At 46.0% G+C, this 57,671-nt stretch carries 49 protein-coding genes and 5 pseudogenes (2 of these 54 only partly in view); 17 read left to right on the forward strand and 37 right to left on the reverse strand.

The window, feature by feature from the left end; all coding sequences use genetic code 11:
* The 3 genes and pseudogenes from AC0DBE_RS11165 to AC0DBE_RS11175 all read right to left on the reverse strand — a co-directional run.
* Window positions 1-273 carry the 5' portion of a YckD family protein gene (locus AC0DBE_RS11165; protein ID WP_472962148.1) on the reverse strand. Its footprint begins 60 nt before the window's first position, so 273 of the gene's 333 nt are visible here — the first part of the coding sequence; its start codon is at window positions 271-273; the stop codon falls past the left edge of the window.
* A gap of 82 nt (window positions 274-355) precedes the next feature.
* Entirely contained in the window at window positions 356-811 is a 456-nt protein-coding gene (locus AC0DBE_RS11170; RefSeq protein ID WP_014112607.1) for an RDD family protein, read from the reverse strand.
* Window positions 808-987: pseudogene (locus AC0DBE_RS11175) on the reverse strand (hypothetical protein); the annotation flags it as partial. The pseudogene AC0DBE_RS11175 and the gene AC0DBE_RS11170, both read right to left, overlap by 4 nt.
* 237 nt (window positions 988-1,224) lie before the next feature.
* Here AC0DBE_RS11175 and AC0DBE_RS11180 point away from each other — a divergent pair.
* Both AC0DBE_RS11180 and AC0DBE_RS11185 read left to right on the forward strand, forming a co-directional pair.
* The gene (locus AC0DBE_RS11180) at window positions 1,225-2,088 is read left to right on the forward strand and encodes a transporter substrate-binding domain-containing protein (RefSeq protein ID WP_072565723.1); all 864 of its coding nucleotides are present in this window, start codon (window positions 1,225-1,227) and stop codon (window positions 2,086-2,088) included.
* Window positions 2,089-2,097: 9 nt separating this feature from the next.
* Window positions 2,098-2,778, forward strand: coding sequence for an amino acid ABC transporter permease (locus AC0DBE_RS11185; RefSeq protein ID WP_114151425.1), 681 nt, complete (start codon window positions 2,098-2,100; stop codon window positions 2,776-2,778).
* A gap of 46 nt (window positions 2,779-2,824) precedes the next feature.
* On the opposite strand, the gene zinU is transcribed toward AC0DBE_RS11185, so the two are convergent.
* From zinU to AC0DBE_RS11210, 5 genes are all read right to left on the reverse strand, one after another.
* Complete coding sequence (gene zinU / locus AC0DBE_RS11190; RefSeq protein WP_014112603.1) at window positions 2,825-4,018, reverse strand: zinc metallochaperone ZinU; 1,194 nt, start codon at window positions 4,016-4,018, stop codon at window positions 2,825-2,827.
* A 37-nt stretch (window positions 4,019-4,055) separates the two neighbouring features.
* Complete coding sequence (locus tag AC0DBE_RS11195) at window positions 4,056-5,228, reverse strand: NAD(P)-binding domain-containing protein (protein ID WP_014112602.1); 1,173 nt, start codon at window positions 5,226-5,228, stop codon at window positions 4,056-4,058.
* A gap of 82 nt (window positions 5,229-5,310) precedes the next feature.
* On the reverse strand, window positions 5,311-5,928 hold the full coding sequence (locus tag AC0DBE_RS11200) for a L,D-transpeptidase (RefSeq protein ID WP_472962152.1): 618 nt from the start codon (window positions 5,926-5,928) through the stop codon (window positions 5,311-5,313).
* Window positions 5,925-6,839: a GTP cyclohydrolase FolE2 gene (gene folE2 / locus AC0DBE_RS11205; RefSeq protein ID WP_461719617.1), complete on the reverse strand. Its 915-nt coding sequence runs from the start codon at window positions 6,837-6,839 to the stop codon at window positions 5,925-5,927. The genes AC0DBE_RS11200 and folE2 overlap by 4 nt, the downstream gene beginning before the upstream one ends.
* A gap of 115 nt (window positions 6,840-6,954) precedes the next feature.
* Complete coding sequence (locus tag AC0DBE_RS11210) at window positions 6,955-8,160, reverse strand: MFS transporter (RefSeq protein WP_461719616.1); 1,206 nt, start codon at window positions 8,158-8,160, stop codon at window positions 6,955-6,957.
* A gap of 165 nt (window positions 8,161-8,325) precedes the next feature.
* Here AC0DBE_RS11210 and nirB point away from each other — a divergent pair, with 165 nt between their 5' ends.
* The 5 genes from nirB to cobA all read left to right on the forward strand — a co-directional run bounded on the left by nirB (window position 8,326) and on the right by cobA (window position 17,181).
* Window positions 8,326-10,641, forward strand: a complete 2,316-nt coding sequence (gene nirB, locus AC0DBE_RS11215) for a nitrite reductase large subunit NirB (RefSeq protein ID WP_472962155.1) — start codon at window positions 8,326-8,328, stop codon at window positions 10,639-10,641.
* Window positions 10,642-10,647: 6 nt separating this feature from the next.
* Window positions 10,648-12,780 carry an assimilatory nitrate reductase catalytic subunit NasC gene (gene nasC, locus AC0DBE_RS11220; RefSeq protein ID WP_472962156.1) on the forward strand — a complete coding sequence of 711 codons (2,133 nt, stop codon included), beginning with the start codon at window positions 10,648-10,650 and terminating at the stop codon, window positions 12,778-12,780.
* Window positions 12,781-12,900: 120 nt separating this feature from the next.
* Entirely contained in the window at window positions 12,901-15,318 is a 2,418-nt protein-coding gene (nasD, locus tag AC0DBE_RS11225) for an NADPH-nitrite reductase (RefSeq protein WP_472962158.1), read from the forward strand.
* Window positions 15,319-15,349: 31 nt separating this feature from the next.
* Window positions 15,350-15,670, forward strand: coding sequence for a nitrite reductase small subunit NirD (gene nirD, locus AC0DBE_RS11230; RefSeq protein WP_010332967.1), 321 nt, complete (start codon window positions 15,350-15,352; stop codon window positions 15,668-15,670).
* A gap of 59 nt (window positions 15,671-15,729) precedes the next feature.
* Entirely contained in the window at window positions 15,730-17,181 is a 1,452-nt protein-coding gene (cobA, locus tag AC0DBE_RS11235; RefSeq protein WP_472962162.1) for a uroporphyrinogen-III C-methyltransferase, read from the forward strand.
* 27 nt (window positions 17,182-17,208) lie between these two features.
* Here the strand turns inward: cobA and ffoR are convergent, their stop codons facing one another.
* The gene (ffoR, locus tag AC0DBE_RS11240; RefSeq protein ID WP_061187029.1) at window positions 17,209-18,219 is read right to left on the reverse strand and encodes a ferredoxin--NADP(+) reductase; all 1,011 of its coding nucleotides are present in this window, start codon (window positions 18,217-18,219) and stop codon (window positions 17,209-17,211) included.
* Between the two features lie 162 nt (window positions 18,220-18,381).
* On the opposite strand from ffoR, the gene AC0DBE_RS11245 reads away from it, so the two are divergent.
* The 3 genes from AC0DBE_RS11245 (at window position 18,382) to AC0DBE_RS11255 (ending at window position 21,082) form a co-directional block, all read left to right on the forward strand.
* On the forward strand, window positions 18,382-19,236 hold the full coding sequence (locus AC0DBE_RS11245; protein WP_472962164.1) for an alpha/beta fold hydrolase: 855 nt from the start codon (window positions 18,382-18,384) through the stop codon (window positions 19,234-19,236).
* Window positions 19,237-19,335: 99 nt separating this feature from the next.
* Window positions 19,336-20,220: a permease gene (locus tag AC0DBE_RS11250; protein ID WP_072566806.1), complete on the forward strand. Its 885-nt coding sequence runs from the start codon at window positions 19,336-19,338 to the stop codon at window positions 20,218-20,220.
* A 4-nt stretch (window positions 20,221-20,224) separates the two neighbouring features.
* Window positions 20,225-21,082, forward strand: coding sequence for a TIGR03943 family putative permease subunit (locus AC0DBE_RS11255; RefSeq protein WP_014112592.1), 858 nt, complete (start codon window positions 20,225-20,227; stop codon window positions 21,080-21,082).
* Between the two features lie 36 nt (window positions 21,083-21,118).
* Here AC0DBE_RS11255 and putR read toward each other — a convergent pair whose 3' ends face one another.
* The 7 genes from putR to AC0DBE_RS11290 all read right to left on the reverse strand — a co-directional run bounded on the left by putR (window position 21,119) and on the right by AC0DBE_RS11290 (window position 29,584).
* Entirely contained in the window at window positions 21,119-22,354 is a 1,236-nt protein-coding gene (putR, locus tag AC0DBE_RS11260) for a proline utilization transcriptional regulator PutR (RefSeq protein ID WP_003224834.1), read from the reverse strand.
* 152 nt (window positions 22,355-22,506) lie between these two features.
* Window positions 22,507-23,961, reverse strand: coding sequence for a sodium/proline symporter PutP (gene putP, locus AC0DBE_RS11265; RefSeq protein ID WP_072565710.1), 1,455 nt, complete (start codon window positions 23,959-23,961; stop codon window positions 22,507-22,509).
* A gap of 91 nt (window positions 23,962-24,052) precedes the next feature.
* The gene (gene pruA, locus AC0DBE_RS11270; protein WP_003224827.1) at window positions 24,053-25,600 is read right to left on the reverse strand and encodes an L-glutamate gamma-semialdehyde dehydrogenase; all 1,548 of its coding nucleotides are present in this window, start codon (window positions 25,598-25,600) and stop codon (window positions 24,053-24,055) included.
* A 16-nt stretch (window positions 25,601-25,616) separates the two neighbouring features.
* Window positions 25,617-26,528: a proline dehydrogenase PutB gene (gene putB / locus AC0DBE_RS11275; RefSeq protein WP_072566805.1), complete on the reverse strand. Its 912-nt coding sequence runs from the start codon at window positions 26,526-26,528 to the stop codon at window positions 25,617-25,619.
* A 187-nt stretch (window positions 26,529-26,715) separates the two neighbouring features.
* On the reverse strand, window positions 26,716-27,498 hold the full coding sequence (locus AC0DBE_RS11280) for a nucleotidyltransferase domain-containing protein (RefSeq protein ID WP_072182408.1): 783 nt from the start codon (window positions 27,496-27,498) through the stop codon (window positions 26,716-26,718).
* An 83-nt stretch (window positions 27,499-27,581) separates the two neighbouring features.
* Window positions 27,582-28,538, reverse strand: a complete 957-nt coding sequence (gene cah / locus AC0DBE_RS11285) for a cephalosporin C deacetylase (RefSeq protein WP_079288208.1) — start codon at window positions 28,536-28,538, stop codon at window positions 27,582-27,584.
* A gap of 71 nt (window positions 28,539-28,609) precedes the next feature.
* Window positions 28,610-29,584: a LysR family transcriptional regulator gene (locus tag AC0DBE_RS11290; RefSeq protein ID WP_472962168.1), complete on the reverse strand. Its 975-nt coding sequence runs from the start codon at window positions 29,582-29,584 to the stop codon at window positions 28,610-28,612.
* A gap of 116 nt (window positions 29,585-29,700) precedes the next feature.
* Here AC0DBE_RS11290 and AC0DBE_RS11295 point away from each other — a divergent pair, with 116 nt between their 5' ends.
* Window positions 29,701-30,462, forward strand: a complete 762-nt coding sequence (locus AC0DBE_RS11295) for a class I SAM-dependent methyltransferase (protein ID WP_090557376.1) — start codon at window positions 29,701-29,703, stop codon at window positions 30,460-30,462.
* Window positions 30,463-30,488: 26 nt separating this feature from the next.
* Here the strand turns inward: AC0DBE_RS11295 and AC0DBE_RS11300 are convergent, their stop codons facing one another.
* Entirely contained in the window at window positions 30,489-31,049 is a 561-nt protein-coding gene (locus AC0DBE_RS11300) for a shikimate kinase (RefSeq protein WP_003224806.1), read from the reverse strand.
* 308 nt (window positions 31,050-31,357) lie between these two features.
* Here AC0DBE_RS11300 and tmrB point away from each other — a divergent pair.
* A pseudogene (gene tmrB / locus AC0DBE_RS11305) lies at window positions 31,358-31,893 on the forward strand (tunicamycin resistance ATP-binding TmrB).
* Window positions 31,894-32,165: 272 nt separating this feature from the next.
* On the opposite strand, the gene nadE reads toward tmrB, so the two are convergent.
* Complete coding sequence (gene nadE, locus AC0DBE_RS11310) at window positions 32,166-32,984, reverse strand: ammonia-dependent NAD(+) synthetase (RefSeq protein WP_014112583.1); 819 nt, start codon at window positions 32,982-32,984, stop codon at window positions 32,166-32,168.
* Between the two features lie 131 nt (window positions 32,985-33,115).
* Window positions 33,116-33,712 (reverse strand): DUF1989 domain-containing protein, encoded by a 597-nt coding sequence (locus tag AC0DBE_RS11315; protein ID WP_014112582.1) that lies wholly within the window; start codon window positions 33,710-33,712, stop codon window positions 33,116-33,118.
* A gap of 129 nt (window positions 33,713-33,841) precedes the next feature.
* On the opposite strand from AC0DBE_RS11315, the gene AC0DBE_RS11320 reads away from it, so the two are divergent.
* Complete coding sequence (locus AC0DBE_RS11320) at window positions 33,842-35,182, forward strand: amino acid permease (protein WP_472962172.1); 1,341 nt, start codon at window positions 33,842-33,844, stop codon at window positions 35,180-35,182.
* 1 nt (window position 35,183) lies between these two features.
* Here AC0DBE_RS11320 and AC0DBE_RS11325 read toward each other — a convergent pair whose 3' ends face one another.
* From AC0DBE_RS11325 to AC0DBE_RS11335, 3 genes are all read right to left on the reverse strand, one after another.
* Window positions 35,184-35,945, reverse strand: a complete 762-nt coding sequence (locus tag AC0DBE_RS11325) for a YqcI/YcgG family protein (protein WP_014112580.1) — start codon at window positions 35,943-35,945, stop codon at window positions 35,184-35,186.
* A 69-nt stretch (window positions 35,946-36,014) separates the two neighbouring features.
* On the reverse strand, window positions 36,015-36,644 hold the full coding sequence (locus AC0DBE_RS11330; RefSeq protein ID WP_014112579.1) for a LysE family translocator: 630 nt from the start codon (window positions 36,642-36,644) through the stop codon (window positions 36,015-36,017).
* A 74-nt stretch (window positions 36,645-36,718) separates the two neighbouring features.
* Complete coding sequence (locus AC0DBE_RS11335; RefSeq protein ID WP_061187021.1) at window positions 36,719-37,183, reverse strand: MarR family transcriptional regulator; 465 nt, start codon at window positions 37,181-37,183, stop codon at window positions 36,719-36,721.
* 112 nt (window positions 37,184-37,295) lie between these two features.
* On the opposite strand from AC0DBE_RS11335, the gene bmr3 reads away from it, so the two are divergent.
* On the forward strand, window positions 37,296-38,834 hold the full coding sequence (gene bmr3, locus AC0DBE_RS11340) for a multidrug efflux MFS transporter Bmr3 (protein WP_114151437.1): 1,539 nt from the start codon (window positions 37,296-37,298) through the stop codon (window positions 38,832-38,834).
* Window positions 38,835-38,875: 41 nt separating this feature from the next.
* Here the strand turns inward: bmr3 and AC0DBE_RS11345 are convergent, their stop codons facing one another.
* The 5 genes and pseudogenes from AC0DBE_RS11345 to AC0DBE_RS11365 form a co-directional block, all read right to left on the reverse strand.
* Complete coding sequence (locus AC0DBE_RS11345) at window positions 38,876-40,501, reverse strand: L-lactate permease (RefSeq protein WP_472962176.1); 1,626 nt, start codon at window positions 40,499-40,501, stop codon at window positions 38,876-38,878.
* A 31-nt stretch (window positions 40,502-40,532) separates the two neighbouring features.
* Window positions 40,533-41,498: an L-lactate dehydrogenase gene (locus tag AC0DBE_RS11350; protein ID WP_472962178.1), complete on the reverse strand. Its 966-nt coding sequence runs from the start codon at window positions 41,496-41,498 to the stop codon at window positions 40,533-40,535.
* Between the two features lie 173 nt (window positions 41,499-41,671).
* The gene (gene amyE / locus AC0DBE_RS11355; RefSeq protein ID WP_472962179.1) at window positions 41,672-43,651 is read right to left on the reverse strand and encodes an alpha-amylase; all 1,980 of its coding nucleotides are present in this window, start codon (window positions 43,649-43,651) and stop codon (window positions 41,672-41,674) included.
* 171 nt (window positions 43,652-43,822) lie between these two features.
* Window positions 43,823-44,390: pseudogene (locus AC0DBE_RS11360) on the reverse strand (DUF6773 family protein).
* Between the two features lie 115 nt (window positions 44,391-44,505).
* Window positions 44,506-45,939, reverse strand: a complete 1,434-nt coding sequence (locus tag AC0DBE_RS11365; protein WP_472962181.1) for a YfcC family protein — start codon at window positions 45,937-45,939, stop codon at window positions 44,506-44,508.
* A 148-nt stretch (window positions 45,940-46,087) separates the two neighbouring features.
* On the opposite strand from AC0DBE_RS11365, the gene AC0DBE_RS11370 reads away from it, so the two are divergent.
* The gene (locus AC0DBE_RS11370; protein WP_242734826.1) at window positions 46,088-47,239 is read left to right on the forward strand and encodes a M20 peptidase aminoacylase family protein; all 1,152 of its coding nucleotides are present in this window, start codon (window positions 46,088-46,090) and stop codon (window positions 47,237-47,239) included.
* 37 nt (window positions 47,240-47,276) lie between these two features.
* On the opposite strand, the gene opuAC is transcribed toward AC0DBE_RS11370, so the two are convergent.
* Genes opuAC through opuAA form a run of 3 tightly spaced genes read right to left on the reverse strand, consistent with a single transcriptional unit; the run spans window position 47,277 to window position 50,264 of the window.
* Window positions 47,277-48,158: a glycine/proline betaine ABC transporter substrate-binding protein OpuAC gene (gene opuAC / locus AC0DBE_RS11375; protein WP_014112570.1), complete on the reverse strand. Its 882-nt coding sequence runs from the start codon at window positions 48,156-48,158 to the stop codon at window positions 47,277-47,279.
* On the reverse strand, window positions 48,158-49,006 hold the full coding sequence (gene opuAB / locus AC0DBE_RS11380; RefSeq protein WP_014112569.1) for a glycine/proline betaine ABC transporter permease subunit OpuAB: 849 nt from the start codon (window positions 49,004-49,006) through the stop codon (window positions 48,158-48,160). The genes opuAC and opuAB overlap by 1 nt, the downstream gene beginning before the upstream one ends.
* Before the next feature lies 1 nt (window position 49,007).
* Complete coding sequence (gene opuAA / locus AC0DBE_RS11385; protein WP_014112568.1) at window positions 49,008-50,264, reverse strand: glycine/proline betaine ABC transporter ATP-binding protein OpuAA; 1,257 nt, start codon at window positions 50,262-50,264, stop codon at window positions 49,008-49,010.
* A 287-nt stretch (window positions 50,265-50,551) separates the two neighbouring features.
* On the opposite strand from opuAA, the pseudogene AC0DBE_RS11390 reads away from it, so the two are divergent.
* Both AC0DBE_RS11390 and AC0DBE_RS11395 read left to right on the forward strand, forming a co-directional pair.
* Window positions 50,552-50,791, forward strand: a pseudogene (locus AC0DBE_RS11390) (ArsR/SmtB family transcription factor).
* A gap of 34 nt (window positions 50,792-50,825) precedes the next feature.
* Window positions 50,826-51,035, forward strand: a pseudogene (locus tag AC0DBE_RS11395) (MFS transporter); the annotation flags it as partial.
* A 30-nt stretch (window positions 51,036-51,065) separates the two neighbouring features.
* Here AC0DBE_RS11395 and niaP read toward each other — a convergent pair.
* The 7 genes from niaP to AC0DBE_RS11430 form a co-directional block, all read right to left on the reverse strand.
* Entirely contained in the window at window positions 51,066-52,268 is a 1,203-nt protein-coding gene (gene niaP, locus AC0DBE_RS11400; protein WP_014112565.1) for a niacin permease NiaP, read from the reverse strand.
* 111 nt (window positions 52,269-52,379) lie between these two features.
* Window positions 52,380-53,471: a toxic anion resistance protein gene (locus tag AC0DBE_RS11405; protein WP_372402405.1), complete on the reverse strand. Its 1,092-nt coding sequence runs from the start codon at window positions 53,469-53,471 to the stop codon at window positions 52,380-52,382.
* A 15-nt stretch (window positions 53,472-53,486) separates the two neighbouring features.
* On the reverse strand, window positions 53,487-55,100 hold the full coding sequence (locus tag AC0DBE_RS11410; RefSeq protein ID WP_472962185.1) for a YceG family protein: 1,614 nt from the start codon (window positions 55,098-55,100) through the stop codon (window positions 53,487-53,489).
* A gap of 83 nt (window positions 55,101-55,183) precedes the next feature.
* The gene (locus tag AC0DBE_RS11415) at window positions 55,184-55,957 is read right to left on the reverse strand and encodes a TerC family protein (RefSeq protein ID WP_014112562.1); all 774 of its coding nucleotides are present in this window, start codon (window positions 55,955-55,957) and stop codon (window positions 55,184-55,186) included.
* 51 nt (window positions 55,958-56,008) lie between these two features.
* Window positions 56,009-56,587 (reverse strand): TerD family protein, encoded by a 579-nt coding sequence (locus AC0DBE_RS11420; RefSeq protein ID WP_014112561.1) that lies wholly within the window; start codon window positions 56,585-56,587, stop codon window positions 56,009-56,011.
* A gap of 34 nt (window positions 56,588-56,621) precedes the next feature.
* A complete protein-coding gene (locus AC0DBE_RS11425) occupies window positions 56,622-57,203 on the reverse strand; it encodes a TerD family protein (RefSeq protein ID WP_003224762.1) in 582 nt (193 codons plus the stop codon).
* 21 nt (window positions 57,204-57,224) lie between these two features.
* Window positions 57,225-57,671: the 3' portion of a TerD family protein gene (locus tag AC0DBE_RS11430; RefSeq protein ID WP_014112559.1), read on the reverse strand. Its footprint extends 153 nt past the window's final position; only the last 447 of its 600 coding nucleotides appear in the window; its start codon lies off the right edge, out of view; it ends in the stop codon at window positions 57,225-57,227.

A 57,671-nucleotide genomic window follows, 5' to 3' on the forward strand; every position in this document is an offset into this window, starting at 1 on the left:
TTTCATCATTTCAAAGTGTTTGTCCATGTGATTTTTGATGTGTTCTCCTCTTTCTTTAGGCAGGACACCGTATTGCACATACTTTGAGATTACGTCTTTGCGCTTTTTTAATATGTCTGCTTCCAGCTGTTCAATTTCTTTCTTTTGCTGATCTGTCAGTGTGACATTTGCGGGAGGCAGCTGCTGTTTTTCTGCGGCTTCAGCTGTGCCGGTCAGAGAAATGACAGCTGCGGTTATGAACATTGTGATGATATTGATTTTTATTCGCTTCATCCAATTTATTCCTCCAATCCTATTTTTCATATGTTTTGCTGCATTGCATTTTTTATACATGCAAAAGAAAAAGAGCGAACCATTATTCGCTCTTTCTGATCTGTTCATCAGTATAAAGTTCTTCTTCACCCGGGGGCGCGTAAGTGACATACGTTCCCGCGATTAAATCATGCAGTGTCCGTTTGTCTTCTCGGACGCCGATCAGAATCAGGCTGGCGATCAAGCCGAGTCCGAAGGTTATGCCGTAAACCAGACCCGCAACAATAACCCGCAAAAACATCGTTAACAGGCTGACCTGTGATCCGTCTTTTTTTACGATTCTGATACCGCAGATTCTTTTTCCGATAAGGTAGCCGTTCCAAAACACCGGCAACAAAATAGAGTACAGCAGAACAATCAGACTGATGAACATGCTGTCGTTCGGGTCTTTTCCTGTAATCAGCCAATAGATCAGCAAAAGAGGCACCGAGACAATAATGTAATCCAGCAATGAAGCTCCTAGTCTGATCCAGAATCCGGCTGGTTTGTAAATATTCATTTGACTCCCCCATATGTCTTCAATATGACTTTGATGTTTCCATCTTCTTTCTTATCGAATATATCATATGCCTTAGGGCCATCAGCAAGACTTAATTTATGCAAAAGATCGATTTCATGCTTCTTGACCATTTCATACAGCATTGGCATTAGATGAATAACGAGTGCCCGGCCCACTGGTGTAATGGCATCCTGGATCTGGGATCAGCTCAACATGCTCTTTTTCTTGATATGTCAATGCTTTCATCCTTGGACAACTCCTTTATTATCACTGGTTCCCTGTATAGCCGCTTTTAAACGCTCACACGCTTTTATATACACAATTCGAACTTTTTGAAAACGTCATCAACATATTGCAACCCCTTATGTTCAGTGCTATCTTTTTAGTTGATTAACAGATTGGAGGAAACATAGGTGAAATCATTCATGCAATCCAAAGCCGTTATATTCAGTTTCACAATGGCTTTCTTTCTTATATTGGCAGCCTGTTCCGGCAAAAATGAAGCAGATTCCAAGGATACAGGCTGGGAGCAGATTAAAGACAAAGGGAAAATTGTTGTCGCTACATCAGGCACGCTTTATCCCACTTCTTATCACGATACCGATTCAGGTTCCGATAAGCTGACAGGCTATGAGGTTGAAGTCGTTCGTGAAGCGGCAAAACGCCTGGGTCTGAAGGTTGAGTTCAAGGAGATGGGCATTGACGGGATGCTTACAGCGGTGAACAGCGGCCAGGTTGACGCAGCCGCAAATGACATCGATGTGACGAAGGACCGCGAGAAGAAGTTCGCGTTTTCCACTCCATATAAATATTCATACGGCACGGCAATCGTCCGAAAAGACGATTTATCAGGGATTAAAACGCTTAAGGATTTAAAAGGGAAAAAAGCCGCTGGCGCAGCTACGACAGTCTACATGGATGTAGCGAGAAAATACGGCGCTCAAGAAGTGATTTATGATAATGCGACCAATGAGCAGTATTTAAAAGATGTCGCCAACGGACGCACTGATGTCATTTTAAACGACTATTACCTGCAAACACTTGCGCTCGCAGCATTCCCGGATCTCAACATTACGATCCATCCTGACATCAAGTACATGCCGAACAAACAGGCGCTTGTCATGAAAAAAAGCAATGCAGCACTTCAGAAAAAGATGAACGAAACATTGAAAGAAATGAGCAAGGATGGCACTTTGACAAAGCTGTCGAAACAATTCTTCAATAAAGCAGATGTATCAAAGAAACTGGATGTCGACGTTCAGGACGTTGATTTGTAATCGGACGCCATGATAAATAGCATTCAGTGGGAATATATTTTCAACACAAAGTTGGCCATTGAATCGTTTCCTTATGTCATAAAAGGCATTGGGTATACGCTGCTCATCTCTCTTGTGAGCATGTTTGCGGGAACGGTGATCGGCCTGTTCATATCACTCGCCAGAATGTCTCAGCTTGCCTTGTTAAGGTGGCCGGCGAAGCTCTATATCTCATTTATGCGGGGCGTTCCGATTTTGGTGATCTTGTTTATCCTTTATTTCGGATTTCCTTATATCGGCATTGAATTTTCCGCTGTCACAGCCGCTTTAATTGGCTTTAGCCTTAACAGCGCCGCCTACATTGCGGAAATTAACCGTTCAGCCATTTCAGCCGTTGAAAAAGGACAGTGGGAAGCCGCATCCTCTCTCGGCCTTTCCTATTGGCAGACGATGAGGGGTATCATTTTGCCGCAATCGATCCGTATTGCGCTGCCTCCGCTTGCCAATGTATTGCTCGACTTAATCAAAGCGTCCTCTCTCGCTGCAATGATTACAGTGCCGGAATTGCTCCAGCATGCGAAAATCATCGGCGGCAGAGAGTTTGATTACATGACCATGTATATTCTGACCGCTCTCATTTATTGGGCCATCTGCTCAGCAGCGGCAGCTTTTCAGAATATCCTTGAGAAAAAATACGCTCATTATGTTTAAACAAACGTTTCATTAAAAAAGCCGCTCCTCAGGGGACGGCTTTTTTCTATTGATTCAGCTTCCACTTGAACGGGTCCTCAAACAGCGACCAGTCGGAATCAAATTCGTACTCAGTCAGCAGGCATTGATCAAGCTCTTTCGTGATCGCTTCTTCATCCAAATCTGTTCCGATAAACACAAGCTGCGTCAGGCGGTCGCCAAATTCCGGATCCCAGTCCTCCAAAATTTCGGGCTCCTGCTGTTTGACTTGCTCCTGCTCAAGCTTTGGCAACGCCGCCACCCAATACGATACTGGCTCAAGCGTAACCGACGGCCCTGCTTGCGACATCAGCAAAGCGAGATTGTTATGCGAGGCGCACCAGACGATTCCTTTGGCACGAACCACGTTCTTTGGCATTTGATCCATCCAGCGATAAAACCGTGTAGAATGAAACGGCAAACGTCTTTTATACACAAATGAAGAGATGCCGTATTCTTCTGTTTCCGGGGTGTGTTCCGCATGGCCTGCTGTCAGCTCTTGAATCCAGCCGGCTGACCCGCTCGCTTCCTCGAAGTTAAATAACCCTGTATGCAAAATCTCCTGCGGTTTTACATTTCCTTTGACGGAACGAATGAATTTGGCTCTTGGCTGCAGTGTACGAAGCACTTTTTCAAGCTGTTCGAGCTCTTGCTCACTGACCAAATCACATTTATTCAAGATCAGAACATCACAAAACTCGATTTGGTCGATCAAGAGGTCGGCAATGTCTCTTTCATCCTCTTCCCCTAACGCTTCTTTACGATCCAGAAGGCTATCGCCTGACTGATAATCATGCCAAAAACGGTTGGCATCAACCACTGTCACCATCGTATCCAGCTGACAGAATTTCGTAAGGTCGATTCCCATCTCTTCATCGATATAAGAAAAAGTCTGAGCCACCGGGATCGGTTCACTAATTCCTGTCGATTCGATTACGATATAATCAAACCGCCCGTCTTTTGCCAGCTTCTCGACTTCAATTAATAAGTCTTCGCGAAGCGTGCAGCAAATGCAGCCGTTTGACATTTCCACAAGCTTTTCATCTGTTCTGGAAAGGCCTCCTTCCTGCTTAACCAAGCCTGCGTCAATGTTCACCTCACTCATATCGTTGACGATGACCGCTATTTTTAAGCCTTCACGATTTTGCAGAATGCTGTTCAGCAATGTTGTTTTTCCAGCGCCAAGATAACCGCTCAGTACGGTAACCGGAATTTTTTTCATACTAATGTCCTCCCTTATAAAATAGAATCATTACGATTTAATTTGTATGCTTCGCCGTATAGGCAATGGTGTAAGCAGCTTTTCGCGCTCCGGAAATATTTCTCGCTGTCGGCCCGATTTCTAATTCAGCAAAGGCTCCCATCACATATAAGCCTTTTCCCCATTGCAAATCCTTGCCAACAATCGGAAAACCGCAGCCTGCATAAGGCAATTGCTCCGCTTGCGCTGCTCTCTGTACCCAATCGAACCGGCTAATGTCCGAGGTAAAACCTGTTGCCAATGCGACACGCTCGTATTCGTATCGCGATTCGCTGGTTTTACAGTGTATCTGTATCTTGCCGTCATCTGTTTTTTGGCAAAAATCAATGTCATCCTGAATGACTTTTATTCTGCCCTCCTCCTTATAGACAGCAAGTGTTCTTGAAATGTCCTTTGGAAAAGAGCCACGATGTCTGGCGCTTGTAATCCATTGCCTTCGCTTTTGATAGTCAGACGTTTTACTGAATGCTTTCATATATTTCGGACCAAGCCATCCTGGATCACTATCGAAGTCATAGATCCGGAACGGATGCCTCACCAGCATCGTCACATCATGGCCGTCATCTGCGAGCTTTATGGCGTAATGAGCCGCCGTTATCCCTCCGCCCACAACTGCCATTTGCACACTTTCATTGCTTACATCGTGCACCTCTCTGTCAAACACATGATAAATGCCGTCATTCTGATATGGTTTTGTCCACTCCGGCCAAGAAGGCTGATGAGAAAAACTCATGGCTAAAACCACTCGTTCCCCCGTGAGAGTTCCAGCGGTATCTGTCTCCGCTTCCCACAACCCGTTTTTCCTTCTCAAATTTGTCACCATGCCTGTTTTCCATGCTTGATCAATATGTATCTCATCCAGCACAGTCTCGCAGTGCTGATTGAAGAGCGACAGCGAGGGCCTCTTATATCTTCCAAAGAATACTTCCGGCCATTGGCTTTTATCCGCATACGTTTGCAAGCTGAACGGCTCTGTGTCTACATGATGAACCGATGGAGAGCGCAAGTATTTCATCTGAATGCGGCTTGTGTTTCGTTTCCAGCATTCAAGAGGCCGTTCATGGGGATCAATGACAGCAAGATCCTCAATCGATGCCCTTCCGCTTTTCACCAGATGCACAGCCAAGGTTGTGCCTTGGATGCCGCCGCCAATGATCAGCCATTTATACATTGGAGAATCTCCTCTCTACAAAACGTAATTGTTACGATTTAAATCGTATGGCTTTTTTTCCTTTTTGTCAACCGCTTTCCATTCAGCCGATCACAACTTTTGTATGTTCAGGGATGTTTTCATATATCCATTTCGCATCTGGGATGGCCAGCCTGATACATCCATGAGATGCCTTCACCCCTAGTTTTTTCGCTTCTTTTTCGATGACTTTTTTATCCTTTGTCATCGGCACACTGTGAAATAGAAATTCGCCATGGTTTTTCCATGAGACCCAGTATTCCGCACCTTCCTGATATCCTTCGGAGAAAAACCATTCTCCCCGTTCAGGCTCTATATAAAAGGTGCCCTTTGGCGTAGCATCATCTTTTGTTTGATCCAGTCCTGACGAGACAATCATTGTATATAAGGTTTTGCTTCCTTCTTTGATGTAAGCCTTCTGGTCTTTCACGTCTACATCAATCCAGACATGTTTCTGCTTGATATTCGGGTATTCACCGCCTGATGGTTTGGTCCAATCGATGCTAGTTTTTTCTGTCTTTTGGTCGGACGTTACGTGCTCTGCCGTTTTCTTTGTATCAGCGCTTGCATGTTCTTCCGTTTTTTTTGTATCGGCACTTGCGTGTTCTTTCGCATGATAGGAGCAGGCTGACAGCAGGCTGGCCGGCACAAGAACAGCAACAAATAATAATAAGAGTTTCATATTCTATCCTCCTGTTTCGAAAAACGCAGCTTCGCATAGGCATCGTGGAGATGGATTGATTCTTCATTGCGGCATTCAATCTCAAAGGCTGACACCCATTCAAGCTCATACAAATCCGCGGCAATCAGCCGGGCGAGATCCTCAACAAATCTTGGATTTTCATATGCTGTTTCCGTCACGGCTTTTTCATCCGGGCGCTTAAGAACCGGGTGCAGTCTCGCAGAAGCATTTGATTCTGCGGCGTCAAGCAAATCAGCTTTAAAATCGCTTGGAAGCGATACTGCCGGATGAATATCAGCCCAAATGCTGACCGTCCCCCTCTGATTATGAGCGCTGTATTCACTGATTTCCTTGGAGCAAGGGCACAGGGTCGTTACTTTCGCTGAGATGCCGGCACGCTGTTCAAACGGCTGATCTTCGCGATAGGTGACAGACATCAATATGTCAGCATGCATCAAACCCGCTTTCTCAAGCTTCGGACTTTTCCGTTCGAAAAACCATGGAAACCGCACTTCGACTGAAGCTGATGACTGGTCCATGTTTTCTGCAAGCTCTTTCGTAAATTGCTGTAGAGAGGAAAATGAGAGAATCCAGCCGTTTTGATGATAGAATTGGAGCAGCTCTGTTAACCGGCTCATATTAATCCCCTTCTGATTCCTCCGCAAATCACAAGTCATTGTAAAGTTCGCAGTCGTTGTTTGCTCAGCAGGCGTCATGGCAGAAGTGATTGTGACCGGATGGGACACATTAGCGACACCTACATGCTGAATGTCAAAAAAATAATCCTTCCTGATATTTTGCAGATCCTTCATTTTCTCTTTTTCTACAGGTTTCTCGCCTTTTATCGGACTGACCGACCCAAAGTATTGAAGACGTTCCGGTTTTCCCGGAAGCGGCATGTGTTGATTCAATCAGAAAACTCCTCTCATTAACAAATCGTAATAATTACTATTTATTTTGATGGGTTCACTGATTAAAATCAAGAGAAAATAAAAAAGACACGCACAAATGCGTGTCCGTCAAAACCTAAATATCAGCGGGGCTGCTATCCGCGCTCCAGCTTTTTCTCCAGTAATAGCCTGCGGCAAGCACGAGTGCAAACGCCAGCAGCGCGATACAGGAAAACGTGATAAAACCGATAGCATATGTGCCTGTCATCTGTTTTAACGATCCTAAGATGTTCGGCAGGAAAAACCCTCCTATGCCGCCGGCCGCACCGACAATTCCTGTCACCATGCCGATTTCTTTGCGGAAGCGCTGCGGTACGAGCTGGAATACGGCTCCGTTGCCCATTCCGAGCCCCATCATTCCGACAAACAAAAGAACGATGACCATTGAGAGAGACGGCAGGCTGCTGACCCCAGCCATACACAGGGCCACGATGACAAACAATACAGAAAGCACTTTTGTGCCGCCGACACGATCGGAAATCCAGCCCCCGATAGGCCGGAAAAAGCTTCCCGCCGCCACACATAATGTAACGAAATCGCCCGCGTGAATTTTTGACAGCTGGTATTGATCGACAAAGAAAATAGATAAAAAGCTTGATAGCCCGACAAATCCCCCGAATGTGACACTGTACAGCAGGCAGAAAAACCATGTTTCCTTTTGCCCGAACACATGCAGATAGCTTTTGAGCGGCTGCGGCGCCGGCTGTGCAGGAGAATCCTTTGCCATGGACACAAAAAGAATAAAGACGATCAGCAAAGGAATAAGCGCAATTCCCATAACAATGTGCCAGCCGAATTGCTCTGCAAGACGCGGGCCAAACAGGGTTGCAAACAAAGTGCCGCTGTTCCCCGCGCCGGCGATCCCCATCGCAAGCCCCTGCAAATGAGGCGGATACCATCGGCTTGCCATAGGCAGCGCAACGGCAAAGCTTGCCCCCGCCACGCCAAGCAGAATCCCGATGGCATACAGCTCAGGCAGCGAGCGGCCGCCAAATGTCCCCCACAGCAGCGGAATCATTGTCACCAGCATCCCGATCATTGCCGTTTTTTTCGGTCCGATTCTGTCCGTTAAAACACCTAAAATGATACGAAACACAGATCCTGATAAAATCGGCACAGCCACGATAAGCCCTTTCTCAAATGGGGACAGGCCAAAATCCTGAGAAATATAAACACCCAGCGCCCCAAGCATAACCCATATCATAAAACTCACATCAAAGTATAAAAAGGAACAGAGCAAAGTGAGTGGATGACCGCTAGTTTTCAGTTCCGACAGCTTCATAAGATTCCCCTTTCTTGACCCTTAATTATTTTAAATTTTCTGAATATAGAATATATGACCATTTTTTTCTGGAAAAGACATGTGTAAGTTTTTGTGACACGTTTAATGCGTTAACAATGCATTGTGACATAATTTTTAATAGGAGAATCAAAGGAGGTCTGGCACATGAAGAAACAAAGATTGGTGTTAGCAGGGAACGGCATGGCCGGAATCCACTGTATTGAAGAAGTTTTAAAGCTGAATCGCCAAATGTTCGAAATTGTCATTTTCGGAAGCGAACCGCATCCCAACTATAATCGCATTCTCTTATCCTCTGTATTGCAGGGTGAGGCGTCACTCAATGACATTACACTGAACAGCAAGGATTGGTACGACAAGCACGGGATTACGCTTTACACAGGCGAAACGGTTGTTCACATTGATACAGTTCAGCAGCGGGTTATCACGGACCGGAAACGCACCCATTCTTATGACAAATTAATAGTGGCAACAGGCTCCTCCCCTCATATTCTCCCCATCCCCGGGGCGGACAAAGAAGGCGTCTACGGATTTCGAACAATAGAAGACTGCCAAGCGTTGATGAGCATGGCCAAACACTATCAAAAGGCAGCGGTGATCGGAGCCGGCTTATTAGGACTGGAAGCAGCAGTCGGTTTACAGCATCTCGGCATGGATGTCAGCGTCATTCATCACTCTGCCGGCATTATGCAAAAACAGCTGGATCAAACGGCGTCGAGGCTGCTGCAGACAGAGCTGGAACGGAAAGGCTTAACCTTTCTTTTGGAAAAAGACACCGTATCCATTTCTGGCACCTCGCGGGCAGACGGAATCTGTTTTAAAGACGGCTCTTTATTGAAAGCTGACTTGATTGTGATGGCGGCTGGCGTGAGGCCGAATATTCAATTAGCTGTGTCAGCCGGAATCGCAGTGAACCGCGGGATCATCGTGAATGACTACATGCAGACGAGTGAACCGAATGTGTATGCCGTCGGCGAATGCGCCGAGCATAACGGAACGTTGTATGGTTTGGCAGCCCCGCTTTATGAACAGGGAAAAGCTCTCGCCAAACATATTTGCGGTGCTCCATGTGAGGGGTATCAAGGGTCAGCACCATCTGCAGCTTTAAAAATAGCTGGACTTGATGTGTGGTCAGCTGGAAAGGTTCACGAGGATGAACGCACGACGAGTATTAAAATCTACGATGAACAAACAGGCATTTATAAAAAAGCACTCTTTGAGGATGACAAACTGGCCGGCGTTATTTTATTCGGAGATACACGTGACAAGCAGCGGTTTCTCGACAGCCTGCTCAAACAAAGAGACATCTCCATTGTCAAAAAGCAGATCATCGAACCCGAGAATACCGGCACTTTATTTGATTCCATGTCTTCCAGTGAAACGATTTGCCAATGCAACTCAGTGACGAAAGGCGCGATTGAAGAAGCGGTGCACACGAAAGGCCTAACAACTGTTGAGGAAGTCAAGCACTGCACCAAAGCATCCGGTTCCTGCGGAGGATGCAAGCCGCTCGTTGAAGACCTTTTGAGGCACATGACCAGCAGCGAATATACAGAGCCCGCCGTCACTCCTTCGTTTTGCGGCTGTACTGATTTTACAGAAGACGACATCATTGCCGAGCTTCAGCGCAGGCCATTCACTAATCCGGGAGAAGCGATGAGCCAGCTTGGCTGGAAAACGAATAATGGATGCCGCAAATGTGTTCCGGCGATTCAATACTACCTGGAAATGCTTCATCCCGGTTTTGTTCAGCCTGAATCAGCTGCCGAAGATACATACATCCTGATTCCACAAATGTACGGCGGGCAAACGAACGCGGAGCAGTTAAGAAACATCGCCAATATCATCGAGGCGTACAGCATCTCCGACGTATCCATCACTCACGGACAAAGACTGAAGCTTTCCGGGATCAAACCCGCGGATCTCCCAAACATCAAAAAAGACCTGAAAATGCCCGTACGCTCAAACGAACACCACCGCACGCTGCAAAGTGTCAAAGCATGTACATGCGGACAAAACCGATCGATTCAACAGCTGGCAGCCCAGATCGAGAGACATCTTGAGATGCTTTCCATGCCCGCTTATATTTCTATCAGCTTATCATGTGAAACAGACTGCACCGATGCCGCCATACAAGATGTCGGCGCGATTCGAACGCAAGCTGGCTGGGACATTTACATCGGCGGCGTCCGGGGAACTCATGCCCGTTCCGGAGCTCTGTTTTGCGTTACTGACAACGCAGACAGCACTGCCAGCATGATCAAAGGACTGATCCAGTATTACCGTGAAACGGCTCATTACTTAGAAGCCGTTCATCAGTGGATGGACCGTCTCGGGATCGTGCATATCAGAGAAGTGCTATTTGAAGAGGAGCTTAAGACACAGCTGCTGGAAAGCCTCCAAACAGACCTGTCACTGATTCAAAACCCGCCTGTACAGGCTGGCGCACATAAGAAAGGATGAGGCATTTTGACTGAACGACTGCTTAGATATTTCCGTGATAAACAGCAAGACATCCAATCAGAAAAAACGTATGACACCCAATGCCCGTTTTGCAGCATGCAGTGCAAAATGCAGCTCGTGGAACAAACCATCGTCACACGGAAAAAGTACACAGCGATCGGGATTGATAATCCTACGACACAGGGCCGATTATGCATGAAGGGTATGAACGCCCACCAGCATGCCCTGAACTCCTCCCGCATCACCCGGCCGCTGCTGAAGAAAAACGGTGAATTTATGCCTGTTTCCTGGGAAGAAGCACTGAAGCATATCAAAGACCAAGTGACTATGATTCAACAAGAACACGGCCATGACGCCATGGCTGTATACGGGAGCGCCTCGATTACGAATGAAGAGGCGTATTTGTTAGGGAAATTCGCGCGGGTGGGCTTACAGACAAAATACATCGACTACAACGGGAGACTTTGTATGTCCGCCGCAGCAACCGCAGCCAACCAAACATTCGGCGCGGACAGAGGCTTAACGAATCCCTTATCAGACATTCCCCACACCCGTGTGATCATTCTGGCCGGCACCAATATTGCGGAATGCCAGCCTACGATTATGCCGTATTTTGAAAAAGCGAAAGAAAACGGTGCTTACATCATTGCCATTGATCCGCGAGAAACAGCGACAACGAAAATCGCCGACCTTCATCTGAAAATCAAACCCGGCACAGACGCCGCCCTTGCCAACGCTCTCGTCAAAATCATGATCGACGAACAGCTCGTAAACGAAGATTTCATTCGATCACGAACAAATGGATTCGCAGAGTTGAAACAGCATACTGACGCGTTGAGCTTGAATGATATCTCCGAACAGACGAGTGTTCCGCTGGCGCACACGCGAAAAGCCGCTGTGAAGTTTGCCAAGGAAACATCCGGCATGCTGTTTACAGCCCGCGGGATTGAACAGCAAACCGATGGAACAGCGGCTGTGAAAGGCTTCTTAAACATGGTGCTCATCACAGGAAAAATCGGCAAACCTTATTCGGGCTATGGGGCGATCACCGGACAAGGCAACGGGCAAGGCGCCAGAGAGCACGGCCAAAAAGCCGATCAGCTCCCGGGCTACCGTTCTATTGAAAATGAAGAACATCGGTCGCATATTGCGAAAGTGTGGGGAATCCATCAGGATGATTTGCCGCGAAAAGGTGTCTCAGCTTATGAAATGATGGAAAAAATCAATGACGGTGACATCAAAGGGCTGTTCCTCATGTGCTCAAATCCCGCTGTCTCCAGCCCAAATGCAAATCTCGTGAAAAAAGCTCTGAGGAAACTGACATTCTTTGTCGCGATCGATTTGTTTATTTCTGAGACTGCGAAATACGCTGATGTGATTTTGCCCGCCTCCTCTTATTTAGAAGATGAGGGCACCATGACAAATGTCGAAGGCCGCGTGACATTAAGAGAAGCAAGCAGGCCGTGTCCCGGTGAGGCAAAGCATGATTGGCAGATCATTTGTGAGATCGCATCCGCTCTCGGGAAGGGCCGTTATTTTTCTTACACGTCAGCAGAGGATATTTTTAATGAATTGAGAGAAGCAAGCCGAGGCGGGATTGCTGATTATTCAGGCATCACATACGACAGGCTCAGACGTGAAGGCGGCATTCACTGGCCGTGTCCCGAATCTGATCATCCAGGAACCGGCCGCTTGTTTGCGGACTCATTTGCACATCCGGATCAAAAAGCGGCACTAAGTGTGATTCCAATCGAACCGGCTGTTCCAAAAGAGAAGCCGACAGCCGATTATCCGCTGTATTTAACGACAGGCCGAGTCATGTCTCATTACTTAACAGGCGTCCAAACGAGAAAAAGCGCCGCCCTTGCCGCGAGACACTTTGAATCTTTTATGGAAATCCATCCGCAAACAGCAGCGTCCTACAATATCGAGGACCGTGTACTGGTAAAAATAGAATCGCCGCGAGGAAGCATCACCGTCCGCAGCAAATTATCAGAACAAATCAGAAAAGACACCGTTTTTGTTCCCATCCACTGGGCAGATGCTCAAAATGTGAATGATTTAATCAGCGAAGCCTTAGATCCAGCCTGCAAAATGCCCGGTTTTAAGGTATGCGCCGTCCGAATCAGACCTATTTAAATTTTTCATAAAATTTTTAGAACTTTTCGTATATTTTGTTACATTTTATAACATGTATCTTAAATATTCCTTTTTGCTGTGCTACGCTGGAAAAAACATTGATAAGGAGCGGATCATCTGATGGGAAAAAAACAGCTAGTTCTTGTTGGAAATGGAATGGCCGGGGTAAGGGCCATTGAAGAGATACTGAGTGTTGCAAAAGACGAGTTTCAGATCACAATTTTCGGTGCCGAACCGCATCCCAACTACAATCGAATCCTTTTGTCAAAAGTGCTTCAAGGCGATACAGATATTAAAGATATTACGTTAAACGATTGGGACTGGTACGAAGAAAACCATATTCAATTATATACAAATGAAACAGTTATCAAAGTGGACACGGAAAACAAAACCATCATCACCGATGCAGACAGAATCCAGCCTTACGACGAATTGATCCTGGCGACAGGCTCTGTCCCTTTTATCCTTCCGATTCCGGGCGCAGACAAAAAAGGCGTCACAGCTTTCCGGGACATAAAAGATACAGACACGATGCTCGCCGCGTCAAAACAATATAAAAAAGCAGCCGTCATCGGTGGAGGCCTGCTTGGTTTGGAAGCCGCACGCGGACTGTTGAATCTCGGCATGGACGTGTCCGTCATCCACCTCGCCCCATTCCTGATGGAACGCCAGCTTGATGCAACGGCAGGACGCCTGCTGCAAAACGAGTTAGAAAAACAAGGAATGACCTTTTTACTTGAAAAGCAAACCGAAGAAATTGTCGGTGATGACCGCGTCGAAGGCGTCCGCTTCAAAGACGGAACAAGTATTGAAGCTGATTTAGTCGTCATGGCTGTCGGCATCCGCCCGAATACACAGCTTGGCGCAGAAAGCGGCATTCCGGTCAACCGCGGAATCATTGTCAACGATTATATGCAAACTGAAATTCCGCACATTTATGCGGTCGGCGAATGCGCTGAGCACCGGGGAATCGCATACGGGCTCGTGGCGCCGCTCTATGAACAGGCAAAAGTGCTGGCGAAGCATATTTGCGGCATCGAAACAAAACCGTATGAAGGCTCCGTTCTCTCCACTCAGTTAAAAGTATCAGGCGTCGAGGTTTTCTCTGCCGGTGACTTTAACGAATCAGATGAGAAAAAAGCAATTAAGGTTTTCGATGAACAGGACGGCATCTATAAAAAAATCGTCCTGAGAGGCAATCAAATTGTCGGTGCTGTTTTATTCGGCGACAGCAGCGAGGGCAATCGCCTGTTTTCTATGATTCAAAAAGAAGCCGATATCACTGAAACCTCTAAAATATCAATCTTACAGCCTCTCAACCAAGAAGCAGGCACAAGCATTACCGCAGCGATGAGCGACGATGAAATCATCTGCGGCTGTAACGGCGTGTCAAAAGGTATGATTATTCAAGCCATACAGGAAAAAGGCTGCTCGTCAACAGACGAGATCAAAGCATGCACCGGTGCATCCCGCTCATGCGGAGGCTGTAAGCCGCTCGTAGAAGAAATCCTCCAGCATACGCTCGGATCAGACTTTGATGCTTCAGCGCAAAAAGAAGCGATTTGCGGCTGTACCACATTGTCGAGAGATGAAGTCGTAGAAGAAATCAAAGCCAAAGGGCTGTCACATACAAGAGAAATCATGAACGTGCTCGGCTGGAAAACGCCAGAAGGCTGTTCCAAATGCCGACCGGCCCTGAACTACTACTTAGGCATGATCAATCCAACCAAATACGAGGATGACCGGACATCCCGCTTTGTTAACGAACGAATGCACGCCAATATTCAAAAAGACGGAACATATTCAGTCGTGCCTCGGATGTACGGAGGCGTGACCAACTCCACAGATTTGCGCAAGATCGCAGATGTCGTCGACAAATACGAGATCCCGCTCGTGAAAATGACTGGCGGTCAGCGAATTGATCTCATCGGCGTGAAAAAAGAAGACCTTCCGAAGGTATGGGAAGATCTTGATATGCCGTCAGGCTACGCGTACGGAAAGACACTGCGCACAGTAAAAACATGCGTAGGCGAGCAATTCTGCCGCTTCGGCACCCAAGACTCCATGGCACTGGGCATTGCGCTTGAGAAAAAATTCGAAGGGCTGAACACGCCTCATAAAGTGAAAATGGCCGTGTCTGCCTGCCCGCGGAACTGTGCGGAATCCGGCATTAAGGACCTTGGCGTTGTCGGCATTGACGGAGGCTGGGAGCTTTATGTCGGCGGAAACGGCGGAACTCATTTACGTGCCGGTGATTTGCTGATGAAGGTGAAAACAAATGAAGAAGTCTTAGAATACGCAGGCGCTTACCTGCAATATTACCGGGAAACCGCGAACTATCTGGAGCGTACTTCCGCTTGGCTTGAGCGCGTCGGTTTATCCCATGTCCAATCCGTGTTAAATGATCCGGAAAAACGGCAGGAGCTGAACGACCGAATGAATGAAACACTCTCTGTCCACAAGGATCCGTGGAAGGGCTTTTTGGATAATAAACAAACCTCTAAAGAGTTATTTGAAAATGTCGTAACCACATCGTAATGACAAAAACAAACATTAAGGAGGAATGGACATGGTAAACAAAGACGTAACAAAAGTATGTATCGGAAAAATTGAAGAATTGCCTGAACAATTAGGCAAAACAGTGTATATTGAAGATAAGGAGCTCGCAGTTTTCAAGCTTTCAAACGGAAGCATCCGCGCCATCGAAAACCGCTGTCCGCATAAGGGCGGCGTCCTGGCAGAAGGGATCGTCAGCGGAGAATATGTTTTCTGCCCGATGCACGATTGGAAAATCTCCTTAGAAGACGGAATCGTCCAAGAACCAGATCACGGATGCGTCAAAACATACGAAACGCTGATCGAGGGAGAACATGTTTATCTCGTATATTGATCAAAAGACCGGATCACTTTTAAGTGATCCTTCATTTTTTACAGTGACGGAAGGATGACATGATCATGAAGAACGGAATCGTATATTTCGTGGGAGCGGGCCCCGGAGATCCAGGACTGCTCACCATCAAAGGAAAACAGGCGCTGGAGGAAGCAGATGTTATTTTATATGACCGGCTCGCCAACCCGAAGCTCCTCGAATTCGCATCACCGGACTGCCAGTTTATTTATTGTGGAAAACTGCCAGACCGCCATTTTATGAAACAAAGAGAAATTAACGCCCTGCTGGTTGAAAAAGCATCAAAGGGGTTAACCGTCGTCCGTTTAAAAGGCGGAGATCCAAGTGTATTCGGCAGAGTCGGCGAGGAAGCAGATGCTCTCCATGAGCACGGCATCCGTTATGAAATGGTGCCGGGGATCACTTCCGGAATTGCAGCGCCGCTATATGCGGGCATCCCCGTTACGCATCGGGATTTCGCATCGTCTTTTGCCATGATTACTGCGCATGATACATCATTAAAAGGCACGCCGAATCTCGACTGGGAAGGGCTTGCCCGAAGCGTTCAAACCCTAGTCTTTTACATGGGCGTCAAGAATTTATCTTATATTTGCCAGCAGCTCATCGCATACGGAAAATCACCTTCTGTCCCTGTCATTGTGGTCCAATGGGGTACGTGGGGCCGCCAGCGGAGTGTGAAAGGATCGCTAGAGAACATTCAGCAAAAAGTACAGGAACACCAGATCACAAACCCTGCGATTATCGTCATCGGAGATATCGTCAATTTTCAAACACACAGCTGGTTTGAAAGCAAACCACTCATCGGCCAGCACTTGATGGTTGTCACTCATGGCGAAGATGAAGATCCGCTTGCAGACAAGCTGCGTGCCTCCGGTGCTGATGTCATCGAATGGCCGAAATGGCGGACTGAGAGCATGCCTGTCAATGAAGAGATTCTTCGAAAGATCGGCACCTTTGAAGACATTTTTTTCACATCGCGCCATGCAGTTTGTGAATTTTTCCAAGCGCTGGCTTCCAAGAAAATCGACATCCGCCAGCTGACAGCCCGACTGAGTGCAGCATCTGAGCAAGCAAAGACGGAGGTTGAAAAACGGGGTTTTCTCGTCTCCGCCATTCAGCCTGATTCAGAAAAACGTCTTGTTGTCGGGAGCCGGCATACAGTGGAAAACATGCAGAAGCATGAGTCCTGTTCGTTTTATATCACCCATGAAAACGTCATAGATGCTCGGTTCACCCACATGATTCAGCGAACCATCAGTGAATCTCCGCTGCACATGATTGTATGCCCGAGCAAACCGTCCGTTCAGCAATTGATCAGCACAGGCGAACAAATTGGCATTTCGCCGGAACCCGCAGCAAGCCGACCTCCCATCGTCTGCATAGGCGATGACTCAGTTGCCGGCGCTTATGGATTCACAGCGGTCCAAAAGCAGGATGAATTGTTGGCTTTTATTCAAAATCAACAGGCGGAAAAAAAGCTTCTTCATAGCTGATTGCGGCAGCCCTCTTTAAGGGCTGTTTTATTTATGCACCAATTTTTTGTGATGGGTTGAATACATCGCCATATTTTCGGCCTTAGGGTCCAAATAAGCCTTCGCGCTGTTGACCGCTGTCGGCCCTTCCGTAAAGCCGCCGGCAATCAATCTCAGTTTACTTTCATAAAAAGCCGCGTCACCCGCCACAAACACACCCGGAAGATTCGTCCGCATATGTCTGTCCGCTTTCACCCTGCCTTCTTCAATCTCAAGCCCCCACTCCTTCATCGGTCCGAGATCAATTTTGAACCCATGATTAATGATCAGCTCGTCAACCTCTATGTCTTCCCTCTGGCCAGACGCAGTATGACAAACAGTCACACTCTGGATGCGCTCTTCATCGCCGCTCAGCTGCCCCAGACGATAAGGAGTGAGCACCCGCACCGATGATTGCTTCATCTTCGTCACGCTGCTTTCCATTCCACCGAATTCCTCGCGCCGGTGAACGACAGTCACAGACGCCGCAATCGGTTCCAGCTCATTGGCCCAATCGACCGCAGTATCACCGCCGCCTGATATCACGACCCGCTTCCCTTTAAACGCATCAAGCTTCTCCACTCCATAATGAAGGTTTTTGCCCGCATACCGGGTCGCATCCTCACTGTCAAACTCATTGACCTCAAGCGTTCCCATGCCGACAGCTAAAATCACGGTACGTGTATAATGCTTTTCTCCTTCAGAACCTGTCAGCACAATGGTGCCGTCTTCCAATCGTTCAAATCCGGTCACTCGCTGATTCAGTACGATGTCAGGATCAAACGTCGCCGCCTGCTCCTTCAGCTGCTCGATCAGCTGTTTTCCCGCAATCCCCGGTATTCCGCCGATATCGCGAATGATTTTCTCAGGAAAGAATAAAGACACCTTCCCTCCGAGCCGTGGCAAAAATTCGATTACTTTCGTTTTCAGCTCCCGCATCCCGCAGTAAAAAGCCGTAAACAGCCCGATCGGCCCCCCGCCTATAATCGTAACGTCATATATCTCTTGATTCTCAGCCATCCGTCCTGCCTCCGTTCACATCTATATCAAAACCACTTTAATTGAGAATGAATATCAATACAAAGTATATCATATTTCCCGAGCCTTTGTTTATTCATTTCTTCTCCTTGTGGTAAATTGTTGAAAACTCTATAATAGGCAGAAAACAAATGGGAGAAACCGATGAAAAGACGAGTCGAAATGATCACTATCGAAGGACATACACTAGAATATTCTGTAACAGGCAAGGGAGCCCCCATTTTTGTCATGCATGGCGGGCATTCAAATTGTTACGAGGAATTCGGGTACACGGCGCTGATTGAGCATGGGTATTCCATTATCACGCCTTCAAGGTCCGGCTATGGACGAACGTCAAAAGAGATTGGAAAAAGTCTTGCCGACGCCTGCCGTTTCTATGTGAAGTTATTAGATCATTTACAAATCGACAGTGTCCATGTGGTGGCCATCTCAGCAGGAGGGCCGAGCGGCATATGCTTTGCCTCACATTATCCGGAAAGGGTAAACACTCTAACCCTGCAATCCGCGGTCACCAAGGAATGGCTCACCCCCAAAGATACTGAATATAAAATGGGGAGAATCCTCTTCCGCCCGCCGGTGGAAAAGTGGATATGGAAGCTGGTTTCTCATCTGAATAACGCCTTCCCGCGTTTCATGTTTCAAGCCATGAGCCCGCAATTCAGCACACTTTCGTTTCAGCGGATCAAGTCCCTGATGGATGAAAAAGACATAGAAGCATTTCGGAAAATGAACAGCCGGCAGCGCTCAGGTGAAGGATTTCTGCTTGACTTGTCACAAACAGCCGCTATCTCTTCAAAAGAGCTGCAGGCCATCTCATGCCCCGTACTGATTATGCAAAGTGTTTATGATGGGTTTATCGACAAGTCACATGCACATTATGCAAAAGAACATATTCCTGACGCTGTTCTCTGTTTGCTTCACTCATGGGGGCACCTGATTTGGCTCGGGAAAGAAGCTGCTGAAACAGATAGAGTCATACTCGGCTTTTTGGAATCCTAAACAAAGTGAAACGATCCTTCCCCCTCCTCCGTCAAACAAGCAGTGCCTTTTTTTCTGGTATCATAAGAGAGGCAGCTTACCATGAGCGGAGGTTTTATTGTGACAGCACAATCATCTTTTCTTCAGCTGAATTCTATTTTTATCAGCATTTTAATAGAAGCCATTCCGTTTATTCTGATTGGCGTCATACTTTCCGGAATCATTCAAATGTTTGTTTCTGAAGAAATGATTGCGAGGATCATGCCGAAGAACCGCTTTCTCGCCGTTTTATTCGGTGCGCTGGCCGGGGTTTTATTTCCTGCCTGTGAATGCGGCATTATCCCGATTACGAGGCGTCTCCTGTTAAAGGGGGTTCCTTTGCATGCGGGCGTTGCTTTCATGCTGACAGCGCCTATCATTAATCCTATCGTTTTATTTTCTACTTTTATTGCGTTCGGGAATAGATGGAGCGTTGTCTTTTACCGGGGCGGACTGGCGCTCGCCGTTTCGGTGATCATTGGGATCATCTTATCCTATCAATTTAAGGATAACCAGCTGTTAAAGCCTGATGAACCCGGACATCACCATCATCATCACCATAGCCTGCTTCAAAAGCTGGGAGGGACCTTGCGTCATGCCATTGATGAATTTTTCTCCGTGGGGAAATACTTAATCATCGGCGCCTTTATCGCAGCCGCTATGCAGACGTACGTCAAAACATCCACTCTGCTTGCGATTGGGCAGAATGATGTATCCTCTTCCCTCGTGATGATGGGTCTAGCGTTTGTCTTGTCGCTTTGTTCAGAAGTTGATGCGTTCATCGCGTCTTCCTTCAGCAGCACATTTTCATTAGGATCGTTAATCGCCTTTCTCGTCTTTGGTGCGATGGTGGACATTAAAAACCTATTGATGATGCTTGCGGCCTTCAAAAAACGATTTGTTTTCCTGCTGATTACGTACATTGTCGTAATTGTCTTAGCGGGATCACTACTGGTAAAGGGGTGATTGGATGTTTCGTCTATTGGTGCTGATGGGATTTACGTTTTTCTTTTTCCATCTGCATGCCTCAGGAAATCTAACAAAATATATCAATATGAAATATTCCTATCTTTCCTTTATTGCGATCTTCCTGCTGGCCATTCTGACAGCCGTTCAAGCATATGTATTTATCAAGTCGCCAGAAAAAGGCGGGCATCACCATGATCATGATTGCGGGTGCGGCCATGATCACGAGCATGATCATGAACAAAACAAGCCATTTTATCAGCGTTATTTGATTTATCTTGTTTTTCTTTTTCCTTTGGTGTCGGGCATCTTCTTTCCGATTGCGACGCTTGACTCATCCATTGTCAAAACAAAAGGGTTCTCGTTTAAGGCGATGGAAAGCGGAGATCATTACTCCCAAACACAGTATTTGCGGCCTGATGCCAGCCTTTATTATGCGCAAGACAGCTATGACAAACAAATGAAACAGCTGTTTAATAAGTATTCCAGCAAGAAAGAGATTTCTCTGACCGATGATGATTTCCTAAAAGGAATGGAAACCATTTATAACTATCCGGGTGAATTTCTCGGACGGACGATTGAATTTCATGGATTTGCTTACAAAGGAAACGCGATTAACAAAAATCAGCTGTTCGTGTTGAGGTTTGGCATCATTCACTGTATCGCTGATTCCGGTGTGTACGGGATGCTTGTGGAGTTTCCGAAGGACATGAACATCAAGGATGATGAATGGATTCATATAAAAGGCACTCTGGCCTCTGAATATTATCAGCCATTCAAATCAACTCTCCCTGTTGTGAAAGTGACTGACTGGAACACCATTAAAAAACCTGATGATCCGTATGTTTACAGAGGATTTTAAGTGAAGACGAAACCAGTACAAGTACTGGTTTCTTTTTTATTTCTTTTTCATCAGCATCAAATCAAGATAAAGCTGGCATCGTGTCCTGAAATCGCTTAAATCGATCGACGTCATTTCAGTAATCTGTTTGATGCGGTAATTCAATGTATTTTGGTGAATAAACAGCTGTTCTGCTGCTGGTTTTGTTTTGCAGTTGTTGAGGAGATAGATTTCCAAGGTTTTAAGCAGCTCGGTGCTGCTTTCTTGGTCTTTCGCTTTTAATAAAGCCAAATCCTTATTCTCATATTCTAAAAATTCATTTTTCTGTTCAATGCTTTCTAAATAGCGGTAAATGCCGAGTTTGGCATATTCATATGGAATGTTTTCCTGATTGCCGGTGATTTCTGCGGCTTTGATGACTTCAAGTGCTTCTGTATAGCTCTTGCCGAGTTTTAAAAGGTGATCATATTCGTTTCCGATACCGATATAAATAGGGGTAGGTATTTTCTGAAAGTGAAAATGTGTTAACAGCTTATTAATAAATTCTGAAGCTGCCGAGGAGACGGAGCTTTTTTGGGAAAAACTCGCTACGACGATGACAATATTTGATTCGATCGTTAAGACATGACTGACTTTATCCCGTAAATTCAGGTACGACCTGATATTTTCCTTTAAATCCTCAACCGCTTCCCCATCCCCATTCGCGGCGTGCAGGATGACAACTGAAAACATGGAAGGCAGCACGGTGTTGATTCTTTCGGCTTCCCGTCTGAGTTCCTTCTCAGTGGTAAATTGCTGATAGATCGCCCGTTTGATGAGATCTTCTGCTTTTTCTTCCTTTTCCTGTTTCAGCTTGTTCGTTTTATAAATGATTTTCCCGACATGGAAAGAGGTCTCATACAAAAAGTCGAGTTCTTCTTCCGTCAGATTTTGGTCCAGCTCCTGAACCCAGATGTAGCCCATGACTTCCCCTTTGTGCTTCGCACTCACGACTACCCTTTGGTTTAACCCAATGCTTTCAATTTTATTGACGCGAAAAGGCTCAGGTTCGGTTTTCAGTTTTTCAATGATTCCGTCCTTCAAAAACCTCTCAAAAATCTGAACAGGACATTTTTTCGAAAAAATAGTCTGCTGGTTGGCAGAATCAAAATGGTTAATATAGTAAGAATTATAGGCTAACAAAAAGAAATCCGCGCTTTCCAGTATGACTGGTTTTTGCAGTTCATAACTGATAAAGTCAATCAGCTTATCAACATCTGAAAATGAAAAAACTCTCTCTAAAAGCTCTTCCATACCTTTTTCTCCTATACTTTTTTTACTTTAATCATATCCATACGGGGGCTTTTTGTATAGAAAAAAATACGTTTGTTTCCAAAAGAAAAAAACGGCCGTTTAAAAGGAGAAAAGAGGAAAAAGGGACAGCCCCTTCCTCCTCCTTTCGATCTTTATTGTGACATTGTGTCTTGGTAGTCTTTAAACTGGTCTTCGACAGCTTGTGACGGAGCCTGCGTCAATACACTGACGATAAAGACAGATAATAGACTCGCAGCAAAACCAGGTATGATTTCATACAGAAAGTCCGAAAGACCGGCATTCGCCCAAATGATTACAGTTGCTGCTCCCACAATCATGCCGGCGAGTGCCCCCCATTTGGTCATTCGTTTCCAAAACAGACTGAGCAGTACGACCGGCCCGAATGATGCACCGAAGCCCGCCCAAGCGTAGCTTACCAATCCAAGGATTGTATTATTTTTCTCCCAAGCAAGGAATAATGCGATGACAGAAATCACAAGCACAGCCATACGGCCCAAAAACACCAGCTCTTTATCAGAAGCTGAGCGTCTGAACATCGACTTATACAAATCTTCTACCAGAGAGCTTGATGTTACAAGCAGCTGGGAAGAAATTGTACTCATAATCGCGGCCAAAATAGCTGAAATCAGAAAACCTGTGATAATCGGATGGAACAAAATATTCCCTAATTGAATAAAAATCGTCTCAGGGTCCTTCAGTGTCATGCCATTCTGATGGTAATAAGCGATTCCGCCCAAACCAGTCAGCACAGCGCCAACTGCCGACAAAATCATCCAGCCCATTCCGATTCTGCGCGCTCTTTTGATCTCTTTGACAGACGTTATCGCCATAAAACGCACAATGATATGCGGCTGTCCAAAGTATCCCAAACCCCAGGCAAACAAAGAAATAATGCCAAGGACGCTTGTTCCTTTGAAAATATTAAACATATCTGGATCAACAGAGCGGATTTCAGTAACTGTTTCACTTGCTCCTCCCGTGTGGAAAAACGTAACGATCGGAACAAGGATGAGTGCGGCAAACATAATGATCCCCTGAACAAAATCTGTCCAGCTGACTGCCAAAAAGCCGCCAAACAGGGTATATACCACAACAACACCAGTCACAACCCACAAGCCTGTATGATATTCCATCCCCAAAATACTGTTGAATAAAACGCCGCCGGATACCATTCCAGACGAAACATAAAATGTGAAGAAGACTAAAATCACAATCCCTGAAAACAGTCTCAGCAGCTTCGAATGGTCTCCGAAGCGATTCTCAAGGAACCCGGGAATTGTGATGGAATTCCCCGCTTGTTCAGTGTAGGTTCTCAGCCGAGGCGCAACGTAGAGCCAGTTCGCCCATGCTCCAAGGCAAAGTCCGAACACAATCCAAATACCGCTCAGACCTGTTGAAAACATGGCACCCGGGAGCCCCATCAGCAGCCAGCCGCTCATATCGGCAGCACCGGCACTGAGAGCGGTTACCGCCGGACCCAAAGAGCGTCCTCCAAGCATGTAATCCGTCAGATTCGACGTACGCTTGTAAGCAAAGTAGCCGATCAGCAGCATCCCCGCCATATAAATACAAATCGAAATAATCAGCTGTGTGTTTTCTATGGCACTTCCTCCTCTTTTTTATGGTATATGGATGAAATGGACATCCCCGCAGGGAGGATGCCCATTTAGTCCCGCTTTAGAACATTTCACTGATTGTTTTAGCCTGCATGTGCAGTGCCAAGTAATCCGGTCCGCCTGCTTTTGAATCCGTTCCGGACATTTTGAAGCCGCCAAACGGATGGTACCCGACGATAGCGCCTGTACAGTTGCGGTTGAAGTACAGATTTCCGACATGGAATTCCTGTTTCGCACGCTCAATGTGCTTGCGGTTGTTTGTGATAACTGCGCCTGTCAAACCGTATTCAGTATTGTTTGCGACTTCTAAAGCTTCATCAAAGTTTGACACTTTAGAAAATGCAACGACAGGTCCGAAAATTTCTTCCTGCATGAGTCTTGCTTTCGGATCAAGGTCAGCGAAGATCGTCGGTTTGATGAAGTATCCTTTCGAATCGTCACCAGTGCCGCCGCTTACTAAACGCCCTTCCTGTTTTCCGATCTCGATATAGCTCATAATTTTATCATAAGAACCTTGGTCAATGACAGGTCCCATATAAACATCCGCACTGTCAGGTTTTGCTGTTACTTTAGATTCCGTAATTTCAATGACACGCTTCAATACCTGATCATACACTTTTTCATGGACTACTGCACGTGAACCTGCAGAACATTTTTGTCCCGCAAAGCCGAACGCTGATGTAAAGATGGATTGAGCTGCCAATTCAATGTCCGCATCCTCATCGACAACAACCGTATCCTTACCGCCCATTTCAGCGATAACACGCTTTAAGTGCTGCTGGCCTGGCTGAACCTTCGCCGCGCGTTCGAAAATTCTCGTACCCACTTCTCTTGATCCCGTAAATGTGATAAGGCTTGTTTTTGGATGGTCAACAAGGTAGTCACCGACTTCCGCTCCGCTGCCTGGAACAAAGTTGACTACGCCTTTTGGCAATCCGGACTCTTCAAGGACCTCAACGAATTTTGCAGCAATGACAGGTGTAGCACTCGCAGGTTTTAGAACTACTGTGTTTCCAGTAACGATCGGAGCCACTGTTGTTCCTGCCATGATCGCAAACAAGAAGTTCCAAGGCGGAATAACAACTGTTACACCAGTTGGTGTGTACACATATTGGTTTTTCTCGCCTTCACGGCTGTTGACCGGTTTGCCTTTTGCCAGTTCGATCATTTGGCGCGCATAATACTCCATGAAGTCAATCGCTTCAGCTGTATCAGCGTCTGCTTCGTTCCAAGGCTTTCCTGCTTCTTTTACAAGCAAAGCGGAGAATTCATGTTTTCTTCTGCGGACTTTGGCAGCAGCGCGGAACAGGACAGCCGCTCTTTCTTCCGGAGACGTGTATCTCCACTCTTCGAATGCCTTCGCAGCCGCTTCAATCGCTTGCTCAGCGTGCTCTTGAGAAGCTTTTGACACTCGGCCGACGACTTCTTCTTTATCAGCCGGGTTGATCGAAACGATTTTCGCTTCTGTTTCCACTCTCTCGCCGTTAATGACTAGCGGATAGTCTTTTCCTAAATATTCGCTTACCGTCGCAAGCGCTTTTTTAAACGCTTCCACGTTGTTTTGATCTTGGAAATTTGTGAATGGTTCGTGTTTGTAAGGTGTTGTCATGATAATCTCTCCTTTTTTACTTCTTTGTCATTCCTTTGAAAGCAAATGCAATGTTTGACGGACGTTCTGCAAGGCGTCTCATAAAGTAGCCGTACCAATCTTCGCCGTATGGCAGGTAGACTCTCATGTTATAACCTTCTTTTACGAGGTTGAGCTGGGTTTGCGACCGCATGCCGTACAGCATCTGAAATTCAAACTTGTCATTGGCAATGCCATTTTCCTTGGCAAGCTGCTTTGTATAGTCGATCATTTTGTCGTCATGTGTGGCAATCGCTGTATAGTGACCGTTTAAGAGCTGCTTTCGGATGATTTTTTTGTAATTTTCATCGACATCGCTTTTCTCCGGGTAAGCTACTTTTTCTGATTCTTTATAAGCTCCTTTTACAAGGCGAAGGAACGGGTTTAAAGAATCCAAATCGTCAATATCTTTTTCCGTCCGGTACAGATAGGCTTGCAGCACTGTGCTTACATACTCGTATTTCCTTCTGAAATCTTTGAAAATATCAAGCGTTTTCTGGCATCTGACTTCATCTTCCATGTCAATGGTGACCATGATTTTATGCTTCTCAGCCGTCTGAAGAATTTTCGTCATATTTTCATACACCAGATCCATATCTATATCCAGACCTAAAGACGTCATTTTTAAAGAAACGTGTGAGTTCAGCTGCTGATCCGCAATGGTCGCAATGGTTTGAATGCACTCTTCCGTACGCTCCCGTGCGACCTCGGCGCTGTTCACAAACTCGCCTAAATGATCGACAGTAACTGACAAACCTTGGCTGTTCAGCTGTCGAATGGTCGGGATTGAACTGTTAAAATCATTCCCGCCAATAATTTTACCCGCTGCTACTCTGCTTCCCCAGTTCTTTGCCATTTTATTGAGAAAGCCGCTTTTGGATAAAAATAAGAAAAAATCTCTTGTGATCACTTCCAACCTCAACACCCCGCAATCTAAGAAGTATTTGTATGAGTTTATTGTAAATGGACAAAACCGACGTTCACAATATTCCCAAAATACAAAGATTCTGATTATTTTTGTGGGTTTGCCACAATCAGATAGTTAGAAAGTCGGGGAATTCTGTCGAACAAAGGAGAAAAGGAAGCGACAAAAAACATCAGCTTCCTCCATCCTTCCACACTTCTTCAACCGTATTCAAAAGCAAACGATTCAATTCAGGTGTCATATCCTTTTGTTCTGCTTTCAGTGTTTTTGCTGCTTCCATGATTCTTTCGATTTCCGTTTCAATGAATTCGTGAATGACTTTGTTTCTTGCTTCGAGATCAAGCTCTTCGCCTCTTCTTTTCCGTTCAAGCAAGGTTTCCATTTCTGCCTTCAGCTCAGGGTCAGTCACAAGTTCGTTCATCAAAACAGTAAAATCCATTGGCGGAATCGTTCCGTGCTCTTCAATCCATTTGCAAGCCAAAATAGGCCGAAGCACGTAGAAATACTTTTTGATTTTGACCTCTTGCCCTTGAAGGTAATCTTTGACGTTCCTTCTCGCCATATTGATATAGTGATACACGCTTGCTTCAGGCTTAAATGCCTCCGTCCGCAGTTTTCTTAACTGCTCTGCAGTCGTAAATGCTTCGTAGTACACAATGTCTGAGGACAGCCATTCAAGGAGCGGCGGGTTTGACTTTTTGAAGAGGCGCAGCGTCTTTCTCAGCTCCCAGCCGCTGATATCCAGCAAATCATGAATCGGTTCCTCAATGACATCACGCTCCTGCTCAATTGAAAAATACCATTCCTTTTTCGGCACATAAATAAAGCGGACATCGTAATCACTGTCCTGCGACGGGAATCCCCATGCGCGGCTTCCTGACTCAACGGCATATACGATTTTGACTCCGTATGACTGCTCGATTCGTTTTAATTCATCAATGATCCTCTGTTTCATATCTATTCGTCTCCAGTCTGTTCTCATTCCGGCAGTTTGCAGAAAAAAACCGCCTGATGTTGTGCGGCGGCTTTTCACGTTTATCAGCCTTTAAGATGCTGCTTAAAGAAAGCAAGTTTTTCTGTTTGAAAGGCAGGGATATACTCATGCCCGAAGTAGCGGTACACCTTGAGCTCTTTCTCTGTCTCCAAGTGGTTGTATGCGGCAAACACGGTGGACGGCGGCGTGACCTTGTCAATCAGACCGATCGACATCAGAACAGGGACCTTCACTCGGTCAGCGAGATTCATAATATCGAAATATGAAAGTGTCTTCATCGCCTTCTCTTCCGTTTCCGGGCTGCCATTTCTTCTAAAGAAGGAATTGATTTCAAGGTACGGCTGTTCAAGCGCCACATCAATGGCCCGTTCAAAGTTGCTTAAATAAGGATAATCGGCAACCGCGGCTTTCGGAATGTCTGACAGAGCTGCTGCGGCAATGGTTAAGCCGCCTCCTTGGCTTCCGCCTGTCACACCGATTCTTGCTTCGTCAACTTCGTCAAAACTGCTTATGACTTCAAGCGCGCGGACAGCGTCCAAATAAACGCCCCGGTAATAGTATGTATCTTTATCAAGGATTCCTTTCGTCATCCAGCCCAAAGCATGACCATGCGGAGAAATAGTCGTATCCTCGCTGCTCTGCTGGCCGCGGACAAGCATGCCGAATGCGGCGTAACCGTGGAGCGCCCAGTTTACCATTTCATGAATCTCACCGTCATAGCTAGCGTTGTAGCCATGATATTTGACGATCGCCGGATGCGGGCCTTCCTTGTCAGGCACTGCGTACCATCCGGCAATGCGGGCGTTTCCGAAGCTTTTATATGTGAGGCGGTACACCTTGACTCCATCAGCAGGATACTCAACCGGCTGTAAATCAGGTGCTGCTTGGAACTTCGCAAGTTCGTCCAAAGACGATTTCCAAAACTCAGAAAAATCGTTCGGTGCTGTTTTTTCAGGCTTATACGTTTGCAATTGGTCGAGTGGCAGATCGAATAGTTGCATTTCCGATTATTCCCCTTTGTTTTATAAGATTTAGTTTGTATTCCTATACTACCACGTTTCGGATTTGTTTTCTAAATATTTTCACTTTTGTTTTCCAGACAGCCTTCATCAAACGTTTGTTTAAGACTTTCCCGGCTCAGTTCCATAAAGGCCTGGGCTGTCAGACTGACATAGCGGTTCTTTAAAAACACAAAGACGAGGGTTCGTGATGGCGCGGATTGAATGGATAAATAGATCACACCCGGATCTTTATCCCTTCTGACCATATTCGGCAGCATTGTCACACCTAAGCCGTTGGCCACAAGAGATTGGGCGGTTTCAATATGGCTCGTTTTAAAGGCAGTATTCGGCTTAAAGCCGCTTTCCGCACAGAGATCGAGAACTGTCCTGCGAAATCCGAAACCTTCTTTTAACAGAATAAACGGCACGTGCCTTACCATTTCAAGCGGCACGCACGGCTGGCGGCCCTTCTCACCTTCCAGCGCTTTCTCAATCAGCGCGGCCATTTCCGGCGGCATCCACCTTTGTTTTTCCTTCGGCACTGCGAGAACAATCGGTTCCGTGAGCAAGTGTGTAATGGAGAGCCGTTCATCCTCGATCGGCAAGGATAAGACAGAAAGGTCAACCTCTCCCTTTGCCGTCATCTCCTCTAAAGAAACCGGATCTTTTTCAACAAGCTGAACCTCCACATGAGGATAACGCGCCAAAAACTGCTTTAGCAGAGGCGGACAGAGATATCTTCCTGTTACAGCAGGAATCCCAATGGAAAGCTTGTGCCCCAGTCCTTGCGACCGCTCCTGCATCTCCCGGAGCAAGTCATCTCTTGAACGAATGATGTCCTCGGCTTTTTCAATGAAACGCCGGCCGTGGGGTGTCAGCGTAACAGAGCCGTGGGATCTGTGAAAAAGGGTAAGACCCAGCTCAGCCTCAAGCTTTTTGATCTGCTGGCTAAGAGATGGCTGAGCGATATGAAGATGCTCTGCCGCCTTTGTAAAGCTTTGGCGCCGGGCGATTTCCGCTGCATATTCCATCACTTTAATATCCATTTCAGCCTCCATAGGTTGAACCTATCGTTTTTATCATTTTTATATCTTGGACGAATCATAACAGAAATTGCTAACATAATCCATATCATCATTTACAAAAAAAGGAGCTGGTTCACATGAGAAATGAAACGCCGTTTTCTAAAAACGCCGAGATGTACCGGGATGAGAAGGTATTTGCCGAGGGGGAAGATTTAGGGTTCATGATCAAAACTGCGGAATGCCGGGCTGAGCAGCGGGTGCTGGATATTGGAGCGGGTGCTGGCCATACAGCGCTGGCATTTTCCCCATATGTACAGGAGTGCATCGGTGTTGATGCGACGAAAGAGATGGTAGAGGTTGCCTCCTCCTTTGCGCAAGACAAAGGAGCGGGAAGCGTACGCTTTCAGCAAGGAACGGCAGAGTCACTCCCCTTCCCCGACGATTCATTTGATATCGTCACCTGCCGATACGCGGCCCACCATTTTTCAGATGTCCGCAAAGCCGTCAGCGAAGTTGCACGCGTGCTGAAAAAGAATGGTCGTTTTCTCTTAGTCGATCATTACGCGCCTGAAGATCCCGTTCTTGATGAGTTTGTCAATCATTTGAACCGCCTCCGTGATCCTTCCCATGTCCGCGAAAGCTCATTATCAGAATGGCAGTCGATGTTCACTACTAATCAGCTTGAGTACCAAGAAATCCAAAAGTGGAATTTGCCGATTCAATACGAAAGCTGGATCAAACGGGGCGGAACTCCCGCCGACCGGGAAAAGCAAATCATCACCCATCTGAATGACGCATCAGACGAAGCACGTGACATGTTCCACATCAAATTGAATCAAAACGGACAGCCCGGCTCCTTTTGTTTAAAAGCGATTTTGATACAGGGCATAAAACGATAAAAAAAGCCGTGTGCACGGCACGGCTTTTACATTGGCTGATAAAGATCCCAGCCGATTTTTAATGTCTCTACAATGTAATCAGCAACCTCTTCCGGAGAAAGGTTGTCTGTTGCAACTTTTGAATTGTGTTTGTCGTAAATGACTTTTCTTTCGTTAAACAGCTGTTCCATTTCATCCATTGAACGGTTATGCAGCACAGGGCGGCTCTCGATTAATAAGTCCGCTCGCTGCTTCCAGTTCTCCCATGACAGGTCCAGATGGAGCACGAGACAGTTTTCCAGACAGCACTTTCTGATTTCCTCTTGTTTAAAAGACCCGCCGCCCAGAGAGACGATTTTGAATCGTTTATGACGGCAGATGTCTAAAATATATTCCTTCTCCGTTTTCCGGAAAAAGTCTTCTCCCTTTTCCTCAAACATCTCAGGGATTGACATGTTGAAATCCTTTTCGATCTCTTGGTCAATATCGATAAAATCTCTATATAATTTTTTAGCGACCAATTGGCCGATTGTCGTTTTTCCTACACCCATGAATCCGATCAGGACGATATTTCTTTCTCTTACTGGGATGGCTCGTTTAGCGTTCATCTTCGGCGAAATCCTCCTAAGGAATGAAATTTTTATATTCATTATATGCTTATTTTACGAATATTTATATAGATACCGGCTTGCCCGTCCTTTTCCGTTCAAGCTTTACCCGGGATAGCCTGCTCTTGGTTGTTCAAACGTTTTTGCCTGAATGACATTCATTGTACAACATTTCCGCATATATTTTAATACTTCGACGCAAAAAAGCACTAAAACCTTTCAATCTCACTGCCTTGATTGTTTTTCCCGCTGGCTCTTCGATCAAAGGGTCTTTTTTTGTATGATAAATAAGAAGGGAGAAATGTCGATTGATCATATGGATAAACGGGGCTTTTGGTTCAGGAAAAACACAAACAGCTTTCGAACTGAGCAGAAGGCTGAAACCATCTTACGTGTATGATCCTGAGAAAATGGGTTTTGCACTGCGCTCCATGATACCTCCGGAGATCGAGGAGGACGATTTTCAAAGCTACCCCTTATGGCGGGCGTTCAATTACAGCTTGCTGGCCTCCCTGACCGATACATATCGCGGCTTCATCATTGTGCCTATGACGGTTGTAGATCCTGAGTACTTTAATGAGATCATCGGCTGGCTTAGACATGATGGCAGGACAGTTCACCACTTTACACTAATGGCTTCAAAAGAAACCTTGTTAAAACGGCTGCGAACAAGAGCAGAAGGAAAAAATTCATGGGCCTCCAAACAGACAACATGTCAATTCAGGATGCGGCAGAAACCATTGCCGCAAGAGCCAATCTTACATTAGCCCCTGATACGAGAGGCAGCCTCCGAAGGTTCACCGACAGATTGATGGTAAAGCTGAATCATATCCGCATCAAATAAAGATCCCGCACATGATAAAATCCTAAAACGGTTTACGTTTTAGGATTTTATCATCTTTTTTCAGCGTGATTGAAAACCCTTGAGGTCTAGGAAGGACGAGCATTGGAGCAGACTTTCACAGGATGTGATGATGGCGGCGTTTAGGCAGGACGCCTGAGCGATTAGCCGCCGTTCCTTTCTTAACCCGTGAGCACCAACGCGCAGGACTGACAACGAATGCGAGGATTGCCGACACGCTGAAAAGCCCGCTCCGAGAGCGGGCTTTCTTTATCCTATTTCCACCAGTCATCAAACATAGACGCCGGAACCTGACGTTTATGCTCAGTTATGCTGTAGCGATTTTCCAGCGCTTCTGACACTTTCGCTGATACTTCTTTTCCTTCGAGATAATCGTCAATTTCCTCGTAGGAAATGCCTAGCTCTGTTTCATCCGCCTGCTGCGGTTTTTCGTCGAGCAGATCGGCAGTTGGTTCTTTTAAGTATAAGCGTTCCGATGCACCCAGCTCTTTCAGCAGGCTTTTTCCTTGACGCTTCGTCAATCCAGTCAGCGGCAGGAGGTCCGCTCCGCCGTCACCATACTTCGTAAAGAAACCAGTCACAGCCTCAGCGGCATGGTCCGTGCCGATGACAAGAAGGCCTTCTTGGCCGCCGATCGCGTATTGAGCGATCATTCTTGTTCTCGCTTTTACATTCCCTTTATTAAAGTCAGTCAGCTGATCACCGGTTTCCTGCTGATACTGATCAGAAAACGCGCTGACTGTGGACTTAATGTCGAACTTCCATGATTTATCCGGCTTAATGAACTTCAAAGCAAGCTGGGCATCGTCTTCATCCTGCTGTGTACCATGCGGAAGACGGACCGCGATAAATTGAGCGTCTCCGCCCTCCTCACGAATACTTTCCACCGCAAGCTGGGCCAGGCGCCCCGCGAGAGTTGAATCCTGTCCACCGCTGATTCCTAACACAAAGCCTTTAGCGCCGGTTTTTTTCAGATATTGTTTTAAAAAATTGATTCGGTCCTCAATTTCTTGCTTTGGATCAATTGAGGGCTTCACATGTAATTCACGCATAATCTTTTCCTGCATGCTCATCCCAATCATTCCTCCTGTACAATTCGCTGTTTCTTATTTGATCATTTCCCCAAATTGATGAAAATGAATCATGACAATTATGTATCCCTTTAAATATAGCACAGGTCTTGATTCACAGTGAACAAGAGAGATCAGCTGACTTCCACCCGTATAGACGTTACGCTATCGCCATTGCACTTACCTTTTTCTATCGGGCAGGAAGAAAACGCGACAACCAAATCCATTTCCGCCCGCAGCCTTACATAATCCCCGGCATTCGAAAGCGGCGTTTCTACAGACAGGTTCCCTTTCTCATCAAGGACAGTATTCATAAAAATCGCAAACGGATAATGCATGTGAGGCTTCGGTACGCCAAATTGCTCAAGCGCACGGTTCATATTGTCATAGCACGTATCCTGAAACTCATCCTTTTGCTTCCCATATAAGAGTCTGTTCATATCAGGACGGCAGGCGGGAAGCAGCAAATCATGCTTGCCGACCGTATCTTCAATCAGCGTCAGCATCGGTTTGTATAGATTCGAGTAGATATGATCGTTGACTTTCACATGAATGGAATGATTGGCATCAATCGTTGCTCCCTGATCAAGATGCTCATAAAAATCCTTGGCATGGTACGCAACAAAATCAGCAACTTGCTGCCCTTCTACATCAACCACCTTTAAAATCTGCCCCTTTTTCAGCTTCAGCCCAAGCCCTTTTTTCGGCTCCACGATATATTGCTGTGTCATTGCTTCGCTCCTTTTTTCATTAGTATGAGCGTTCTCCGCCTTCCCCATGTAAAAAGAGGCAAAAATCCGATGTATATAAGCTTCGGGCGGGTCGCAATCTAACCTTAGATAAAAGGGGTTGAAATGATTATGAGTCAAACAAAAAAAGACCAGCAAAAAGGAAATTTGTCCTGGTGGCAGCTATCATTAATCGGTATAGGATGCACGATCGGAACAGGATTTTTTCTCGGTTCCAGCATTGCAATAGTGAAAAGCGGTTTTTCCGTTCTGCTGTCATTTTTGATCGGGGCGATCGGCACGTATTTTGTATTCGAGCAGCTTGCCAAGCTATCGGCAAAACAGCCCGAAAAAGGCTCGTTTTGTGCATATGCGCGAAAAGCGTTTGGCAGATGGGCCGGCTTCAGCAACGGCTGGGTGTACTGGTCATCAGAAATGCTGATTACCGGAAGCCAGCTGACAGCCATTTCGCTATTTACGAAGCACTGGTTTCCTCAAGTGCCGTTATGGGTGTTTGCTTCAATCTACGCGGTACTTGGGCTACTGATTATTTTCACCGGACTGTCTGTTTTTGAGAAGACTGAAAACGTACTGGCAGTCATCAAAACAGCCGCTATTTTTATGTTTATTGTGATTGCCATCCTGGCATTATGCGGTATCCTGTCTGGCGGAAAGCACGATGTACAGGTTCCAAATAAGACGAGTGAGTTTTTCCCATATGGCGCCATGGGGCTTTGGACAGGTTTAATCTACGCGTTTTACGCCTTTGGCGGAATTGAGGTCATGGGGCTGATGGCGGTTCACTTAAAAAAACCAGAGGAAGCGTCTAAATCAGGGAAACTAATGCTGGCGACGCTGGCGATTATTTATATTATTTCGATCGGACTGGCCTTGCTGCTGGTTCCATTAGACATGTTTACTGAGCAGGACAGCCCGTTCATTACGTCGTTAAAAGGATATAACCTTAAGATCATCCTTGATATTTTTAACGGGATTTTCATTATTGCCGGGTTCTCGACCCTCGTCGCTTCACTGTTTGCGGTTACGACATTGCTATGTACGATGGCTGATGACGGAGACGCGCCGAAATGCTTTACTTTAAAGGAAGGCAAAAAAATATGCTGGCCGGCGCTAGGACTGACGTTTGCAGGGCTTGTTCTATCCATTATTCTGTCCTTAGTGCTGCCCAAAAACATTTATGAGCACATGACGACAGCGGCGGGGCTAATGCTTTTATACACTTGGCTGTTTATCCTGTTCTCCAGCAAAAAGCTGACTGATCCCAAGGGAATGGGGAAAACGCAAATTTATTTAGCGATGATTCTGATTGCTGCGGCTGTGTCCGGCACACTGTTTGAAAAATCAAGCCGGCCCGGTTTTTTTGTAAGCATAGGTTTTCTCGTGATCATTGCCATCGTTACGATGATCTATCAAAAAAAGCAGGGACATAAAGACCGCCCTGCCAGCTCGTGATTTATTTCATTTTGTTGAACATGTTCTTTAAATAAGAAAACGGGCACTTCGATACCTGTTTTTCGTCGTCACGGAGGAAATACTGTTTCCATTCGCGATTATTCTTTCCTCCGTACCAGCCTAATTGCGGGTGAACCGGAGCTTGATCGTAGGCCTTTAAACGGGATCGGATCAGCCTGCTCATGTTGCGGCCAAAAGCGGTTGATCCATTTAACTCTTCAAACACCCATCTTGGCTGAAACGTGATCATAAAATAGGGAAAGCTCCGGCTTCTTCTCGCTTCGTGCCCCGGTGTAGCGCACAAAATAAAGTACGGCTCGCCGTCAAAACAAAACTCCCATTTATAATGCTCGGGATCGGCCGGAATGTCTTCCGGCCACTCTTTTTCGTCCTGGTGACTCAGTCTATTTAAAAAGCTCCAAAACAGCTCTTCATACGCTTCAATCGAATAGTGCTCAGCCAAATCTTCCGGTGTATCAAACAACACAACGAGGGATGCGTACTTTCCCGTGTCCCGCGATATCTTGCCGTACTCCGCAAGCAGTGGTGCCAGTTCCTCCGCTGTACGGTTTTCCCGCGGATCTCCAGCAAAAGTAATACGAAGCTGATCTGTCAGAAACGCCTGGCGTCCGGGAATGCACGGAAACGTATCCGCGTCATCCGCCACAGTTTCTGCCAAAAGCTCAAAAGCGATTCTTTGCCATTCAGGGAGTTCAGCTTGATTACGTTCCAGAAAACTTTTGGTGTAAATCCCATTCACCATTGATCCACCTCCAGTATCATCTGGATACTATATTAAAACTGGAGACGGCAGGTGACTGTCCTTCATGAATCAGCCCAATAACTGTCTGATGCCTTGATAACCGAAGTAAAAGCCAAATATAAGGAGGGATACACCAGCGATTCCGGTCAATCCTCTCAACAGCTTTTCATGAAGCAGATTTCTGAACATGCTGGCTGTAATCGCCATGCAAAAATCCCAGATTAAAATGCCGATCATGATGCCGGAGCTATAGATCAGAAGCTGATTCATATTGTAGGCCTCTGCTGTTTTCGCAAGTATGCTCCCATAAATTCCGAGCCAAAAAAGGATGCTCAATGGATTTGACAGTGAGATGAGAAAACCCGAAGCGAATGTTTTCCTATATGACACTTTTCCTCGCGAGCTTCGCACATCCATCGGTTCTCTGACATTTTTCAGCGTTTCAATTCCGGTATAGGTCAGAACAAAAAAGCCGAAGAGCCACAAAAACGTTTTCACAAATGGAGCGGTCAAAAACTGTGAAAGCCCGAAATAGATAAAAAGCATGTACAGTCCGTCCGCTGTCATGGCGCCTAAACCAAAAATCCATGCATGCCAAAAACCGTTTTTAATTCCTTTGTCTATTTGCGCCGCATTCACTGGTCCCACAGGCGCAGACAAGGACAGTCCCAGCACAATATAGCTCAAAAAAATGTTCACCGGCCCGTACTCCCTTCTCTTACGTAACTTGTACAATTTATTCGGGAACGGGCCAAGCTATGCACAAAAATCGCTTACTGTTTCAGACGTTTAAGTTCTTCCTCCACAATATCGGCGGCTTTGCCTACGAAACTGAAAATGAGTTCTAGTTCTTCTTCTGTATACTCACGGCACAAATCCATCGTCGACTCTGACAGAGAACGGAACAAATCCTTTACATGTTTCTTTGAAGCGGTCAATGGGACGATTATGACTCTTCTGCGGTCGTTCGGATCCTTTTCACGAGCCACATACCCCGCTTTTTCTAGCCGGTCAACAAGCGCCGTGACCGAACCTGTGCTGAGGCCCGTCTTTTTCCCCAACTCTCCGGCAGTCATCGGCCCTGCTTCATTTAAGATGTCAGCTGATTTTAAATCGGTGGGAAACAGACCGAGAGCTTGAGCGGCTGCCTGATGAAACAGAACCGTTCTTGTGCCCAATTTCCGAAAAAGCTGAACGGCAGTCTTTTCCAACTCACTTCTGGAATTTCTTGTTGACAACTGACAGTCCTCCCTATAAAATCGAATTTATCTTGATAATCGAGATATTTAATAATCAAACTATTATCATGATATCAGAACTTACATAGAAAAGTAAGAGGAGGTAGAACAAATGGACACAACATCAGCAAAACAGGCTTCCACCAAATTTGTGGTCCTCGGTCTCCTGCTGGGCATCTTGATGTCGGCGATGGACAATACGATTGTTGCCACCGCGATGGGCAGCATCGTAGCGGATCTTGGAAGCTTCGATAAATTTGCTTGGGTGACGGCGTCTTATATGGTGGCGGTCATGGCTGGGATGCCGATTTACGGCAAACTCTCCGATATGTACGGCCGAAAACGTTTTTTCCTGTTTGGACTTATTTTTTTCTTAATCGGGTCGGCTTTATGCGGGATTGCACAGACGATGAATCAGCTGATCATCTACCGGGCCATTCAAGGGATTGGAGGCGGCGCGCTCCTGCCGATTGCCTTTACCATTATCTTTGATTTGTTTCCGCCGGAAAAACGCGGAAAGATGTCCGGCATGTTCGGTGCTGTATTCGGATTATCCAGTGTTCTTGGGCCGCTGTTAGGCGCGATCATTACAGATTCGATCAGCTGGCACTGGGTGTTTTACATCAATGTGCCGATCGGCGCATTGTCATTGTTTTTCATTATTCGCTACTACAAAGAATCTTTGGAGCACAGAAAGCAGAAAATTGACTGGGGCGGCGCGATTACTTTAGTCGTATCAATTGTATGCCTGATGTTCGCTCTTGAGCTTGGCGGCAAAACTTACGATTGGAATTCTATTCAGATCATTGGCCTGTTTATTGTATTCGCCGTTTTCTTCATTGCCTTTTTTATTGTGGAGAGAAAAGCGGAAGAACCGATTATTTCTTTCTGGATGTTTAAAAACAGGCTGTTTGCCACAGCACAGATTCTCGCTTTCCTGTATGGCGGAACATTCATTATTTTAGCGGTATTTATTCCGATTTTCGTTCAGGCAGTATACGGCAGCTCAGCGACAAGCGCGGGCTTCATTTTGACGCCGATGATGATTGGGTCAGTCATCGGAAGCATGATCGGCGGGATCTTCCAAACGAAGGCAAGCTTCCGCAATTTGATGCTGATATCTGTTATCGCTTTCTTTATCGGCATGCTGCTTCTTTCTAATATGACGCCTGACACAGCACGGGTATGGCTGACAGTCTTTATGATGATTTCAGGCTTTGGCGTAGGCTTTAACTTCTCCCTGCTGCCGGCGGCATCGATGAACGATCTTGAACCTCGTTTTCGGGGAACGGCCAACTCTACAAATTCATTTTTGCGGTCATTCGGCATGACCCTGGGCGTCACCATTTTCGGAACGGTGCAAACAAACGTATTCACAAACAAGCTAAGCGACGGCTTCAGTGGCATGAAAGGCTCATCAGGCTCAGGCGCTGCGCAAAATATCGGCGACCCGCAGGAGATTTTTCAAGCAGGAACACGTTCCCAGATTCCTGAGGCAATCCTGAATCGCATTATTGACGCGATGTCATCAAGCATCACATATGTCTTTTTACTCGCTTTGATTCCAATTGTCCTCGCGGCGGTTACCGTTTTGTTTATGGGAAAAGCCAGAGTGAAAACAACAGCGGAAATGGCGAAGAAAGCAAATTAACAAAAAAGCAGTACATGGCTGACATGTACTGCTTTTTTCGATTACAACCCTAATTTTGCAAGAATAAACGTCCATATACAAATGATCAATAACAGAATCAGGCTATACGCCACTGTCCGTTTAAACAGTTTAGATTCCTTGCCTGTCTGGCCAACCGCTGCGGCAGCGATGGCGATGGACTGAGGAGAAACAAGTTTTGCCATCACCCCGCCCGCCGTATTTGCAGCTAACAGCAAATCAGAACCCGCACCGATCTGCGCTCCGGTGACAACCTGTAAATGTCCGAATAAAGCGTTATTGCTGACAACTGAACCGGTAATGAACACGCCGATCCAGCCGAGAACGGGACTGACAAACGGGAACAAGTCTCCTGTTTTCGCCAGTGCTAATCCAATTGAAGAGCTGAGCCCTGCGAAGTTGGCCAGATTGGCAAATCCCATCACGAAGCAGATCGTCATAATCGGCACCCACAGCTCTTTTCCTGTCTCCTTCAAGGAAGCAAAGGCAGCCCGATAAGAGAAATTTTTGCTGAACAGCCCTGTCACGATGACCGCCGCTAAAATCGCTGTACCAGTCGCTGACAGCAGGTCGACTTTAAAGACTGCATCTAACGGCATGGCAGATGGCGCAATCGGCGGCATTTTCATAATTTGCTGATGCAGGAAAGGCATTTTCAATAGGAGCGTTGTTTGATATAACAATCCGCCTTCTTGGAAAAGCGCTTTGAAGGCAGGAAGGCTCCAGATTGTGATCGCTGCAGTTAAAATGTAGAAAGGAGACCACGCTTTTGCAATGTCTGCGGCACTGTATGCTTTTTTCTCGCCAGTCTCGCCGGCTCCTTCCTCCCGGTAAATCTCTTTCGGCTGCCAATTGCGGAGGAAGAGCGCAAGCCCGCCCATACTGAATAAGGCCGCCAAAATGTTTGCTAATTCGGGTCCGAGCACCGCCATTGTCAGTGTCTGAACCGCTGTATACACACCGCTCACAACCAACAGGGCAGGCCATGTCTGTTTGATTCCTTTCATTCGGTCTAATAGGAATACAAGCAGAAACGGAATCAAAAATGAGATCATCGGCAATGTCCACATCAATGTCCGTGACAGCTCAAGAGCAGACAAATCACCAATCTGCGCCCCTGTGATTACAGGAATCCCGATCGCCCCAAAGGCTCCAGAGGCTGCGTTCGCAATCAAGCAGAGAGCCGCCGCTTTTAACGGTTTAAAACCAAGTTCGACGAGCAGCGCCGCACTAATCGCAATCGGAACACCAAAACCGGCCGCGCCTTCTAAAAACGCGTTAAAACAAAAACCTATTAATAATAGCTGTAATCGTTGGTCAGGCGAAATGCCGGCAATGCTGGAACGAATAATGGTAAATTTCCCGGTTTTCACTGCGATTTTATACAGCCACACCGCCATCAGAACGATGTAGCCAATCGGCCACAGCCCGCTCCCGATTCCTAGCAAAACAGAAGAAATTGCTTTTTCAACCGGCATATGAAATGCCAAAACGGAGACGAAGAAACTGACGGCTAAGGTAAGAAATGCCGCAAGAATGCCTTTCATTTTAAAATCAGTTAAAGCCAAGAGAAAAAAGAGAATCGGAGTGAGCGCCACAAGTGCGCTCACATACTCGTTTCCAAACGGATCATACAACTGCTCCCACATTGACAATCAGCCCTTTACTCTATAGTTGCGATTAGTTGACCTTTTGTTCTGCAAAATGAGGTTTTAAAATGTTTTTAAGGACACCTGCGCTGTGAAGGAACTGTTCTTTTTCTTTCTCATTTAAGTTCAGCTCAGTGATGCCTGCAATACCTCCGCGGTTTACGACAGCCGGAACGCCGATGTACACGTCGTCTGCGCCGTATTGTCCGTCTAAATATGTGCTGACAGTTAAAATGCTGTTTTCATTATGAAGAATGGCTTTTGTAATGCGGGCAAGGCTCATCGCAACACCATAATAAGTCGCACCTTTTTTCTCAATGATATGGTAAGCGGCGTTTTTCACGTCATCTACGATCTGGTCAAGCTCCTCTTGTTTATACGCATCGTTTTTCTCAACGAGTTCACTGACCGGCACACCACCGACATTCACGTGGCTCCAGACAGGAAGCTCTGTGTCGCCGTGCTCTCCGATAATATGCGCGTGCACGTTTTGAGGCGCTGCGCCAAAGTATTCGCTCAGCATGTAACGGAATCTCGCAGAATCTAGTGTTGTGCCGCTTCCGATCACCCGCTCTTTTGGCAGGCCGCTGAATTTCCATGTAGCGTAAGTCAGAATATCAACCGGATTTGTCGCGATTAAGAAAATGCCGTCAAATCCGCTCGCCATGACTTCACTGACGATACCTTTGAAAATCTTTAAGTTCTTTTCTACTAATTCAAGGCGTGTCTCTCCAGGTTTTTGGTTTGCTCCGGCGCAGATGCAGACAATATCAGCATCCTTGCAGTCTTCATATGTTCCGTAAGATGTTTTGACCGGTTGCGGCGCAAACGCCTTTCCGTGGTTTAAGTCCATCACATCGCCCATTGCTTTTTCTTTATTTAAATCAATGACCACAAGCTCATCTGTGATCCCTTGGTTTATTAACGCAAATGCATAACTGCTTCCAACAAAACCCGCTCCGATTAAAGCTACTTTATTTACATGTTTGTTCATCATTAATCATCCTTCCAGGGTATGTTTTTCTTTGATGTTTGTTTGTGAAGTATTTCACATTTATATTGTGCAACATTTCACAAACTATTGCAAGAGAAAAGTTTTGTCTGATTTATGAACAAAAAAAGAAACCATCAAGGATGGTTTCTACCGGTAAGTCCCGTCTAACCTTGCCCTCAATGAGGAAGAGAACCGCTTAAGCCAGAGTCGTTATATAAGCCATTTTGCACGTAATCAAAGCCAGGCTGGTTCTGTCCGGGCACTTGGGCGCTGCCATTATTAAAAATCACTTTGGCGTTCGTTGTATCCGTATCCGCAGGCAGCGTCAGCGTGTAAATTCCATCTGCATTCTTAGTCATTGCTTTTCCCGGCCAGGATCCGGTCAATTCTATTGCCCGGCCCCCATCATGTTTATAGATATAAGCATTTACTTGGCCCCAATGATTTGGATTTTGATAGCCAATGGTTTTGGCCGCAGAAGGGTCTCTTTTTACAAAGCTGTATTCCTGAGTCCTCGTTACACCATCACTGTTCGTTCCTGTTAACGTGATGGTGTATGTTGTGCCAAACGGATCTCCTTTTCCGATCGTTAAGTGGTCTCCATCCTTAAACGCTGTCTCTTGCCCATTATTGATTTGATAAACGGCTTTTGTTGTATTCGCATCTGCACGCAGAGTGATCGTCAGTTGATCGTTGAAAGAATGTGTTACACCTGTTTTGACATTCTCAAGGAAGACATGAGGCGCATTTGCAATATCATCAGAATAAAGAACAACTACAGATCTGGCATTAATCGTGCCTGTCAATTTGCCGTCTGTTACTTGAAATGAACCGTTCCCAGCTTTATTATCATACCTGCCATCAGGTAATTTCGTTGACGTATTGATGGTAACAGAAGATGAACCTGCATTTGCCAGCACAACGCCGTGCGAGCCGCGCTGATTCATGAATATCTGGTTGTTACCATTCGGGTTCGAGAGTTCCTCAGGCTGTCCATCCATCACATTGTGAAATCTATTGACCGCAGTGATAGCCTGATCTTCAAATAAAGCACTCCCACGATCGCCTATTTGGCTTTTCCCCGGGAATCTGACACCATTTCCGCCGCCCTCAGGTCTGGAAAAGAAGAGAGGCGTACTGCCTGAGCGAGAAGCAATCACTGCCCAGCCTAAGCGAATATCGTCATCGCTCATCCATGTAGACTCTTCCTCATCATTGGCATACGTATCATGCGATTCCACCCATGTGACTAACTTGTCGGCAGACACCTCTGATGCATAATGGGAGATATTCGACACGCTAAGATTGCGATTCTTTAACGCGGACCTTATGGAATGTCCATAATTAGATGCTGTCACATTCATATAATTCGCATATGCAGCATCTCTGGAGGCACTATCTTGCAGGATTTCTCCGTATTGGAACTCCGCAGATGTATTTGTGATATTCGGCCAAAATTGACTGCCGTAATTCCCGTCATCCGGAAGCTCTATATGTTTGGCCGCATCATATCGAAATCCGTCTGCGCCGTCATTCAATGCTCTTTCTAAGAAACGTTTCAGATAGGACTGTACTTGTGTATTTTGTGTATTCCAATCATATAGCCCCAGCAATGAATTCTGCGTGACATCCCATCGATCGGACCAGTTTTTAATTTGTGTGTTTCCATGTGTCCAATTTGGAATACTCTTAATCTCATTGGAAATCGCGGCATAGTCACTGGTGGTATGATTGATAACCGCGTCAACAATGACCTTCACGCCATATTCTTCAGCGGCTGCGCACATTTCTTTAAATTCTTGTTCAGTACCTAGGTAACGGTTGCCAATTTGATATGATGTCGGCTGATACAACCAGTACCAGTTCGACATGCTTTTATTTCCTTGGTTCCCTTCCTTTACTTGGTTAATCGGAGACGTCTGAATCGCTGTATATCCTGCATCATGAATATCCTTCATATTATGTTTTAACGTATTGAACGACCAATTCCAAGCATGAAGAATGGTCCCGCTTTTGATCGATGGCGCTGCCAGCTCATTCGATGTGTTCTGTGTTTCAGCATTCGCAGCCGCCGGTCCTCCCAGTACCAAATGAAACAGCAATAAAAAACCAGCGAATAACGGCAGTAAAGAGGTTTTGAATCGTTTTTCAAACATTCTTGACACTCCTTATTTGATTTTTGAAGACTTACTGCGGAGTCAAAAATCCCTCTTACTTTATTCTTCCGCTTCCTCCTTTCAAACTAATGTGAAGACTGGAGAATTTTGTTAACGCTTACATGTTAAATTATCACAATCACTCTATCAAAACAACTTGATAGAGTGAATTCAAATCAATATTCCTATAGAAAAAGCTGAACGGAACTGTGAGCGTTTTCCCTCACTAAACAAAAAAAGAAACCATCTATCAAGATGATTTCTTCTTTACTTCTTCTTTTACCGCTCTTCTGTAAGCCAGCTTCACAATCACGTACCGAAGCAGGAACAGAACGCCGCCGCAGACGATAAAAAGAAGGATCATTTTCAGCCAAGCGAAGAATGTATGGGGAATCCCCCTGTCGTACATCGTAAGCACCACTACCGCAAAGGCGACCGCAATTGATTCTATTCGCTGCTGCTTCACCCGTTTTTGCAGTTCTTCTTCGGTGTCTATTCTCGGCATGAGCATTCCACATGCTGCTGCCCTGATGCAGTAATATAAGATAATGATGAACAAAAACACAAGGCTTGCAGCCCATTCTTTAAACGGAAATTCAAACATAATGCCGCGGATGATCACATCAAGCAACGCAAAAGCTCCCGCTATCATCCCAATCTCCGACCAGATTTTTTGTTCTTTTTTTACTCTCTTATTTTCCCCATTCACGCCTGAAAGTCTATTACGCAGATTATTCATGACCTTCCTCCCGCACTTTTACGAATGGCTTATGGCTTACATGTTACAATAACAGCCTGCGCTTCTGCAATGGATAACTTAAAAGCCCGCCGTACAAGCCGGCGGGCAGCAATCGTTAAAACGGCCCCCAATTGATCATGACACCGATCACAATAAATACAAGTCCGATCAAGAACCAAATCAGAGCAAGCGGCACCATAAACCGAAGCCACTTGACGTACGGAATGCCGCTGGCGGCAAGCACCGCCATGAGAACGCCGGATGTCGGGTTCACACAGTTGACGACTCCTTCTCCAAGCATAACCGCTTCCACCGCAACCTGTCTCGTAATTCCCATCAAATCAGCGAGCGGCGCCAGGATTGGAATAAATACAACGGCTTCCCCAGACCCTGAAGAGATGAGAAAATGAAGCAGCGCACTGGCGATATACATGCCGATGGCGCCGGCAATCGGGCTGAATCCATCCAAAAGCGAAGCCAAAGCATTGACGACTGTATCGAGGAGCTTGCCATTTTCAAGAATGACGGAAATGCTTCGTGCCATCCCGACAATCAGTGCCCCGTACACGAGGCTTTGGCAGCCCGTAATGAAGGTTTTGGCAATATCGTTTGCCGCAAGCCCGCCTATTAAACCGGCAAGGACAGAAATAAAAATAAACGTAGCAGCCATTTGGGAATCAGACCAGCCCAGCTTTAAAGCGCCGTATAAAAATCCAATCAGCGACAGTCCCGCTACAGCCAAAATGAGCTTATGGCGAACAGTAAAAGGCACTGACTGATCTTCTTCTGTATCCGCTTGACCCATTCCTGCCGCCGGGAACCAATTTGTCCCTAACACACTGGCATCCTTTGATTTTTTCAATTTTCTCGTATACAGATAGATATAAATAATAGAAGACAGCAAAAAGCATATGTATATCACAACTCGCAGGCCGATCCCCGAAAAGAGCGGCAGCTCCGCGATTGATTGCGATAAACCGAGCGGGGACGGTGATAAAATAGTAGAGTTAAATCCAGCGTAGCAGCCGATGTAAATAACAGCGGCGCCCGCGACCGCGTCCCATTTTAAGGATCGTGCGACAATGAGGCCGATGGGGATAAATCCGATTACTGAATTCACGACAATTCCGGTTGTTCCGAGAATGGAGAACAACGCGCCCACAATACAAATAAATAATAATTGCTTTGTGCGGAATTTGCTGATGACGTTGTAAATCAGGCCGTTGATGGCACCCGTTTTTTCAAAAATGGCAATGGTGCCGCCTGTGAATAAAATCAGAAAGATGATTGGTGCTGATCCGACCATTCCATCCTGAAGAGACGTAAAAAAGCTGATCAGGCTGACCGGAGACTGTTCAATAGAATGATAGCTTCCCGGAACAGCAGTGGTGACATCCCCCTTTGTCACGCGGTCAAATTCACCCGCCGGCACAATATATGAGGCAATGGCGCAAATGAAAGCAATAATAAATAAGAGGACATAGGCATCAGGCATTTTAAATGTCGTTCGTTTTTTCTTAGGCTGTGTTTCGGCTGCTGGCATACTCATATTTCGATCCATCCTCTCTGTTTGAAAATATTCATTATTCTGAAAAGTAGCAATATGTGCTATATTATATACAGCCTATCTTCCTGTTTCAATATAAATGAAGTAAAGAAGGTAAAATTCATTTTAATAGAAGGAGGTACTTCTTCCCATGCAAAAACTTTCCGAAGACATGAAACAAACTGTTATAGATATCTTCGAACATCTGCACGCGAACCCTGAAGTCAGCTGGAAGGAATATGAGACAACTGCATTTCTCAAACAAAAGCTTGAGGATTTAGGATGCCGGACGCGCACTTTTTCAGACTGCACCGGGGTTGTCGGCGAGATCGGTTCGGGCTCGCCGGTTGTAGCCGTTCGCGCTGACATTGATGCGCTATGGCAGGAGGTCAACGGCACATTCTGCGCCAACCATTCCTGCGGACACGATTCACATATGACAATGGCGCTGGGCACGTTAATGCTGCTGAAAAAACAGCCCGAGCTTCCGAAGGGCACGATCCGTTTTATCTTTCAGCCGGCTGAGGAAAAAGGCGGCGGCGCCTTGAAAATGATAGAAGAAGGCGTGCTTGACGATGTCAACTATTTGTACGGCGTTCACGTCCGTCCGATTCAGGAGACACAGAACGGGCGTTGTGCCCCATCTATTCTGCACGGATCAAGCCAGCATATTGAGGGAACGATAATCGGAGAGGAAGCCCATGGCGCCCGCCCGCATCTCGGGAAAAACAGCATTGAAATTGCGGCATTTCTCGTACATAAGCTCGGACTTATTCATATTGACCCGCAAATCCCGCATACCGTCAAAATGACAAAACTTCAAGCCGGCGGAGAAAGCTCTAACATCATTCCGGGAAAAGCGTCGTTCAGCCTTGATTTGCGCGCTCAGACCAATGAAGCCATGGAGACGTTAATCGCCGAAACAGAAAGAGCCTGTGAAGCGGCTGCCGCGGCATTCGGCGCGAAGATCGAGCTGCAAAAGGAGCACAGCCTTCCTGCGGCAACACAAAACAAAGAAGCTGAAGCGATCATGGCAGAAGCCATTACGGATATCATCGGGGCTGAGCAGCTTGATGAACCGCTTGTCACAACCGGCGGTGAGGATTTTCATTTTTACGCCGTAAAAGTGCCGAACCTCAAAACAACTATGCTTGGACTGGGATGCGGACTACAGCCAGGACTCCATCATCCCCACATGACCTTTGACAGAAACGCGATGTTCAATGGCATTCACATTTTGGCAAACGCCGTATTAAAAACCTTTCAAAAGGCGGAATCACTAGCTTCTGCTAATGCTTCTTAACACAAAAAAGCAGCCTGGCTACAGGCTGCTTTCTTCATTACTTCTTCAAATCTTCAATTGAGTTGACGTTTTTCATATATTGAGGCACAACAAGACCCATCTTCACGCCAGTCATACTGGCGCCTATATCGTCATATTTGCCTTTGTATTTTGCGGCGTATGCTTTATGGGTATTCGGCAGCCATGCGGAAAGGGATGCATCCGCGCTTCCCGTCGCAATCGCGGTCCACATCGGACCAGCTTCTACCTGAGTATACGTCACGTCATAGCCCAAGTCTTCTAAGACTTTGCCAACCACGTTTGTACTTGCAATCTCACTGTCCCACGCCACATAGGCAAGATTGATTTTGTCTCCCTTCACCTTTTGAACGCCTTTCGTCCACTCCGCAATCTGATCTTTGTGTTTCTTCACATACTCAGTAGCGGCTTTGGCAGGTTTCTCGCCTTCTTCCACCTTGATCATGACTTCGCCCATGTCGTCTTGCGTCCATTTAAACTGGCTCAGAAGCTTAGCGGCATTCGGCTGTTCTTTGCTGAAGCCTTTGCGTGTGATCGTATGGATTTCCTCTGCGCTGCCATAAGATTGTTTCGGATCATCAAGATATTTCAGCTTATATCTGGAGAACATCCAGTGCGGTGTCCATCCTGTAATGATAATCGGTTTCTTACGGTCGTATGACTTTTTAAGCGTTGCAGTCATCGCGGCGCTTGACGCCGAAATCAACGTCCAGTCATTCAAGTCATAATCCTTCATCGCTTTGTCGGTCAGGGCCATAATCCCTGAACCGGGGTCAATCCCGATGATGGTCTTATTCACCTGTTCAGCCGCGGTTGCATTTTCATCGCTTTCTGAACCGCAAGCCGCAAGTGAGAGCGCCAGCATGGCGGAAACACCGATACCGATGATTTTTTTAAGCATCAGGCATTCCCCCTGCTTTTCTTCTTCACTTTAATATTTTGAGTAATACGGTCCAGCGTAATGGCAACGATAACGATGGCGATACCAGCCTCTACGCCGACCCCGGTTTTCAGCTGTGTAACGGCGCTGTATACTTCAGAACCAAGTCCCGGTGCACCGACCATTGCGGCGATAACAACCATTGATAACGCAAGCATGATGCTTTGGTTGATTCCTGCCAGAATGGTTTTTGTCGCAAGCGGAAGCTGAACTTTAAACAAACGCTGAGCTGTTGTAGAACCGAACGCTTCAGTCGCTTCAATCAGATCCGCCGGCACTTGTTTAATACCGAGAACAGTCATGCGGATTGTCGGCGGCATCGCGAAGATAACAGATGCAACAACACCCGGCACAACACCGATGTTGAAGAAGAAAATCGCCGGCAATAGATATACGAAAGCAGGCATTGTCTGCATTAAATCAAGAATAGGCGTTACAATACGGCGAACCGTTTCTTTCTGGGACGCCCAAATTCCGATCGGAACCCCGACCACAATCGAAATAATCACAGATGTCAAAACAAGCGCCAATGTTTGCAGCATTGGGTCCCAATATCCTAAATAATCGATCAGGAGGAATCCAACCAATGTAAATAACGCAATTCCCCTCGTACTGATCCACCACGCAAGTGCGGCAAAAATAATCGTTAACAAAATAGATGGGATAAATCCAAGTCCGCTGACAATTCCATTTACAAAAGCGGCCAATCCGTTTGCGATTCCGTCGAAGAATCCGCCAAACGTTATTGTAATCCAGTCAACAAAACGGTCAATGATATCTGCTAAAGGTATTCTAGGCAGTCTATCCATCTTACTTCACCTCCTGTACAGAAGGATCTTGTGTTTGTTCATCAGTGACTTCAACATTAATGTAATCGTTATTGCCGGCAAGTGCGCCAATCAGCGCGCCTTTTACGACAATCCCTTTCATTCTCTGCTTCTCATCTACAACCGCAATTGGAATATTCGCATCAGAAACAACGTCAAAAATCTCTGTCAGATACGTATTCTCTGGTACAGTCGTGAATTCTGTATTTAAGATATCTTGAAGTGACAAATCAGACTCAGCCGCTTTTTTCGCATCAGCCGCGTGGATGACACCTAACAATTGCTTTTGCTTATCGACTGCGTAAATAGACGAAATCCCTAGGTTTTTCATCAATGTTAATGCCACACGAGGCCCTTTATCAATCCGCACTGTTTCAGCGCGTTTCATAATGTGTCCTGCTGTGAGGACTTTAGATAAATCAACATCCTCAACGAATTTCTCAACATATTCGTTAGATGGACTCATAAGGATTTCCTCCGGTGTGCCGATCTGAACGATGTTACCATCCTTCATCAAGGCGATTCTGTCACCGATGCGCAATGCTTCGTCAAGGTCATGCGTAATGAAGATAATCGTTTTTCCGACATTTTCGTGAAGATCAAGAAGCTCATCCTGCATATCTTTCCGAATCAAAGGATCGAGCGCACTGAACGCTTCGTCCATGAGAAGGATGTCCGGGTTATTCGTCAACGCGCGGGCAAGGCCGACACGCTGCTGCATCCCGCCGGAAAGCTGGTCAGGATATTGCTGTTCAAATCCTTCAAGGCCGACAAGCTTAAGGGACTCAAGCGCTTTTTGCTGACGCTCTTGTTTGTCTACACCTTGAAGCTCCAGCCCGTATTCTGTGTTTTCAAGTATCGTTCTGTGCGGGAACAGAGCGAACTTTTGGAAGACCATGCTGATTTTCTTCCGGCGGACTTCCCGGAGCTGGTCTTTAGACATATTTGTTATCATGTCACCATCAATGTAAATATTTCCGGCAGTCGGTTCAATAAGCCGGTTTAACAGCCGTACTAAAGTTGATTTACCGCTCCCTGATAGACCCATGATGACAAATATCTCACCATCATATACATCAAAATCTGCTTGATTTACCCCAACGGTTGATCCGGTCGCTTTCAGGATCTCTTTTTTTGTCTTTCCGTTGGCAAGCATTTGAACTGCTTTCTTTGTTTGTTTCCCAAAAATTTTAGATACTTTCTCGACTTTTATCTTAATTGGTTTCTCATCTACACTCATATTTTCCCTCCATATTAAACAATCCTTATAACCGTAACACTTATGTAACATTCCACACAAACAGCATATACTCTTTTATTCTGTACCATTTCTTTATAAACATCCATGTAGCCACATGATCTTATTTATGCTTCTAAATGCTCTGTAATCCTCCTTTATGATTGTATTTTACAGGTAATATTTATCCCTTCCTTAGTTGAAAACGCTTTTACTAGACTGGAATCCTTCTTTCTTTTATGACTTCCTGCTCCTTTACTGGAAAATAAGTTGTTATACCGACTCCAATTATGAGTTTCATGACTACGAAACTATTAGATGATCAAATCAGAGCCCAAATATGTAAAGCACTGTCTGATGAATCGAGGCTTGCTATGATTCGTACGCTTTATTACAGCGGAAAAGAACTCAGCTGAGGTGAAGTAGGTGAAAAGTGCAATATTATCAAAGCCACAGCATTTTATCATTTTAAGACGCTGCGTGAAGACACATTTCAAACATACTTGCCTAGCTTTTTAGAAACCCTCTAACGAAGGGTTTTCGCTATACATATCTGTTTCATACGCGCGAGGAACCATCGCTCCCCTTTCCAATGCCGCTATGTATGCAGGAACCACTGTCGGCACATGTGTTGCAGGCTTTTTATATCAAAACTCACAGCATTTCGGAGCCGTCACAGGATTTACTGCCATTCTGTTCATACTGTCCATGGCGCTCTACCAGACAATCAGTAAAACCGGGAAACGCCGATCTACAGCCCGAGCACAAATGTAAAAGAAGCACCTCATTCAAGAGGTGCTTTTCCTATTCAAGTTCAGTTTGTTTCGTTTCTTTTCCCATAATCAATATACAAACAACCGCGAGTAAGATTGCAATGCAAAAGATCGAGAAGATGACCGAAAACGAAATATGACGGGCTGCGAGGGTTCCGACGAGCAGCGGCCCGAAGATGCCGCCGATTCTTCCAAACGCTGCTGTTGTTCCTGAACCTGTTGCGCGAATCGCTGTCGGGTATTGCTCCGGTGTATAGGCATACAGAACACCCCACGCGCCAAGATTGAAAAACGATAACAGCATTCCAGCCGTAAGCAGAAGGCCTAAGGAATCCGCCGTTCCGAAGAAATAGGCGCTTCCTGCTGTACCTATCAGGTAAATGACGAGTATCCACTTCCGGCCGGCTTTTTCGATCAGCCAAGCGGCAGAAAAATAGCCCGGAAGTTGAGCAAGCGTCATCAGTAGGACATATTCAAAGCTTTGAATCATACTGAAGCCTTTTAGCAGCATGACACTCGGCAGCCATAGGAACATGCCATAATAAGAAAACACCACGCAGAACCAAACGATCGATAGCATGACTGTCGGCCGTATATACTGTCTTGCCCAGACGCTTTTTACATTCTCCCACACCGATTTCTTTTTGGCAGAAAGCGACTCATATTTCGGCGAATCAGGCAGACTCGTCCGCAAGTACAAAGCGTAAAAAGCAGTCAGCGCAGTTAACAGCAGGGCAGCCTGCCAGCCGAAGTTCGGTATCACAAAGTAAGAAATCAGTGCCGCTACGAGCCAGCCTACAGCCCAAAAGCTTTCTAAAAGCACAATCACTCTGCCCCGCTTTTCAGGCACAACCGCTTCCGAAACAAGTGTTGAAGCGACTGGAAGCTCGCCGCCAAGTCCCATCCCGATGACGAAACGCAGAATGAGGAATGCCGATAAGCTCGTCACAAAAGCGGAAATGCCGCTTCCGATCGAAAAGCACAAAAGGGTAATGATAAACACTTTTTTGCGGCCGATTCGATCAGCCAGCAGACCAAACAAAAACGCACCCACAGCCATGCCGATGGAATTGACGCTTCCGATCCATTTCATTTCTTCGGGCGACAGATTCCACTCCACATGGAGCGCGGCGATAATAAACGATAATATTCCGACATCCATTGCATCAAACAGCCACCCCAAACCGGCGACACCCAGCAGTTTTCGCTGGGATATAGGCTGTTGTTTTCCCATTGCCAACACCTCTGATATGCAAAATGATTACCGTTTAAGTTTACACCTGTCTTTACACATTGTCATTAACTAAATGATGTAAAAGAAAAACCCCCGCTAAGCGGGGGTTTTTTATTGCTGCAATGCTGCTTTTTTAATATTTTCCTGCAGCTGGACAATTCGTCTTGCGCCGTCTTCGCGGAGGCGTTTGTTTTCTTCTTCGATTTGTTTTGTTTCCTGCATGCCGCTTACGATCGTGTTCCAAGACGATTCGATCGTTTCAATATCTATGCTTGGTCTGCCGGCCATTCTGGCAATTTCAACACTTTGGCTCGAGATATTTTCAGCATTTCGTCTCAGCATCTCATTTGTCCGGCGATCAAGCTCGCTCATGGAGTCAGCCACAAGCTTTTGGCGTTTCACGGTAACGGCCTGAATAATGCCGTTTTTGAAAATCGGAATGGTGATGATGAACGCGGAGTTGATTTTCCCGATCAGCTTTGCATTTCCGCGCTGCAGGAGACGGATTTGAGGTGCCGTTTGAAGAGCCACCATCCGCGCCATATCCAGATCATACACCCGTTCCTCAAGCGCCTGAATGCCGTTGCGCAGTGTATCGAGCTGCATTTGCGCCAGCTGATTTCCGCTTGCCGCTTTTTCTTCGTATGAAGGAAGGATCGACTGCATCTCTTCCAGCTTCATTTGTCCGGCAACGACGTATTTTTCAAGCTCCATATAATATTTGATGTTGTTTTCATACATTTCATCGAGCGTGTAGTTCGTCTTCGTCATCTCATCTTTGTATTTCGAAATCTCAACATTGATTTTTTCAATCTCTCCGCCAAGCGTCTGATACTTTTTAAAGATTTTTTCAATCATGCTGCCGCCGCGTTTGAAAATTTTCGCCATCAATCCCTTTGGCTCATCAAAATCATTTTTATCGAAGCGGTCCATGATTTTCCCAAGCTGAGTCAGCATTGTGCCGGAGTCTGTCACGCTTGTTGTTTTCATCATCCCCAAGATGCGGTCAGAGAACTTGGAAATTTCAACGGCCGGCTCCTTGCCGTACTCAAGCAGCTCCATTTGGTTTTTGACGTCAATTTGTTGCGCAAGCCGCTTTACCTCTGGTTCCTGACGGAGCTGGAGACGGATATCGTCAGCTTTTTGCTGGGATATTTCTTCGTTTTTATCGAGAACAAGCGGGTTTTGATTTTCTGTTGTCATGCTTTTCTTCTCTCCTTACTTTTGGGTAATCGTTCTGAACAGCCTTCTGACAATCGAAGGCTCCTTATAGTCCTGCTGAAACACCATGTCGTCCAGCCAGTGGATATCATACTGATCCTCTTCAATAAACTGCTCAATATCTTGATGGCCGGGAGGGTTATAAATGATGATGTCGATTCCGATTTCATTCAGGAACAGCAGGGAAGCAGCATCCGAACGCGTGAGTCCGCCGCTCATTTCTGTATGATATAAAACGAGTTTCGGAACCGTTTGCGCATAGTCGAACATTTGAATCAATTTCAGCAGATTAGCAGGCAGGTTTGTTGTTTGTTTAAACAAGTAGATTTGAACATCCTTGACTTGTTCCTGATGCAAAGCCTTAAGCCGCGGGTGCCTGCACATTTTCGAAATCGTTTTGGCAATGGCAGTCTGAACGCCCGCCGGAAGCTGCTTGTACTGCCACACATTGCTTGCCATCAGCTTGTCCGGATCAATGTTCCCTTCGTGGTCAAGCGCGTGGCTGTAATGAAATTGATAGTTCGATTTTATTTCTTCTGTAAACGGAAAGCTTCTTACCATTTCTGTTTCCTGATAATCTGCTAATGTATGAAGCCTGTTCCAATATTCTTTATTGTCTTTTGACACGCCCATAATTTTGGCGAATACATTGGGAATCTCGATGGAATGTTTATCAGCTTTGAAATTCGGGCGAATAAAGGCGCGCTCTTTCGTGATTAAAAACAATTCATCATAGGTCGTTTTGAGCGTAACAGACACCGGTGTGTGATCTCTGAACTGCCATGGCTTGTACAGCATGGACTCCTCGTGATTCAGCACATGTTCAAATTCCTTTGTTGAGCGGTAGGCGACTGTTGATTTCCGGTCCGGTTTTTCTTTCGGAAACGGCTGAAGCTCCGAAACATCCGGAAGCTTTTCCGTAAAACTGAGCTCCTGCTTCGGATCGACAAGCGCCAGCTGATCGTTTCCCGCCGGATGGAACAGCAGAACATCGCAGCCGACTAACATGAGATAATATAAGAAATAGAGCTGGCTTTTCGTCGCGTCTCCATACCAAACTACCTTTGGCATCTCCCGCTCTATATCGGTTTTTTCCAGCCAAGGATTCAGGTGATTCAACGAAAACTTCGAGACATCAAGCAGCACTCTGCGAAAATCAGGATGATTCAGCCCCTGCTCATGATTATCTGCAAAGGTATGTAAAAGCGTCATCAGCGCTTTTCTTAAATGGCGGTGCATCAAGGGATTCGAGTGCTTCGCAATCAGTTTTTCCCCATCCAGAAAGGCAACAAAGCGGCTGACTGACAGCCCTTTTTCTTTCTGATTGATGGAATGAATATGCTGGAGCTTTTGAAAAGTCTCCGGCTTGATTGTTTTATCAAGCGTTTCACTCAGAATGGTAATGCGATCGTTTATAGACAGCTCATACAGCTCGTTATAGTAGTCCGTTTCATCAATAGGCGTGCCTAATATCTGCCCGGCAAGACGAGAAAAAGAAATGCCTTTTTCTGTTTCATAGTGATCCCGCTCGGGCAATGGCTGAAACAGCAGGTCTTTCCAATTCCCATCAGCCGGAAGTGCTTTATGAATGGTTAGTTCTTCTTGTCTCATCATATCCTCCTTTCCGGTTTGTCATTGCACGATATTTCTGTAACAAAAAAGGAAGGACATTGAACCTCCCTCCTTGTTTTGTTTTATTCTTCTTTTGAAGCGGCTGTTTGTTCGCGCACCTGCTTTTGTTTGTTGATGTAGTGAATGATGAATGTTACCGCAAATGCAGCAATAATGATAATGAAGAATACAGAGTGCGGCATTTCGTAATGGAAAGCGCTCGCTGCCATTTTCAGAGCGATAATGCCGATTAACACGAATGCTGTGTTTTCCAGCTCAGGAATTTTATCAATCAGCACAAGGAATACTTTTGCCACTGTACGCATCATTAGAATACCAAGCATACCGCCGATCAGAAGCACCCATACTTTTTCAGATACCGCAAATGCGGCAAGGATGCTGTCCACAGAGAAGGCAAGGTCCATTAATTCGACTGAAATAACAGTCGCCCAGAAGATACCGAACGTGCGGACCATCCAAGAATTTTTCTTCATGCCGTCTGTGTCCTCTTCTTTTTCGCCAATCCAGAAGTGCTTAATGACGAGCCAAGCCAAGTAAAGCGCGCCAAGCACCTTGATCCACCAAAACTTAATGAGGAGCATACCGAGCCCGATGAAAATAAACCTAAAAATATAAGCTCCAAACAAACCATACGTTAACGCTTTTTTCCGCTGTTTTTCCGGCAGGTGTTTGACCATCACCGCAAGAACAAGCGCGTTATCGGCCGATAAAAGGCCTTCCAGAACAACAAGGGAACCGATCAGACCCCATGAAACAGGATCAGAAAGCACTTCCCCCCACATTTTCCAATCGAAAAATGAAGCATACGTAGACATGATATGATGTAAAAAGTCCAAGTTTTTTCCTCCTATTAATTTGAAACGGTGACTTCTCTATTTGTCACTCGCTTACACTTGCAAACCGTAGTTCCGGCACAATGCAGCCAGCCCGCCGGAAAAACCGCTGCCGATCGCATTGAATTTCCATTCGCCGCCGTGTCTGTAAAGCTCACAAACGACAACAGCTGTTTCAATGGAGAAATCTTCTCCCAAGTCGAAGCGAAGAAGCTCATTCTGCGTCTCTTCGTCCACAACACGCACAAACGCATTGGAAACTTGTCCAAAGTTTTGGCTGCGTGCTTCAGCGTCGTGAATGGTCACTGTGATGCCGATTTTCTCAATGTGAGCAGGGATCTTTGAGAAATCAACGATAATCTGCTCATCATCTCCGTCACCCTCACCCGTGCGGTTGTCACCCGTATGGATGACACCGCCGCTCGGATGTTCAAGGTTATTATAGAAGACGAAATCGAGATCATTCACGCAGTTATCATGCGCATCAACTAAAAAGGCTGAAGCATCCAGGTCAAAATCGTGTCCGCCGGAGTACTTGTTTGTATCCCAGCCTAAGCCGATCACCGCTTTTGCGAGTCCCGGATTTGTTTTCGTTAAATCAATGCGCTGTCCTTTTGATAATTGAATGGCCATACTGCCTCTCTCCTTTCTGCTCTTCGTATTTGTCTTAACCGACTTGTAAACCGTAGTCCGTTGCGATGCGGGCAAGGCCGCCTTGGTAGCCTGAGCCGATAGCGGAGAATTTCCACTCGCCGTTATGTCTGTAAAGCTCCCCTGCAATGATTGCCGTTTCAATAGAGAAATCTTCGGCAAGGTCGTAACGGATGAGCTCTTCATTTGTTTCTTCATTTACGATGCGCACGAACGCGTTTGATACTTGTCCGAAGTTTTGGCTGCGTGCTTCTGCTTCGTGAATGGTGATAACAAATGAGATTTTATCAATATTGGCAGGCACTGCGCTGAGATTCACTTTGACATTCTCATCGTCGCCTTCGCCAGCACCAGTCAGGTTATCGCCTGAATGAACGACTGAACCGTTGCCGCCTTCAAGCTGGTTGTAGAAAATAAAATCGTTTGGAGACGCGCATTTGCCTGCTGCGTCTAACAGAAACACACTTGAGTCAAGGTCAAAGTCGTGCCCGCCGTCATACTTATTCGTATCCCAGCCTAAACCGACAACAACCTTTGAAAGACCCGGATTTGTTTTTGTTAAATCTACCTTTTGTCCTTTTGCCAATGAAATTGCCATGTTTCATCCACTCCTTTTCTTTTATACGTACCGGCTGATAATATCTTCTAATCTCGTATCGTTTGTGCCTTCACCAATCGCCGCAAACTTCCACTCGCTGCCGCTGCGGTAGATTTCTGCTGTAATCAGGCTTGTTCTGCCTGCATAATTGTCTCTCAAATTGTATTTGAGCATTTCTTCATGATTAGATTGATCGACTACACGGATAAACGCATTTTGAATCATGCCGAAATCTTGTTTTCTTCTGACACAATCATAAATATTTACAACAAATACAAGCTTATCGATGTTTGCAGGCACTTTTCCCAAATCTATCATAATTTGCTCGTCATCGCCCGCACCATCGCCTGTCAGGTTGTCGCCTGTGTGCTTTACACTGCCGCAGCGGCTTTTCAGGTTGCCGAAATAAATTATATTTTTCTTATCGGTGAATTTTCCGTTTTCCAGCATCAGCACTGAAGCGTCACA

Source organism: Bacillus sp. VA15 (assembly GCF_055721145.1).

Excerpts from the sequence above, each read along its gene's own strand:
- AC0DBE_RS11170 (WP_014112607.1), bottom strand. The coding sequence starts at position 811 with ATGAATATTTACAAACCAGCCGGATTCTGGATCAGACTAGGAGCTTCA.
- AC0DBE_RS11185 (WP_114151425.1), top strand. The coding sequence starts at position 2,098 with ATGATAAATAGCATTCAGTGGGAATATATTTTCAACACAAAGTTGGCC.
- zinU (WP_014112603.1), bottom strand. The coding sequence starts at position 4,018 with ATGAAAAAAATTCCGGTTACCGTACTGAGCGGTTATCTTGGCGCTGGA.
- AC0DBE_RS11195 (WP_014112602.1), bottom strand. The coding sequence starts at position 5,228 with ATGTATAAATGGCTGATCATTGGCGGCGGCATCCAAGGCACAACCTTG.
- AC0DBE_RS11200 (WP_472962152.1), bottom strand. The coding sequence starts at position 5,928 with ATGAAACTCTTATTATTATTTGTTGCTGTTCTTGTGCCGGCCAGCCTG.
- AC0DBE_RS11210 (WP_461719616.1), bottom strand. The coding sequence starts at position 8,160 with ATGAAGCTGTCGGAACTGAAAACTAGCGGTCATCCACTCACTTTGCTC.
- nirB (WP_472962155.1), top strand. The coding sequence starts at position 8,326 with ATGAAGAAACAAAGATTGGTGTTAGCAGGGAACGGCATGGCCGGAATC.
- nasD (WP_472962158.1), top strand. The coding sequence starts at position 12,901 with ATGGGAAAAAAACAGCTAGTTCTTGTTGGAAATGGAATGGCCGGGGTA.
- nirD (WP_010332967.1), top strand. The coding sequence starts at position 15,350 with ATGGTAAACAAAGACGTAACAAAAGTATGTATCGGAAAAATTGAAGAA.
- cobA (WP_472962162.1), top strand. The coding sequence starts at position 15,730 with ATGATCATGAAGAACGGAATCGTATATTTCGTGGGAGCGGGCCCCGGA.
- ffoR (WP_061187029.1), bottom strand. The coding sequence starts at position 18,219 with ATGGCTGAGAATCAAGAGATATATGACGTTACGATTATAGGCGGGGGG.
- AC0DBE_RS11245 (WP_472962164.1), top strand. The coding sequence starts at position 18,382 with ATGAAAAGACGAGTCGAAATGATCACTATCGAAGGACATACACTAGAA.
- AC0DBE_RS11255 (WP_014112592.1), top strand. The coding sequence starts at position 20,225 with ATGTTTCGTCTATTGGTGCTGATGGGATTTACGTTTTTCTTTTTCCAT.
- putR (WP_003224834.1), bottom strand. The coding sequence starts at position 22,354 with ATGGAAGAGCTTTTAGAGAGAGTTTTTTCATTTTCAGATGTTGATAAG.
- pruA (WP_003224827.1), bottom strand. The coding sequence starts at position 25,600 with ATGACAACACCTTACAAACACGAACCATTCACAAATTTCCAAGATCAA.
- AC0DBE_RS11280 (WP_072182408.1), bottom strand. The coding sequence starts at position 27,498 with ATGAAACAGAGGATCATTGATGAATTAAAACGAATCGAGCAGTCATAC.
- cah (WP_079288208.1), bottom strand. The coding sequence starts at position 28,538 with ATGCAACTATTCGATCTGCCACTCGACCAATTGCAAACGTATAAGCCT.
- AC0DBE_RS11290 (WP_472962168.1), bottom strand. The coding sequence starts at position 29,584 with ATGGATATTAAAGTGATGGAATATGCAGCGGAAATCGCCCGGCGCCAA.
- AC0DBE_RS11295 (WP_090557376.1), top strand. The coding sequence starts at position 29,701 with ATGAGAAATGAAACGCCGTTTTCTAAAAACGCCGAGATGTACCGGGAT.
- AC0DBE_RS11300 (WP_003224806.1), bottom strand. The coding sequence starts at position 31,049 with ATGAACGCTAAACGAGCCATCCCAGTAAGAGAAAGAAATATCGTCCTG.
- nadE (WP_014112583.1), bottom strand. The coding sequence starts at position 32,984 with ATGAGCATGCAGGAAAAGATTATGCGTGAATTACATGTGAAGCCCTCA.
- AC0DBE_RS11315 (WP_014112582.1), bottom strand. The coding sequence starts at position 33,712 with ATGACACAGCAATATATCGTGGAGCCGAAAAAAGGGCTTGGGCTGAAG.
- AC0DBE_RS11320 (WP_472962172.1), top strand. The coding sequence starts at position 33,842 with ATGAGTCAAACAAAAAAAGACCAGCAAAAAGGAAATTTGTCCTGGTGG.
- AC0DBE_RS11325 (WP_014112580.1), bottom strand. The coding sequence starts at position 35,945 with ATGGTGAATGGGATTTACACCAAAAGTTTTCTGGAACGTAATCAAGCT.
- bmr3 (WP_114151437.1), top strand. The coding sequence starts at position 37,296 with ATGGACACAACATCAGCAAAACAGGCTTCCACCAAATTTGTGGTCCTC.
- AC0DBE_RS11345 (WP_472962176.1), bottom strand. The coding sequence starts at position 40,501 with ATGTGGGAGCAGTTGTATGATCCGTTTGGAAACGAGTATGTGAGCGCA.
- AC0DBE_RS11350 (WP_472962178.1), bottom strand. The coding sequence starts at position 41,498 with ATGATGAACAAACATGTAAATAAAGTAGCTTTAATCGGAGCGGGTTTT.
- amyE (WP_472962179.1), bottom strand. The coding sequence starts at position 43,651 with ATGTTTGAAAAACGATTCAAAACCTCTTTACTGCCGTTATTCGCTGGT.
- AC0DBE_RS11365 (WP_472962181.1), bottom strand. The coding sequence starts at position 45,939 with ATGAGTATGCCAGCAGCCGAAACACAGCCTAAGAAAAAACGAACGACA.
- AC0DBE_RS11370 (WP_242734826.1), top strand. The coding sequence starts at position 46,088 with ATGCAAAAACTTTCCGAAGACATGAAACAAACTGTTATAGATATCTTC.
- opuAC (WP_014112570.1), bottom strand. The coding sequence starts at position 48,158 with ATGCTTAAAAAAATCATCGGTATCGGTGTTTCCGCCATGCTGGCGCTC.
- opuAB (WP_014112569.1), bottom strand. The coding sequence starts at position 49,006 with ATGGATAGACTGCCTAGAATACCTTTAGCAGATATCATTGACCGTTTT.
- opuAA (WP_014112568.1), bottom strand. The coding sequence starts at position 50,264 with ATGAGTGTAGATGAGAAACCAATTAAGATAAAAGTCGAGAAAGTATCT.
- niaP (WP_014112565.1), bottom strand. The coding sequence starts at position 52,268 with ATGGGAAAACAACAGCCTATATCCCAGCGAAAACTGCTGGGTGTCGCC.
- AC0DBE_RS11405 (WP_372402405.1), bottom strand. The coding sequence starts at position 53,471 with ATGACAACAGAAAATCAAAACCCGCTTGTTCTCGATAAAAACGAAGAA.
- AC0DBE_RS11410 (WP_472962185.1), bottom strand. The coding sequence starts at position 55,100 with ATGAGACAAGAAGAACTAACCATTCATAAAGCACTTCCGGCTGATGGG.
- AC0DBE_RS11420 (WP_014112561.1), bottom strand. The coding sequence starts at position 56,587 with ATGGCCATTCAATTATCAAAAGGACAGCGCATTGATTTAACGAAAACA.
- AC0DBE_RS11425 (WP_003224762.1), bottom strand. The coding sequence starts at position 57,203 with ATGGCAATTTCATTGGCAAAAGGACAAAAGGTAGATTTAACAAAAACA.